The sequence below is a fragment of the Klebsiella sp. GW_Kp182 genome (genome assembly GCF_040062275.1).
Lineage (GTDB): Bacteria > Pseudomonadota > Gammaproteobacteria > Enterobacterales > Enterobacteriaceae > Klebsiella > Klebsiella michiganensis.
Map to the genome: position 1 here is coordinate 1 of NZ_JBEAFQ010000078.1, position 48,296 is coordinate 48,296.

Genomic DNA, 48,296 nt, shown 5'->3' on the forward strand with positions numbered 1-48,296 from the left:
CCCGGGGGCGGCGCAAAGCGCCTGCCCGGGCTACGGGACCGCAGACCGCCGGGGATGCGTAGCCCGGACAGATGCGCAGCATCACCTCCGGGAAAGTTCTGCAACATTCTGCACGCTTCCCCCCGGGGGCGGCGCAAAGCGCCTGCCCGGGCTACGGGACTGCAGACCGCCGGGGACGCGTAGCCCGGACAGATGCGCAGCATCGCCTCCGGGAAAATTCTGCAACATCCTGCACGCTTCCCCCGGGGGCGGCGCAAAGCGCCTGCCCGGGCTACGGGACCGCAGACCGCCGGGGACGCGTAGCCCGGATAAGGCGTTAGCCGCCATCCGGGAGTCCCGCGGTGTTAGTTTTGCCCGTAATAGGCATTCGCGCCGTGTTTACGCAGGTAGTGTTTATCGAGCAGTTCAGACTGCATATCCGGCAGCTGTGGCGCCAGCTGGCGCGAGAACAGGCCCATATAGGCGCACTCTTCAAGTACCACGGCGTTATGTACGGCGTCGGCCGCATCTTTACCCCAGGCAAACGGGCCGTGCGAATGGACTAATACCGCCGGGATTTGCGCCGGATCCAGCCCGCGCTGTTCAAAGGTTTTGATAATCACTTCGCCGGTCTGATACTCATACTCCCCGTTAATCTCCTCAACGGTCATCGGCCGGGTGCAGGGGATGGCGCCATAAAAATAGTCGGCGTGGGTGGTGCCCCAGGCGGGGAGATCGAGACCGGCCTGCGACCAGATCGTCGCATGGCGGGAGTGGGTATGCACGATCCCGCCGATCTGCGGATAGCGACGATAAAGGGCCAGATGCGTTGGCGTATCCGAAGAGGGTTTTTTAGCGCCTTCAACGATCTTACCGCTGGCGATCTCTACGACCACCATATCGTCGGCGGTCATCACCTCATATTCGACGCCGGAGGGCTTAATGACCATCAGACGGCGCGTTTCATCCACCGCGCTGACGTTGCCCCAGGTAAAGGTGACCAGCCGGTGCGCCGGGAGCGCCAGGTTTGCCGCCAGCACCTCGGCTTTCAGTTGCTCTAACATGTGAAACCTCCTTCCTGCATCCGTGATTCAATCCAGCGCCGGGCCTGGATAATCTCCAGCACCGGTTCGCTGGCCTTCTCCGTCCACATCTCAATCAGAAACGAACCGCGGTAGTTCAGCTCATGCAGCGTCTTAAAGATGCCGACAAAATCAACGCATCCTTCACCGAACGGCACGTCGCGGAACTGGCCCGGGCTATCGTCGGTCACGGGCAGCGTGTCCTTCAGGTGGATGGCGGCGATACGATCGATACCCAGTTTCAGCTCGGCGGTGACGTCGTTCCCCCAGGCGCTGAGGTTGCCGACGTCCGGATAGACGGTAAACCACGGTGACGAAAGCCTCTCGTCCCACTTTTTCCATTTGCTGATGGAGTTCATAAAGGCGGTGTCCATGATCTCCACCGCCAGCATCACCTGCGCGGCGGCGGCCTGTTCTACCGCCCAGGCCAGCCCTTCGGCAAAACGCTGCCGGGTGCCTTCATCGTGCTCTTCGTAATAGACGTCGTAACCCGCCAGCTGAATAGTACGAATCCCCAGATCGCGCGCCAGGCGGATGGCTTTGGTCATAATCTCCCGCGCCCGCTCGCGTACCGCCTCGTCGCGGCTGCCAAAGGGGAAACGGCGATGGGCGGACAGGCACATTGAGGGAATAGCGACGCCGGTTTCCAGCATCGCGCTCACCAGCGATGCCCGCTGGGCCGATGTCCACTCCAGGCGCGAAAGGCGTTCGTCGGTCTCGTCCACCGACATTTCGACAAAATCAAAACCGCAGCTTTTGGCCAGCACCAGCCGTTCAGGCCAGCTGAGATCCTTCGCCAGCGCTTTTTCATAAATACCTAACGGGTGGTTACGCATGCTGTTCTCCCCAGATAGCGTCGATTTGCGCGTGGAATTCGGCGGCAACCCGTGCCGGATGGGCAGCGCCTGCCAGCGCGCGCCCGGCAATAAACGCTTTGACGTTGATATCCTTGAACAGCGGCAGATCGGCCGGAGTAATCCCGCCGGTGATCGATAGCTCAAGGCCAATGTCGGAGAGCGCTTTCATGCGCGCCAGATCCGCGTCCCCCCACTGCTGCCCGCTGGCTTGGGCATCGCGCCCGCGATGGTAAATCGCCTGATGGACGCCGGTACGGTACCAGGCGCGGGCGTCATCCAGCGTCCAGTTGCCGAACAGCTCCATCTGAATTTCACCGCCGCAGGCCTGGGCCACGGCGTGGCCTTTCTCGACCGTAGCGAGCGGCGCGGCGCAGATGATGGTCATCCAGTTGGCGCCAGCGCCAAAGGCCTGCTGCGCCAGGGTTTCACCGGCGTCGGCGACTTTCCAGTCGGCGACGATGATCTTCTGCGGACACTGGGCGCGCAGGGCTGTAACTGCGTTAAGCCCCTCGGTCAAACAGAGGATGGTCCCCGCCTCCACGATATCAACGTGATCCTGTAGCAGGGCGACATCGCGCTGCGCAGCCTGAAGGCTGGTATGGTCCAGCGCCAGCTGCAGTAATGGTCGGCTCATAATACGTGCTCCTTAATGCGGGCGTGATAGCCCTGTAGTGCCTCAATCAAATCCTGGTAGTGGCGGTATTTGCGCTGATAGCGCGCGTGGGCGGTCATATCGGGCAGCAGCGTGCGTACCGGGTGCTGCCGGGCGCGCCGGGCTTCGCTAAAGCTGCGGTATACGCCAGTGCCGACGCGCGCCGCGAGGGCAGCGCCAAAGCAGCCGGTCTCTTCCACCTGCGGCAGTTCAACGCGTAAGCCGCTGACGTCCGCCAGCATTTGCATCCAGACGTCGGAGTGCGCCGGGCCGCCGGTGACGCGCAGGGCCTGAACGCTTGTAAAGCGTTCGCGCATACGGTTGAGATGGGTCATATGGCTGAATACCACGCCTTCATAAACCGCCTGCAGCAGGTGCGCGCGGGTATGCAGCGCCTGCATGCCGTAAAAGCCGCAGGTCATCTCCAGCCCGGCGTTGCTGCCGTAGAGAAACGGCAGAAAAAACAGCTCGCTCCCGGCTTTCGGCAAACTGGCTACGGCCTGATTGATCTCATCAAACGAGAGATCGCCCCACTGAGCGGTAAACCACTCGAGGTTGCCGGATGAGGTCGGGCTGGCTTCGTGAACGATATACTGGCCGTCATTGACGTAGCGGCCATAGACGTAAGGGTGAGCCTCATGTTCGCGCAGACCGTGAGCGATACCGCTGGTGACGGCCCAGGTCCCCATCACCGCATTGAGGGTCGACTCATCCTCAATCCCGGCGCAAAGGGCGGTGGAGACCACGTCAAACAGGCCGCCAACGACGGGAGTACCCGCCGCCAGACCGGTTAAAGCGGCTGCCTGAGCGGTGATCTCCCCGCATATTTCGGCTGACCCTATAACGGGGGGCAGCGCGCTATCCACTTCGCCGATCCCCAGCCATTGGGTCAGACACGGGTCGTACTGGCCCGTGGACATGTTGTAGAGGTTGGACTCGGAGATGTTGCTCTCCTCGCAGCCTTTCACGCCGGTTAAGCACCAGCGCAGATAGTCATGCCCCATCATCACGCAGCCAATTTGCGCGTAGCGCTGGGGGTCATTCTCTTTGACCCAGCGCAGCAGAGAAGCCGGATGCCCGGTCCATAGCGTCTGGCGGGTAACGGGATAGAGCCGTTCGGGAATTCGGTCTCGCTGCCAGCGCTGAACGATATTCAGCGCCCGACGATCGGAGGAGAGGATGGCGTTACCCAGCGGCCGATCCTGCTTATCGAGGAGAAAGAGACCCTTACCCTGAGCGGAGATGCCCACGCCTTTAATCTGTTCACCGGATACCCCTGCCCGTTGTAATAGTCCGGCAATGGTTGCCGCGCAGTGTTGCCAGAGTTGATGCATGTCGCGTTCGGCGTAACCCGGCAGGGGCGACATCGTCTGTAGCGCTTGCCGCACAATGCCATGTTCATGACCTTCGGCATCATATAAACCGGCTTTCAGATACGTGCCGCCACAATCAATACCCAGCCAGAAGGCCTGTTTCTTGCTCATCTTTCGCATCTCATTCTTGCCGGGAGGACCCGGCATATTTCGCAGGCCCGGCAGGCGCAGCGCCGCCGGGCTCGATTTTACGCAGTGCGTTTATGTGGGTTTATCGTCTTTACCGGCGCAGCACCGGCATCGCATTTCGCCGGCAGCAGCAGCGCCATCAGCGCGGCCAGCGCCAGGGAGATCGCCAGGCAATAAACGCCGGCGTCTTTGCTGTATAGCGTGATCAGAACCCCGACCGCATAAGGGCCACAAAATCCGCCGAGGTTGCCAAGCGCGTTGATAACCCCGCGCGCGCCGCCCGCCATTTCAGCGCTGAACAGACGTGCCGGGATGGTCCAGAACACGCCAGCCGCCGATTGCAGGAAGAATCCGCAGCCGACCAGCGCGGCATAGGAGAGCCATATTTGATTTTTCAGCGCCACCGACAGGAACATGCACAGAGCGAAGCCAATCAGCGGCAGGCAGACGAACAGCTTGCGTTTACCGGTTCGATCTGAAAGAGAAGAGAACAGGAACATCCCGGCAATGGCGCCGACGTACGGCAGAATGGCGAGCATCCCGACCTGCCCCATGCTGCTGTGGGTTAATTCTTTCAGAATGGTGGGCAGCCACAGGGTGTAGCCGTAAATGCCGGTCTGGTAGAAGAAGTTCAGGGCGATAAGCTGCCACATGGTTTTGTCGGAGAGAACGGCGCTCAGAGAGGCGTTTTTCACCTCGGTGCCGGCAATGGCCCGTTGCTCTGCGGCCAGCGTCTCGACCAGATAGTTCTGCTCTGCTTTAGAGATCCAGCGCGCTTCCTGCGGACGGTCATAGATGGTGTAGGCCCACAGAACCAAAACAACCAGCGAGAGCAAACCTTCGATAATAAACAGCCAGCGCCAGTCGAGAACCGTGATAATCCAGCCTGAGAGCGGGGCGGTGATAATCCCGGCAATCGGCACGAACATAATGACAATCGCGTTGGCGCGACCGCGTTCCGCATCAGGGAACCAGTTACTGATCATGGTGAGAACGACCGGCAGCATGCCGCCTTCCGCCACGCCTAGTAAGAAGCGCAGGGCCAGCAGCTGGTACTGATTGGTAATTAACCCCGTCAGCACGGAGATAACCGCCCAGGCGACCAGCGACCAGCCGATAAATTTCTTACCGCTGCCGTGAACGGCAATTTTCCCGCCGGGAACCTGTAAAAATAGATAACCGATAAAGAAAATACCGCCCGCCAGCCCCGCCATGGTGGCGGAAATACCTAAGTCGGCGTCCATGCCGCCGGGCATGGCAAAGGCAATATTGACCCGGTCCATATAAGAAATAATACAGGTGATCAGTATTGGGGGAATAATTCTTAACCAGCGCTGGCGCGGTATATCTTTGGGTGTAGAGTTAGAGGTTATATTCATCTTTATAGTCTCGTAATATTAAAAAATATTCTGGCGATGAAGGTGGTTATTATTATTGTGCTTGTTTTAGCGCTGAGATGCCGTCGCGTAATATCGCGATGCGATGGTCAATGTTTGCGCTGGCAGTGATTTCCAGTAATTTGATACCAGAGAATTGCAGGGGATCGGCTCCTGCGCAGGCAAATAATTCACGAGCGTGGTCGGTGGTCATCAGGCTCTGCGGGCAGAAAGGCGCGAACGGCGCGTGTAAATCCTGCCATTCGCCGTACTCGCCGGTTTGCGTCGTGCCGGAAAACATCAGCGCGCCGAGCTTCCCTGCCCGTTTTGCCTGCTGCGTATGGGTGAGCGGTAGAACGGTATTCCGCCCTTCAATGGCAGAGCGCGCCCAGTTGATACAGATGCTGATGTCGTAGTCGGCAATGGCTTCCAGCACGTTTTCTAACGGCAAAAATCCTTTGCGCGGCGCGGTGCCGGTCATCGCGTCGCAGTGCTCCAGCACCAGCTCGCAGGACCAGTCCCAGCGGGTAATCTCTTTTAATGAACGGGCAAAGGCGTCGGTCGCCTGAGCCACGTTGGCATTGCCCGCCAGCGGGGCGGCGTGAAGCTCAAGGGCAATGACCTTTCCGGCGGTCTTACCATTGATTTTAGCGATCTTCTGCTGCAGGTGACGATAGTACTCCACGCAGGCTTTGCGCTGCTCTTCGTCGCTGGATGCCAGCCCAAAGCCGCCGTTTTCACCGCGGCGGCGCATGGTTTCCATGATGGCGGTAACGACAATCTGCCAGTGTCCCGGGGTATGGCGCAATAACCATTCGTCGCCGAGCGGATGAAGATGTTCAAGGCAGGGTTGCTCCAGCCCGCGAATATCCGGGGTGTCGGAGAGCTGCCGCCAGAATTCCGTCTCTTCCTCTTCACTCTTTTGGTGAAATGAGGGTGCACAGGGGTACGCACCGATAATGTAACCGGTATTATTCGAATTCATTTTGTGCTCCTTATTATAAAACTGAGATAGCGACCTTAACGACTATTTTGCGGATCGGGGTGGCTACAGTTTTATTACATCCAGGACGATGTACATCTTGCGGGAAAAATATCGCATAGTTGCCTGGCGTCATTTCAAAGAACGATTCATGTTGGCTGTCGTGATAGAAAATAATATCGCGCTGTTCTAACAACGATTCGCTGATTTGATTATTGCCGGTATCAATGGCGATACCGATTTTTTCTTCACCCCACGCCAGAAACTGGATATCCAGATAGCGACGGTGAACCTCCGGACGATTGTCAGCGGCATCGCGGGTGGTTAAGTCAATAACCTGCGCGAAGATGTTCTTGCCGTCGATTTCCACGACGCCGGGTTCCAGCGCGTGAAAATCCGTCGTGCGCAGGAAATCAAGCGCCTGTTCAATGGCCGCGGGCAGACGACACGGATTCGGTTGAGCAATATGGCCAAAAATCATGGGTGAGCTCCTTACAGCGCCTGAATTTTGGCCCATACGCTGTCATCGACGGTAATACCGTTGCGGCGGTTTTCATCCAGCAGTCGGGTAAATTCATGGCCGGGCAGGCGGACCGCCACATTTTCATCGGCGCGTTCGGCGGTGGTGATGAAATCCATAATTCGCTGCAGTTTGGCGTCGCGGGTTGCGCCATCGATCAGCTTATCCACTTCTATGGCGATGAAGATCTGCGAAACGCCATATTCATCGCTGTTTTCCTGAGTCACTTCGGCAACGGAAGAGCCGTTGGAAAGCAGGGTGGCAATCATATCCAGCACGATCGACAGGCCGGAACCTTTCCAGTAGCCCATCGGCAAAATACGGCGGTTTTTCTCGATAACCCCCGGTTCTTTGGTCAAATGACCTTCATCGTCGAATCCGCCGTCCACGGGCAGCTCGCGGCCGGCAAGGCGGTTAACTTCCAGCATGCCGTAGGAGAACATCGACATCGACATATCCACCATGGTGATCGGCGTCGACGGAATGGCGACGATCAGCGGATTGGTGCCGATACGGCACTCCTTAGCGCCCCACGGCGGCATAACGGCGATAGAGTTGGTCCAGCAGATGCCGATGTAGCCTTTTTCCGCCGCCTGCCAGCCATAGCTGCCGCCGCGCATCCAGTGGTTGGCGTTACGTAACGCCACCAGGCCGATACCGTGATCGGAAGCCAGTTCGATGGCCCGGTCCATCATCTTTTTCGCCGTCAGGTTGCCGATGGAGCGCTGGGCATCCCACTGCTCGATGGCGCCGAGGCTGGTCACCCGCTGCGGTTTAGCCTCGGGGATGATGTCGCCGTTGTCCAGCTGCTGGATGAAGCGAGGAAAGCGGTTCACGCCGTGAGAATAGACGCCGGATTCGGTGGTGCGGGCAAACATTTCTGCGCAGGCATCGGCGGTTTCTGCGGCGATACCCCGCGCCAGCAGTACTCGATTGAATGCCTCTTTTAACTGCTCAAACGTTACTTTCATTCCTGTTTCCCTGGTCAGAGTTGATCGCTTTTTTATCTCTAAATTTCACTATGCGAAATCTGATTTCAAATATAGCGATCAATTTTTATCAGATCAACGGGCAGCGTTATTTTTAAAAATCATAAAAATCATAAAGTTGTGTTTTTTTGGTTCAGATCGTGAACTGAAACACACTTTGCGCTACCATCTGAACGCGACAAAAACGGGGAGCGGAAACGATGGGCACAAAAGAGAGCGATGTAACGCAAGACAAAGAGAGGCCTGCCGGAAGCCAGAGCCTTTTTCGTGGGTTGATGCTGATTGAGATCCTGAGTAATTACCCAAACGGATGCCCGCTGGCGCATCTGTCGGAACTGGCGGGCCTGAACAAAAGCACCGTTCATCGCTTATTGCAGGGGCTGCAATCCTGCGGCTACGTGACGCCAGCCCCGGCGGCGGGGAGCTATCGTCTGACGACAAAGTTTATCGCCGTTGGCCAAAAGGCTTTGTCGTCGCTCAATATCATCCACGTCGCGGCGCCGCATCTTGAGGCGCTCAACCTGGCCACCGGCGAGACGGTGAACTTCTCCAGCCGTGAAGATGACCACGCTATCCTGATTTATAAGCTGGAGCCGACCACCGGCATGCTGCGTACGCGCGCCTATATTGGCCAGCATATGCCGCTGTACTGCTCGGCAATGGGCAAGATTTATATGGCGTTTGGCCATCCTGACTACGTTGAGAGCTACTGGAATTCACACCAGGATATTATTCAGCCGCTGACCCGGAATACCATTACCGGCTTACCTGCGATGCATGATGAGCTAGCGCAGATCCGCGAGCGTAATATGGCGATGGACAGGGAAGAGAACGAGTTGGGCGTGTCCTGCCTGGCGGTCCCGGTTTTCGATATTCATGGACGCGTGCCTTATGCCATTTCTATCTCCTTATCAACATCGCGCCTCAAGCAGGTAGGGGAGAAGAATTTACTCAAGCCGCTGCGCGATACGGCAGAGGCGATTTCCCGCGAACTGGGCTTTTCCGTGCGGGAAGGGTAAGGCAGATGACCAAATTGTCCCGGGCATCTGAGAGAAAACGCCGCTGACTCCATTCAGGATCAAGGCGCGGAAGCGGTTTTTTCTGGCACTCTGCGTTTTTATCCCCAGTGGAGCAAGGATGAACCGGTTTATTATCGCGGATGCGCAAAAGTGCATCGGCTGCCGTACCTGTGAAGTCGCCTGCGTGGTATCCCATCAGCGGGACCAGGACTGTTCTGGCGTTTCCGCCATGCGCTTTGCGCCGCGGATCCGCGTGGTGAAAAATGGCGAACTCTCGACGGCGACGCTTTGCCGCCAGTGTGAAGATGCGCCCTGCGCCAACGTCTGCCCCGAGGGCGCTATCCGCCGGGAAAATTCGGTCTGGCGCGTTGATCAGCGCCGCTGCATCGGCTGCAAAAGCTGCATGTTGGCGTGCCCCTATGGCGCGATGACGGTGATGCGGGTGGAGGAGGGCGTACAGGCGCTGAAGTGCGATTTGTGCAGCCATCGTGAAGAAGGCCCGGCCTGCGTGGCGGCATGCCCGACGCAGGCGCTGCGCTGCATGGAACCGATGGAGCTGGAGAGAATAGCCGCTGAACGTCGCCAGCGGATGGCGCTGGCGATGTAGCGATGATGCCTTCTTACGGCGTGTTCCCGGAGGCGGCGCTGCCTGTCCGCAGAACGCTGGAAGCCTGTAGCCCGGCTGAGCGCAGCGCGAGCCGGGAATATATCTGGATTATTCAGGATTCTGGCGCTCGTTTACGCGCCCTGTTCACCCCATGCGCGTTCAACTTCTTCGGCGAGAATCTTCACGCCTGCTTCAATCTTCTCCGGGTCCGGTACATAGTTCATGCGCATGCACTGATGCGTGTGCGGCCACGGCTTATCCAGGCCAGGGAAGAAATAGTCGCCCGGCACCATCAGGACGCCGCGCTTTTTCAGGCGCTGGTACAGCAGCTCGGTAGAAATCGGCAGATCCTTAAACCATAGCCAGAGAAAAATCGCGCCTTCCGGTTTATGTATCAGGCAGCGATCTTCCGGCAAATAGCGGCGAATAATGGCGATAGTCTCCTGAACGCGCTGGTAGTAGAACGGCTTAATCACCGTTTCCGACAGGCGCAGAAGATCGTTGCGTTTAATCATCTCGCACATCATGGCCGGCCCCATTCCGCCGGGGGCGAGGCTGATAATGCCGTTCATATTACTGATGGCGGTGATGATTTTTTCGTTAGCGATGATAATCCCGCAGCGGCTACCCGGCAGGCCCAGCTTGGAGAGGCTCATGCACAGCACGATATTCGGATTCCACAGCGGCCTGGCGTCGCTGAAAATAATCCCCGGGAACGGAACGCCGTAGGCGTTATCAATCACCAACGGGATGCCGTGCTGGTTGGCCAGCGCATCCAGCTTGATCAGCTCATCGTCGGTGATCACGTTGCCCGTTGGGTTGGTGGGGCGGGAAACGCAGATCATTCCCGTCTCGTCCGTGACCTGCAAATGTTCGAAATCCACGTGGTATTTAAACTGGCCTTCCGGCAGTAGTTCAATGTTCGGGCGGGTGGCGACAAACAGATCTTCTTCGAGGCCGGCATCGGCGTAGCCGATGTACTCGGGCGTCAACGGAAACAGCACTTTACGGGTGGTTCCATCCGCGCGACGGCCTGCGAAGAGGTTAAACAAGTAGAAAAACGCGCTCTGACTGCCGTTTGTCAGTGCAATATTCTGTGGTTCGATCTCCCAACCCAGTTCATCACGCAGCATCTGCGCCAGCAGGGCCAGCAGCTCGCTTTTACCCTGCGGACCGTCATAATTACAAAGCGCATCAAGGGCTTTGCCGCTGTTCAGCATGTCGGCCAGCAGGCTATGGAAGTAATCATTCATTTCCGGAATCTGCGCGGGATTGCCGCCGCCCAGCATGATGGCGCCCGGGGTACGCAGGCCGTCATTGAGGTCTTCCATCAAGCGGGTGATGCCCGAATGACGGGTAAATTTGTCGCCAAAAAGTGAAAATGTCATCGCGATTAGTCTGTCGGTATTCCAGGAAAGTGGGTAACCATAACGCCAGCGCAGACAGGGTGCAAATCGAGGTATCAGTGAGATATTTTGTTTTTATGCTGCTAAAGTAAGATATTTTGGATTTTTGTTCTGAAGCAGCTCCCCCGAGTGTCAGGGGAGCCTTGGGTCAGAAGGCTACTGCTGACCTGCCCATACCACCATCACTTTGTCATCGCCGGTCTCGCGAATAAAGCCGTAGCCTTTCGCCATCGATAGGGTGGTTTGTTTACCCATGCCAATCGCCGGATGACGGGCGCGGAACTGGCCCAGTTTCTCCCAGTGGGTCACGCTGCGCGCGGCTTTGCCGCTGACGTCCTGCCAGTTCATATCTGAACGCGTCCCCTGAAGCGGATCGGAGCCGGTCGGACCGAACGGTCGTGAGGATTCATCGCCGTAGAAGATCTGCACTGCGCCAGGCGCGAGCAGCAGCAGTTCCGCCGCCGTGCTGCCGCCTTCGCGGAACAGGCTGGTATCGTGCGAGGAGAGATAGCTTAACACATTGAAATCATGAAGCTTCTCTGCCATATGTTGCCAGGTCAGGTCGATATTCGCCAGGCAGCTTGTCGCTTTCGCCGCCTGATCCTGATAATCAAAATTCAGCATTGCGTCAAAACCGTGGCGATAGTAGTCGCTCTGCATCACGCCGTGGCCCCAGGCCTCGCCGGTCATCCAGAACGGCGCGTTATCCAGCGCTTTATCCGGATTGGCTTTTTTCCATTCCGCCAGCGCTTCACTGGCCTGGGTTTTTAACTGTAGCCAGGCGGCCTGCTCGACGTGCTTGGCGGTATCGACGCGGAAGCCGTCGATGCCGTAGTCGCGCACCCATTGGCTCAGCCAGTGGGTCAGATAATCGCGCGGCGTATAGCCGGGGATCGCTTTGGCCGCGGTATCCGGCTTATGGCGATAGAAGTTTGGCAGGCCGGATGGCGCCGTGGATTCGGTTTTCAGATCCGGCAGGAAGGCCAGCGACATCGTCAGGTCATCAAATCCGGGGTTGTCGTAATCGCCAATATCGGTGCGGATCCACTTTTTACCCCACCATTTTTCCCAACCGGCTTTGTCGCTGAAGTTAATGTAGTCGTTAAAACTGTGCCAGCTTTGTCCCGCGCGGGGCTTCCAGTCGGTCCAGCGTTCTCCGAGGGTCTTTTTCAGCTCATCGCCCTGGATGTACAGCGAGCCAAACTGAAACTCCTGCATATCGGCCAGGGTCGCGTAGCCGGTATGGTTCATCACCACGTCGAACAGAATGCGGATCCCGCGCTTGTGGGCCTCATCGACGAGGCGGCGCAGATCGTCTTCCGTTCCCATATTGGCATCCAGCTTCGTCCAGTCCTGGGTGTAATAGCCGTGATAGGCGTAGTGCGGGAAATCGCCTTTCGTACCGCCGCCGACCCAGCCGTGGATTTGTTCCAGCGGCGAACTGATCCAGAGCGCGTTAACCCCGAGCTGCTGGATGTAATCCAGTTTGCTGGTCAGGCCCTGCAGGTCGCCGCCGTGGAAGGTGCCAATTTCCTGCATGCCGTCTTTGTGGCGGCCATAGCTATTGTCGTTGCCCGGGTTGCCGTTGACAAAGCGATCGGTCAGCACGAAATAGACGGTGGCGTTATGCCAGTTGAACGGCGCGGCGGCTTCCGTTTCCGCGCGTTCAAGCAGCAGCAGACCATTGCTGTTAAACGCCGGCTGGAGGGTAACTTTACCGCCGCTGACGGTCGCGATATTACCGCTGTAGAAATCGCGAACTTTACTGCCTTCGGCGAAGGACTTGCTGACGTCAATGGTGAGCGGCTTGCCATCCCATTTCGGACACTGCTTCATCTGCGGCGCGGCGGCGGCGGTCTGTTTCTCCTCCAGAGAGACCATCATGGTTGGCGTACCTGAACGGGTATCGACTTCCAGGGTATAGCGGCCATCGCGGAATACGCGCCACTGCGGCGCCGGATCGCGGCAAGGCTCCATAGACAGCATCTGGTTGAGCTTGATCGCGCCGGCAGGCTGCCAGCACTGTTGGTCAAAATTAATCCGCAGAGGGCGCGTACCCTTTGCTACCTCGTTTTGACTGATAAATCTGCCGGTGCCTTCTTCGGTAAAGGCGGGGAAATCTGCGGTAGTCCAGGCGGCGAAGGCCATCCCAGGCAACAGCAGCGACGCAAGCGCAGCGAGTTTCATTCCGGAGTCCTGTGTGCGGTTTTTTGTTCAGTTTGCGCGTCTGGCTGTCTAATGAACTCATCCCACCGGCGCTTTTCCAGGGAGGATGAAAAAGGGTGAGTGATCGCGTTCAAAAAACAAGCAAAAAATGCGAGGGTTGTCGCATTTTTGTACTGTTGTCATGGGGCGGAAACCGATTTCAGATGACAGCTTTTCGGAATTGGACTATTTCTGTGGGTGCGTCATCTGGGTATTTTTGATACTATTCGCGATTCAACTATCGATTTTTTGTGAAAAACAAGGCGTTGGAATGATTGCATCCGACCAGGAGACCTAATGATATCGACTCCCATTCGACGATATGGGGCCGCGATACTCATGTTACTTACCTGCATATTTTCAGGTAGTGTGCTGGCAACAACACACACAGCAACAACGAGTCATAAAGCCCCAATAGTTAAGAAGAAAAGCACCGTTAAAGTAAGCAAGGTAAGCAGTAAACAAGAGTATTCTCGCAATAGTGTAAAGAGCAGTTCACTTCCTGATTTGCGAAAATACCCTTCCGGGACACCAAGGAAAAAAGCGTTTCTCCGGACGGTAATGCCTTACATTACGAAACAGAATCAGGTGATTACCGCCGATCGTAACTGGCTTGTTTCCAAGCAGTACGATGCGCGCTGGTCGCCGAGCGAGCGTACGCGGCTGAAAGAGATCGCCTCTCGCTATAAAGTGAAGTGGTCCGGCAATACTCGCCATATTCCATGGAACTCGCTGCTTGAGCGCGTCGACATTATCCCGAATAGCATGGTCGCTACCATGGCAGCGGCGGAAAGCGGCTGGGGAACGTCAAAGCTGGCGCGGGTGAACAACAATTTATTTGGTATGAAGTGTGGCGGTGGAAACTGCCGCGGTGCGGTGAAGGGCTACTCCCAGTTTGATTCGGTGGAAGAGTCCGTTCAGGCCTATGTCCGAAATCTGAATACGCATCCGGCCTACTCGTCGTTCCGTAAATCGCGTGCGCAGCTGCGTAAAGCCGATCAGGAAGTGACCGCCAGCACGATGATTCATAAGCTGAAGGGCTATTCGACCAAAGGGTCGAGCTATAACAACTATCTCTTCGCGATGTATCAGGATAACCAGCGGTTGATAGCCGCGCACATGTAATTGCTCTTACATGTCATCATTGATGCCCGGTGCGTAAGCCCGGGCATTTTTCTTTGCGCGCTACATCATGACTTCGCTGTGCCGGTCGCGGTACTCCTTCGGCGTCACGTCGTACTCTTTCTTAAACACCGAATAGAAATACTGCAGCGATGGATAGCCGCACATCTGGGAGATTTCGTTAATCGATAGGGTGGTTGATACCAGCAGACTGCGCGCTTTTTCCAGCTTCTCGCTGTGGATCACCGTATGAATGGTTTCGCCGACTTCCTCTTTGAAGCGCTTTTCCAGATTCGAGCGGGAAATCCCCACGGCGTCCAGCACCTGCTCAACTTTAATCCCTTTACAGGCGTGGTTACGGATATAGTGCATCGCCTGAATGACCGAAGGATCAGTGAGCGAACGGTAGTCGGTGGAGCGGCGTTCTACCACGCGCATCGGCGGGATAAGCTGACGCTGAAGCGGCAGCTCTTCATTCTCCAGCAGGCGATGCAGCAGCTTTGCCGCCTGGTAGCCCATCTGACGGGTGCCCTGCGCAACGGAGGAGAGCGCCACGCGCGACAGGTAGCGGGTAAGCTCTTCGTTATCTATGCCGATAACGCACAGCTTTTCCGGGACGGGGATATGCAGCCGCTCGCAGGCCTGTAATACGTGGCGCGCGCGGGCGTCGGTAACGGCGATGATGCCGGTTTGCGGCGGTAGGGTTTGCAGCCAGTCGGCGAGGCGGTTTTGCGCATGCTGCCAGTTTTCCGGCGCCGTCTCGAGCCCCTGATAGACCACGCCGCGATATTTCTCTCTGGCGACCAGCTGGCAAAACGCGTGCTCGCGCTCGGCGGCCCAGCCTTTACAGCTGGATGTGGGCAGGCCGTAAAAGGCAAAGCGGTTAATGCCCTTTTCCTTCAGATGCAGGAAGGCGCTCTCGACCAGCGCGGCGTTGTCGGTGGCGATATAGTGAACCGGCGGATAGCACTCCGGGCGGTGGAAGGAGCCGCCGACGCCGACAATCGGAACATTCACGTCGCTCAGCAGGTTTTCAATTTCCGGGTCGTCGTAATCGGCAATAACGCCGTCGCCTAACCACTCTTTGATGTTTTCAATTCGTGCCCGAAAATCTTCCTCAATGAAGATATCCCATTCCAGTTGCGATGCTTGTAAATATTCGCCGACGCCCTCAACGACCTGGCGATCGTAGGCTTTGTTGGCATTGAATAACAGCGTAATACGGTGACGCTTTTCAAACATAGTGTTGTTCCTGGTCTCTCTTGCAGGCCATACAATACCGGCCAATGCCCGGATTTTTTCAAGCTACTTGTGCCTAAGTTTGGCGGTAGCGCAAATAATTCGGGCATTTTTTTTCACAGCCCTCAGCTTCGGCGTTTCGTGGCGGAATCCATCCATACCGCGAGCAATAAAATGACCCCTTTAACGATGTACTGCCAGAAGGTGGCGACGTCCATCATGCTCATGCCGTTGTCCAGCGCGGACATGATAAAAGCGCCCATGACCGCGCCCGCGACGCTGCCGACGCCGCCGGCGAGGCTGGTACCGCCGATCACGCAGGCGGCGATGGCGTCCAGTTCGGCGATGTTGCCGGCGGAAGGGGAACCGGCGCCAAGACGCGAGCTGAGAATCAACCCGGCAATCGCCACCATCAGGCCATTAATGGCGAACACCGCCAGCTTGGTGCGTTCCACGCTGATGCCGGATAGACGCGCGGCCTCCAGGTTGCCGCCGATGGCGTAGATGCGGCGCCCAAACGCGGTACGGGTGGCCATAAACATGCCCGCCAGCAGCAGCGCGGCGAGAATCAGTACCGGCGTCGGGACGCCGCGATAGTCGTTTAACAGCCAGATGGCGCCCAGTACAATAACGGCGGTAATCGTCTGGCGGCCAACGGCTGAAGCGGAGGCGGGCGTGGAGAGGCCGAGAGCCTGACGTCGCATACGGCCGCGCCACTGCCAGATGATAAAGGCCGCCATGCCCGCCACGCCGATACCAAAGCCAACGCCATCAGGCAGATAGCTCTGGCCGATTTGCGACATTGCCGGGCTGGTGGGAGAGACGGTGGTCCCGTTGGTAATGCCTATCAAAATACCGCGAAATGCCAGCATGCCGGCGAGCGTCACGATAAACGAGGGGACTTTACGATAGGCAACCCACCAACCGTTCCAGGCCCCCAGCAGCAGGCCAAGCGCCAGGGTGACCACAATGGTCAGCGGTAGCGGCCAGCCCAGCCAGACGTCAAATATTGCCGCTGCGCCGCCGAGCAGCCCCATCATTGAGCCGACGGAGAGATCGATCTCGGCGGAAATAATCACAAACACCATGCCGACCGCGAGAATGCCGGTAATGGCGGTCTGGCGCAGCAGGTTGGAGATATTACGCGCGCTCAGATAAGCGCCTTCGGTGGTCCAGGTGAAAAACAACATAATGGCCACGATAGCGGCGATCATCACGAATACCTGGAGGTTCATCCCCTTCAGCCCCGATAGCGCGCCAGCGGCAGGTGGGGTGAGTTTCATTTCAGACGATGTGTTCTTCGACATGGCGTTCGCTCCTCAGTGCGGCTTCCATCACCTGTTCCTGGGTCAGACCCCGGTTGATCAGATTAGCCTTCAATTTACCTTCATGCATCACCAGCACCCGGTCGCTTAGCCCCAGCACTTCGGGTAGTTCGGATGAAATGACAATGACGGCGATCCCCTGCTGCACCAGCTGATTAATCAGCTTGTAGATTTCGTACTTGGCGCCGATGTCGATGCCGCGGGTGGGCTCATCGAGTATCAGAATGCGCGGGTTCAGCAGCAGGCAGCGGGCGAGGATCGCCTTTTGCTGATTGCCGCCGCTCAGGCGACCGATCGCCAGCTCCGGCGATGAGGTTTTGATCTTCAAACGCTGGATGGATTGCTGAATACAGTGCTGCTCTCCGGCATCGTCAAGGCTGCTCAGCGGACCGGTAAACTGGTTTAACGCGGCGAGGGTGATGTTTTTACCCACCGCCATGACCGGCACAATACCGTCTTTCTTTCTGTCTTCCGGTACCATGGCGATGCCCTGCGCAATAGCCTGCTGGCAGCTGTGAATCGTCACCTGCTGGCCATCAATAAAGATTTTTCCCTGCCAGCGGCCCGGCCAGACGCCGAACAGGCACTGGACCGCTTCGGTACGGCCCGCGCCGACCAGCCCGGCGATCCCTAGTATTTCACCGCGCCGCAGCGAAAAGGAGACGTCATTGACCCGCTTAATATGGCGATTCACCGGGTGCCAGGCCGTCAGGTTTTCCACCCGCAGGATTTCCTCGCCGCAGCTGTGGGCTTCGCTCGGATAGAGGGCGGTAAGCTCGCGGCCGACCATCATGGTGATAATGTCATCTTCGTTCATGCCGTCAGCGTTACGGGTACCGATATGCTGCCCATCGCGGATCACGCAGATGGTGTCGGAGATGGCTTTGACTTCATTGAGCTTGTGGGAAATGTAAATACAGGCAATACCGTGATTTTGCAGATCGCGAATAATATTCAGCAGAATTGCCGTCTCCTGCTCCGTTAACGAGGCGGTGGGTTCGTCGAGAATTAACAACCGTACCTGTTTATTCAGCGCTTTTGCTATTTCGACCAGCTGCTGCTGGCCAAGGCCCAAATCGCCGACGCGGGTATCGGGTGATATGGCTAAATTGACCTGGGCCAGCAGCTTTTCGCAGCGTAAGGTCATGGTTTCGTAATCCAGCAGACCGTGGCGGGAGATCTCCGCGCCGAGAAAAATATTCTCCAGAACGGTCAGATGTTTTACCAGCGCCAGCTCCTGATGAATGATGGCAATCCCTTTGCGCTCGGTATCGCGTATATGGCCCGGCCGCAACGTTTCCCCGGAAAAAATAATCTCTCCCTCATAGCTACCGTGCGGATATATTCCGCAAAGGACCTTCATGAGCGTGGATTTACCGGAGCCGTTTTCGCCGCACAGCGAGACCACTTCTCCGGCGTTAAGCCGCAGACTGACATTATCAATCGCCTTCACCGTACCGAAGGTTTTAGTAATGTTTTTCATTTCGAGTAACCAGGACATAGAGACTCCACATAAGCGATATCCGGCTGGATGGGGCAACGCCCCCGGGAGAGGGCGTCAGAGATTACAGCTCGCTTTTTTTGTGGAAACCGTCTTTGATTACCGTCTGGTCAATGTTGTCTTTATTGACCTCAATGGGCGTCAGCAGCCGGGAAGGCACATCTTTGAGGCCGTTGTTGAGCGTGGCGTCGGCCTTCGGCTGCTTATCGTTGCCCAGTTCGACGGCGATCTCTGCTGCGGTGGTGGCAAGGTCAGCGATCGGTTTGTAAACGGTCATCGTCTGAGTGCCAGCGATAATGCGCTTCACGCCGGCGAGGTCGGCATCCTGCCCGGAAATCGCCACTTTGCCTGCGAGCCCCTGGGCGCTTAACGCCTGAATGGCGCCGCCGGCGGTGGCATCGTTAGAGGCGACGACCGCATCAATTTTGTTATTGTTGGCGGTCAGGGCGTTTTCCATAATCTTCAACGCATTTTCTGGTAGCCATCCGTCGACCCACTGATCGCCGACGACTTTAATTTTTCCTTCATCAATATAGGGCTTAAGAACTTTCATTTGGCCGGCGCGGAAAAGCTTGGCGTTATTGTCTACCGGCGAGCCGCCCATTAAGAAATAGTTGCCCTGAGGCACTTTATTGACCAGGCTTTGCGCCTGCATTTCGCCAACTTTCTCATTATTAAAAGAAATATAGAAATCAATATCGGCGTTATTGATGAGACGATCGTAGGCGAGAACTTTAATTCCCTCCTGTTTAGCCTCTTTTATCACATTACTCAGCACCTGACCGTTATAGGGAATAATAACCAGAACGTCGACGCCGCGATTAATCATATTTTCGATTTGCGACATTTGCGTTTCTTCGTTGCCATTGGCTGACTGGACGAATACTTTTGCACCTAATGATTCAGCTTTATTGACAAAAATATCGCGATCTTTTTGCCAGCGCTCAAGGCGCAGGTCGTCAATCGCCATGCCAATTTTGACTTCTTTCGCAATGCCCGACAGGCTGGTGAGGAGGAGTGAAGCACAGAGCGTTAGGCAAAGGTTCTTTATCTTCATAATAATAACACCTTTTTTGTAAAGTGCAGGATAAGACGAACGATAAAAATAAATGGCCTGATACGTAGCAGATTTTTAACGCGGAAAGGAGCGCTGGCAATTATCTATGCTTATTTTGCCGTTATGAAATTTTGTTTATTTGTTAATTTATGACCGCGATCGTACTTTAATAATTAGTTCTCATCGTATTTCATTGATCTCTCGTGGCGTAAGCAGCGAAGTGAGGGCGTTGTTCTATTGTTTTTGCGACCTGGCGCACGTTTGTGGATTCTCTCAATCACAGTGTGAAATAACGTAATTGAGGAAACTAAAAAGAGAATTCTATATTGGCTTATGACTTATTACTCGCCGCATCCCTGAATATGGAGTTCATTATGCAGACCTATTTTGATCAGCTCGATCGCGTTCGTTATGAAGGCCCGAAATCCGCTAACCCACTGGCTTTCCGTCATTACAATCCGGATGAGCTGGTCCTGGGCAAACGGATGGAAGAGCACCTGCGCTTTGCGGCCTGCTACTGGCACACCTTCTGCTGGAACGGCGCTGATATGTTCGGCGTGGGCTCCTTTAACCGCCCGTGGCAGCAGCCGGGCGAAGCGCTGGAAATGGCGAAACGCAAAGCCGATGTCGCGTTTGAGTTTTTCCAAAAACTAAACGTACCGTATTACTGCTTCCACGACGTTGACGTTTCTCCGGAAGGGGCGTCGTTGAAAGAGTATGCCAACAACTTCGCGCAGATGGTGGATGTGCTGGCGGAAAAACAGCAGCAGAGCGGCGTCAAGCTGCTGTGGGGTACGGCAAACTGCTTTACGAACCCGCGTTACGGTGCCGGTGCGGCAACCAACCCGGATCCGGAAGTGTTCAGCTGGGCGGCCACTCAGGTGGTGACCGCGATGGATGCGACCCACAAACTGGGCGGGGAAAACTACGTCCTGTGGGGCGGCCGCGAAGGCTATGAAACTCTGCTCAATACCGACCTGCGCCAGGAGCGCGAGCAGATTGGCCGCTTTATGCAGCTGGTCGTGGAGCATAAACATAAAATCGGTTTCCAGGGCACGCTGCTGATTGAACCTAAACCGCAGGAGCCAACCAAGCATCAGTACGATTACGACGCGTCTACCGTCTATGGCTTCCTGAAACAGTTCGGCCTGGAAAAAGAGATCAAACTGAACATCGAAGCGAACCACGCGACGCTGGCCGGCCACACTTTCCACCACGAAATTGCGACCGCCATTGCTCTGGGTCTGTTTGGTTCCGTTGATGCTAACCGCGGCGACCCGCAGCTGGGCTGGGATACCGACCAGTTCCCGAACAGCGTTGAAGAGAATGCGCTGGTGATGTACGAAATCCTGAAAGCGGGCGGCTTCACCACCGGCGGCCTGAACTTTGATGCTAAAGTGCGTCGTCAGAGCACCGACAAATACGACCTGTTCTACGGCCACATTGGCGCGATGGACACCATGGCGCTGGCGTTAAAAGTCGCTGCTCGTATGATTGAAGACGGCGAGCTGGATAAACGCGTCGCCAGGCGCTATGCCGGCTGGAACGGCGAGCTGGGTCAGCAGATCCTGAAAGGCCAGATGAACCTGGCGGACATTGCCCAGTATGCCACTCAGCATAACCTGGCGCCGGAGCACCAGAGCGGCCATCAGGAACTGCTGGAAAACGTGGTTAACCGTTACCTCTTTGATCGCTAATGAGGGCGATGATGCCCGGCGAGCCCGGGCATTGGCGATAACCGATGCTTTATTCGCGCCACGCTTAGCCGTGGCGCGTCAGTAAGGAGAGGCTGTATGTATATCGGGATTGATCTGGGCACCTCGGGCGTCAAGGCTATTCTGCTCAACGAGCAAGGCGAGGTCGTGGCTTCGCATACCGAAAAGCTCAACGTGTCGCGTCCGCACCCTTTATGGTCTGAACAAGATCCTGAGCACTGGTGGCTGGCGACGGACCGCGCGATGAAAGCGCTGGGCGCGCAGCACTCGCTGCGCGAAGTCAAAGCGTTAGGTATTGCGGGCCAGATGCACGGCGCGACGCTGCTGGATAAGCAACAGCGCGTCCTGCGCCCGGCAATTTTATGGAATGATGGCCGCTGCGGTGAAGAGTGCGCGCTGCTGGAAGAGAACGTCAGCCGTTCGCGGCAGATAACCGGCAACCTGATGATGCCGGGATTTACCGCGCCGAAGCTGCTGTGGGTACAACGTCACGAGCCTGAGATCTTCAAACAGGTCGATAAAGTCCTGCTGCCAAAAGATTATTTACGTTTGCGCATGACCGGTGAGTTTGCCAGCGATATGTCCGATGCCGCCGGAACGATGTGGATGGACGTGGCGCGCCGCGACTGGAGCGATGAGATGCTCGCCGCCTGCGGTCTGAGCCGCGATAACATGCCGGCGCTGTTCGAAGGATGTGAAGTGACGGGTTCGCTGCGCCCGGCCGTCGCGCAGTCGTGGAATATGCCGGAAGCGCTGGTGGTAGCCGGCGGCGGCGACAACGCGGCGGGGGCAGTGGGTGTTGGCATGGCGGATGCGGGCCAGGCGATGCTGTCGCTGGGGACCTCCGGCGTCTACTTTGCCGTCAGCGACGGCTTTCTTAGCAAGCCGGAAAGCGCCGTACACAGTTTCTGCCACGCGCTGCCCGGGCGCTGGCATCTGATGTCGGTCATGCTGAGCGCAGCTTCCTGCCTCGATTGGGCGGCGACATTAACCGGCCTCGGCACGGTTCCGGCGCTGATTGCGGCGGCGGAAGCGGCGAACGACGATGCCGATCCGGTCTGGTTCCTGCCCTACCTCTCCGGTGAACGTACGCCGCACAATAATCCGCAGGCCAAAGGCGTCTTTTTCGGCCTGACTCATCAACATGGTCCGGCGGAACTGGCGCGGGCGGTGCTGGAGGGCGTCGGTTATGCGCTGGCGGACGGTATGGATGTGGTTCACGCCTGCGGCGTGAAGCCCGAGAGCGTCACGCTTATCGGCGGCGGCGCGCGCAGCGCCTACTGGCGGCAAATGCTGGCGGATATTAGCGGCCAGCAGCTGGATTTCCGCACCGGCGGTGACGTCGGCCCGGCGCTTGGCGCGGCGCGGCTGGCCCAGCTGGCGTTGCATCAAAATATCGCGTTTTCCGATCTACTTCCTCAGCTCCCGCTGGAACAGGCTCATCGTCCTGATGCCGAACGCTTTGCTCGTTACGCCCCTCGCCGGGAAACCTTCCGCCAGATTTATCAGCAGCTTTTACCGCTGATGTCCTGATTCTTTCGCCCCTGTCGATGGGGCGAATTCATCTCTTGAATGTTTTTAAATTCATGTAGTTATCGAGTGTATTTATATATTCCGAATTTGTCGTTTCAGGGACGAAAAGTACGGATAAACGCATCCTGCCAGTCCACAATGGGGCCTGTCTTATGCCAGGGAGGCACCATGAAAAACAATCTTATTGCAAGGCTGTTGATGTCTGTTGGCGCACTGGTTTATCTGGTGGGAATCTGGCGAACCTGCCCATTATTTAGCGGTAAAGGCTATTTTCTGGGCGTTCTGGTCATGGGGATGTTTGCTGTGCTCACGCATCAGCGAACGGCGCAGGAAGCACAGCGAGACGGCGATTTTATCTCGCTGTGCCGGCTGGTGCTGCTGCTGTCGGCGGGATTGCTGCTGGTCGGCGCCTGGTTTGTCCCGGCTCCGTGGCGTGAAAAAAGTATTTACGTGATGGCGTGGTTTGTCTGTATGTACGGTGCGTCGGCAACGCCTTATCCCGCTAAAGTCACGGATAAAGCTCGCAATAACTCAGTGGAATAAGCTGTCAGCGGACAGCGAAGAGAGGTAGTTACAAATGGAAACGAAAGCGACGACATATTCACCCGCGTTTCATCTGATCTCATGGATTGCGCTGGTTGGCGGCATCCTGACGTATCTGATTGGCCTGTGGAACGCGCAGATGGAGCTCAATGAAAAGGGCTACTATTTTGCCGTACTGGTTCTGGGGCTTTTTTCCGCCGCCTCTTATCAAAAGACGGTGCGTGATAAATACGAAAAGATCCCAACCACTACGATGTATTACTTGTCCTGCCTGATCGCCTTTGCGATTGCTGTGGGTCTGCTGGCGGTGGGATTGTGGAACGCAACGCTGATGCTCAGTGAGAAAGGCTTTTATGGCCTGGCGTTCTTTTTAAGCCTTTTCGGCGCCGTGGCGGTGCAGAAGAATATACGTGATGTCTGGGATCGTTCTTCTCTAAGCGAGGTCGGCGCAGTCACGGAAGAGCCCGCTGAGTAAACGACGGCGCCGGCGTTGAACCGCAGGCGCCGTTTTTCAGCTCACCAGCCGGCGGCTGTCAATGCGCTGTACCAACATTGATAGCGCCAGGCTGCCCAGCAGCGCAGCGCTGAATATCCAGGCAATATCCAACATTGGCCAGCGGGTCAGCTCAAGTCCGCTGGCGCGCAGCGCGTGAATAATCAGCGCATGAAACCCGTAAATGCCTAACGAATGGCGCGCAATAAGCGCAATAAACGGCAGCTGACGCGTATTGAGCGTATTTTTTACCAGCGTCAGCAGGGCGAGCGCGCAGACAAAAACCGCAGGGCCGCAGTATAAATACCAGGTATCACCAAAATCGCCGCGCCAGCGCAGTTCGTGCAGCGTGCCGCGTGATATTACCCATACTCCCGTGATGAATAGCCCAGCGCAGAGCGCAGTCAGCCATTTTTTATCGGTATCCAGCGTGCCGATTGCCCGCCCTAATACGCCGTACATCACGTAGTAGAACGTATCGCCGTTGATATAGAGATTGAGCGGCAGCCATTCAACGCCTGCGGCTTTCACCGGGACCATATTGGGGTTTGCCAGAATACCCAGCACCAGCATCAGCGCCAGCAGCATCCTGCCGCTCACCTGCTTAACCTGCACCAGCGGAGAAAGCAGGTAAATGACCACGATAGCGAAGAAGAACCACAGATGGTAGAACACCGGTTTCTGCAGCAAATTTCTCAGCGACAGTTCAACGTTGATGTGGGTAAACAAGGTGATATAGAGCAGCGACAGCGCGCTATAAAAGAGAATGCACAGCGCGATACGCAGAAAATGGCGGGGCTGGGCGCTGCGCTCGCCGAAAAACAGATAGCCTGAAATCATGAAAAACAGGGGGACGCTGACGCGAGATGCCGAGTTGAGGATATTGGCGAGATCCCACTCCAGCAGGCTGATGGTGTGCGGATGCGTGATATACCAGGTGGTACTATGAATCATGACCACCATCATGCAGGCAATGCCGCGCAAATGAGTAATCCAGTGAATTTTTTCCTGCATCAGTGCCTCTGTTTCTCCTTCTCAGAAAGGGTCTGACCGCCCTTATACGCTGGTATCGCAGTGGAATAATCCGAGTTTTTCGGCATAGACTTGTCGAGGTGTGGCCCAATTCGCACAATGTGCCGATTATTTAACGTAACCTGCACGATAACAATTTACTAACAAGGCGGTCGAGAAAAAATGGTGATGAAATATGTGTTTTCTGGACTACTGCTGTGCCTGCTGGCGGGCTGTAGCGCGACGCCGTCTCCGCCAGTGCAGAAGGCGCAGAAAGCACGGATAACGCCGCAGGCTACCCTCAATATGGCGCAGCTTTGCAAGGATAATGCCGCCGTTCGTTATAGTACAGGCGTGCGCCAGGTTGACATCAGCCATTTCGAGCAGTTTCAGGGGAGCTACGAGCTTTCGGGCAAGACTGCGCGGAATGAACGTTTTATCTGTTCTTTTGACCCGGACGGACAGTTTTTGCATCTTTCCATGCGCTAAACGCGCCCACGGTGGCGCTTATTTCCGCAATTTTCCCTAAACAATCCCGTTTCATACTGTATATCTCGCAGCCAGCGGGTATACTGGCTCCTTCCTTTAAATCCACACGTATCCAGCACGAAATCATATGCAAAAGTTTGATACCAGGACCTTCCAGGGCCTGATCCTGACCTTACAGGATTACTGGGCTCGCCAGGGCTGCACCATTGTTCAACCACTGGACATGGAAGTCGGCGCAGGCACCTCTCACCCGATGACCTGCTTACGCGCATTGGGTCCCGAGCCGATGGCGACCGCCTACGTGCAGCCTTCCCGCCGTCCGACCGATGGTCGCTACGGTGAAAACCCGAACCGTTTACAGCACTACTATCAGTTCCAGGTGGTGATAAAACCCTCTCCGGATAATATCCAGGAGCTGTACCTTGGGTCTCTGAAAGAGCTGGGTATGGATCCGACCATCCACGACATTCGCTTCGTCGAAGACAACTGGGAAAACCCGACGCTGGGCGCCTGGGGTCTGGGTTGGGAAGTGTGGCTGAACGGTATGGAAGTCACGCAGTTCACCTACTTCCAGCAGGTTGGCGGTCTGGAGTGTAAGCCGGTCACCGGCGAGATCACCTACGGTCTGGAACGTCTGGCGATGTATATCCAGGGTGTCGACAGCGTTTACGATCTGGTCTGGAGCGATGGCCCGCTGGGTAAAACGACCTACGGCGACGTGTTCCATCAGAACGAAGTGGAGCAATCCACCTATAACTTCGAATATGCCGACGTGGACTTCCTGTTCTCCTGCTTCGAGCAGTATGAGAAAGAAGCCCAGCAGCTGCTGGCGCTGGAAAACCCGCTGCCGCTGCCTGCCTACGAGCGCATTCTGAAAGCCGCCCATAGCTTTAACCTGCTGGACGCGCGTAAAGCCATCTCCGTCACCGAGCGTCAGCGCTATATCCTGCGCATTCGCACCCTGACCAAAGCAGTGGCTGAAGCTTACTATGCTTCCCGTGAAGCCCTGGGCTTCCCGATGTGCAACAAGAATAAATAAGAGGCGGCCATGTCTGAGAAAACTTTCCTGGTGGAAATCGGCACTGAAGAGCTGCCACCAAAAGCACTGCGCAGCCTGGCTGAATCCTTTGCTGCGAACGTGACCGCAGAGCTGGATAACGCTGGCCTCGCGCACGGTAAAGTTGAATGGTTTGCCGCACCGCGCCGTCTGGCGCTGAAGGTGGCGAATCTGGCGGCTGCGCAGGCAGACCGTGAAGTTGAAAAACGCGGCCCGGCGATTGCCCAGGCGTTTGACGCCAGCGGCCACCCGAGCAAAGCGGCCGAAGGCTGGGCGCGCGGCTGCGGTATCACCGTCGATCAGGCTGAACGTCTGACGACCGATAAAGGCGAATGGCTGCTGTATCGTGCCCACGTGAAAGGCGAGAGCACCGAAGCGCTGCTGCCGAACATGATCGCGACCTCGCTGGCGAAGCTGCCGATCCCGAAACTGATGCGCTGGGGCGCGTCCGACGTCCACTTCGTGCGTCCGGTTCATACCGTGACCCTGCTGCTGGGCGACAAAGTGATCCCAGCCACCATTCTGGGCGTGCAGTCCGATCGCGTTATTCGCGGCCACCGCTTTATGGGTGAGGCGGAGTTCACTATCGACAATGCCGATCAGTATCCGCAGATCCTGCTGGAGCGCGGTAAAGTCATCGCCGATTACGAACAGCGTAAAGCCAAAATTAAAGCCGATGCGGAAGAAGCGGCGCGTAAAATTGGCGGCAACGCCGATCTGAGCGAAAGCCTGCTGGAAGAGGTGACTTCACTGGTGGAATGGCCGGTGGTCCTCACCGCGAAGTTCGAAGAAAAATTCCTTGCGGTGCCTGCCGAAGCGCTGGTTTACACCATGAAAGGGGACCAGAAGTACTTCCCGGTTTACGACAACGCGGGCAAGCTGCTGCCGAATTTTATCTTCGTCGCCAACATCGAATCGAAAGATCCGACCCAGATTATTTCCGGTAACGAAAAAGTGGTGCGTCCGCGTCTGGCGGACGCTGAGTTCTTCTTCAATACCGACCGTAAAAAACGTCTGGAAGATAACCTTCCTCGCCTGCAAACCGTGCTGTTCCAGCAGCAGCTGGGTACGCTGCGCGATAAGACCGATCGTATTCAGGCGCTGGCCGGCTGGATCGCTGAGCAGATTGGCGCGGACGTCAATCATGCTACCCGCGCGGGCCTGCTCTCCAAGTGCGATCTGATGACCAACATGGTCTTCGAGTTCACCGACACGCAGGGCGTGATGGGGATGCACTACGCGCGCCATGATGGCGAAGCGGAAGACGTTGCCGTTGCCCTGAACGAGCAGTATCAGCCGCGTTTTGCCGGCGATGACCTGCCGTCTAACCCGGTGGCCTGCGCCGTGGCGATTGCTGATAAGATGGACACCCTGGCGGGTATCTTCGGTATCGGTCAGCATCCGAAAGGCGATAAAGACCCGTTTGCGCTGCGTCGTGCCGCGCTGGGCGTGCTGCGTATCATCGTTGAGAAGAACCTGAATCTGGATCTGCAAACGCTGACTGAAGAAGCGGTGCGTCTGTACGGCGACAAGCTGACGAATGGCAACGTGGTCGACGATGTTATCGACTTCATGCTGGGACGCTTCCGCGCCTGGTATCAGGATGAAGGCTATACCGTCGACACGATTCAGGCGGTACTGGCGCGTCGTCCAACCCGTCCGGCAGACTTCGATGCGCGTATGAAGGCGGTTTCCCACTTCCGTACCCTCGAAGAGTCCTCCGCCCTGGCGGCGGCGAACAAGCGTGTATCCAACATTCTGGCGAAATCAGACGTGACGCTGAACGATATCGTTCACGCCTCCGTACTGAAAGAAGCGGCTGAAATCAAGCTGGCAGGCAATTTAGTCGTGCTGCGCGATAAGCTGCAGCCGTACTTCGCCGAAGGGCGTTACCAGGATGCGCTGATTGAGCTGGCGTCCCTGCGCGAGCCGGTGGATGAGTTCTTCGAGAACGTGATGGTGAACGCAGAAGACCAGGATGTGCGCGTAAACCGACTGACGCTGCTGTCCAAGCTGCGCGATCTGTTCCTGCAGGTAGCGGATATTTCCCTGCTGCAGTAAGTGAATGGGTAATAATAAAAAACCTGCCTGCGGGCAGGTTTTTTTATACTAAAAATATAAGTAAGTGAACCATTAATAATTCGCTGATTGATATTTTCGTTATTTTCATTGATTGCCGGGAATTATTTTAGGAATATGCCAACGTAGTCTGGTCAGATATTTACGGTAGAATGCTGACGGGTGCTTGAGACTGTTTGTCTCAGGCGTTCAGCGGGAGACAAACAGAGAAAAGCCCCACCTGATGATAAATCAAAGTGAGGCTCCCCTATGCATGAACACCATAAGAGTAGCCTCTTACCTGTTGAAAATCAACACGGGAGGCGAGGAATGCCGCAAAAGTATCTGTTGTTTAGCTTAATAGTGATTTGCTTCACTATTTTATTATTTACCTGGATGGTGCGTGATTCGCTGTGTGAATTACAGCTCAGGCAGGGGAATATTGAGCTGATGGCGTTCTTAGCCTGTGGGATTAAAACGTAAGAGACGGTGGCGGAGAGCGATCTCCGCCATTCTTACGGCGTTAAGCATTCTTATAGCACCCTGTTTTTTTCATGAAATCATTTATTTCGCCTCCTGAAACCAGGAGGCTTTTTTTCCGGATTCACGGCCTGTCGAAAAAACAGGCTTGAAATGTATACCGGGGTATGGCTATCCTATGGCCCGACGAATCCCTCGTCTCACCGGAGAGCACGCGCCAAATGAACAAACACGACTGATGAATTTCACGCCTTGCTTCGCGCTATTTGCGAGCAGGGGAGGTATTGATTTCATTCAGGAGTGCTTATGGCTCATTGTGCCCGGTCCCCCTCTTTTCTTTTGCATCAGGTCACCTGTCAGTTAGCGACGGGAGATACGCTTTTTGGTCCGCTGAATTTATCGCTGGAAGGCACCCTCTGCGGGCTTGTCGGGCGCAATGGCGTCGGTAAAACCCGATTATTGCGTTTGCTGGCGGGCCTGGACTCGCCGTCGAGCGGCCATATCGAACGTGTGGCTTCGGTGAGCTACGTTGCTCAGCAGCATGTCATGTTTCCTGATACGACGCTGGCGGAATGGCTTGGCGTCGAATTCGTTTTTTCTGCTCTGGCTCGTCTTGAACGGGGCGAAGGGCGAGCCGACGATCTTGAACGTCTTGATGGCTTTTGGGATCTCCCGGAGCGCCTGAATGCAGGATTCCAGGCCGCTGGCTTAGGAGAATTTTCCCCCGGACGGCTCGCCTCTTCGCTGAGCGGCGGGGAAAGAGTGAAGGCGCAGCTGTGCGGAGCGTTCCTGTCCGACGCGGATTTCCTCCTGCTTGACGAACCCACCAACCATCTCGACCGACAAGGCCGCGCGTGGCTATATCAGCAGCTTGAGCAATGGCGAGGAGGGGCGTTGATCGCCAGCCACGATCGGGAGCTACTGACCCAAATGCCGCGCATCCTCGAGCTGGCATCCGCGGCTTTGCGCAGCTACGGCGGCAATTATGTGGATTATCAGCAGCAGCGTGAGCTGGAGCAGCAGGCGGCTCGCGCCGCGCTGGAGCATGCGGTTACTGAAAGGCGACGAACCCGGGCGCGGATGCAAAAAGAGCACGATGCCTGCCGGCGCCGCTCGGCGCAGACGTTGCGCACTATCGACACGCTCAATATCGCTTCATTTGAGCGTGTTGCCTGGAAAGGGGCGGCAAAAGAGCGTCCCGGCACCCTTAAGCGCCAGCATCGTGAACAAAGCAGCATCCTCAACGATGCGATAGAGCAGGCGCGTGAGCGGGTAGAGGAAGACAACCCGGTGATGTTTACTCTGCCCGGTAGCCTAGTCGCTGCGGGAAAGCAGGTGCTGGAGCTGGACGCGTTGCGGCTGACCCATTCACCGATGGCAGCGCTGGACTGGCGTATAGATGGGCCGATGCGCGTGGCGCTGCGCGGCCCTAACGGCTGCGGTAAAACAACGTTGCTTAAAACGCTGCTGGGCCTGCAGCCGCCGCTCTCAGGAAGCTGCCGCTTATCGGTCAACGCGGCGTATCTGGATCAGCATCTGAGCCAGCTGGACCTGTCATTGTCCATCATGGCGCACCTGAATCTCGGTGATACGCCCTTAGAAGAAGGTGTGCTGCGCAGCCAGCTGGCGCAGCTACAGCTGGGGGCGGACAAAGTCCATCTACCGCTATCGGTTCTGAGCGGAGGCGAAAGATTAAAAGCGGCGCTGGCCTGCGTGCTCTGGCGACGGGAGGCTACGCAGCTGCTGCTGTTGGATGAGCCCACTAACCATCTGGACCTGGCGTCCACTCTGGCGATTGAAAAAGCGCTGGCACAGTTTCCCGGCGCGATGCTGGTGGTGTCGCATGATGAAGCTTTTTTACGGGCGCTGAAGCTGACCCATTGCCTGGCATGGCGGGAAGAGGGCTGGAGCGTTGAGAGGCTATAAATGCAAAAAACCGCCATCGATGGATGGCGGTGACTTAAGGCGCAAATAAAAAAATCCCCGCCGTTTGGCAGGGACTTAATAATTTTGAGCTTTTTAAGCTTACAGGCTGGTTACGTTGCCAGCTGCCGGGCCTTTAGCGCCGCTTTCGATGGTGAAGGAAACTTTCTGACCTTCGTCCAGAGATTTGTAGCCTTCGTTCTGGATAGCAGAGAAGTGTACGAACACGTCTTTAGAACCATCGTCAGGAGTGATGAAGCCAAAGCCTTTGTCAGCGTTGAACCATTTTACGATACCAGTCATTTTACCGGACATAGTGAATTACCTTTAAAAAAATAAATGAGCCTTGCGGCGTTACGGTCTGGACTACAGATTTAAAGCGATAAAGGGAAAGTTCACTACCGGGGTATCAACGGATAACCTTTGAAGGACTGCTCTATTCGAATGCTCTGTGGTCTTTACTTCAAACCTGCGAGCATTAACGCATGTTCACGTTGTGATAGCAAACTTTTTTTTCGTTGGCATGAAAACGGTCCTTTGGCAGGACCGCTAGCCGAAACCCATAAACGCTAAAATTATGAATCAATAAGCTGTCTTGAAAGCTGCGGATTCGCCTGGATCAGGCGCATCAGCTTAAGCTCTGTGGGAGAAGGCCTTACGCGTCTCGATTCCCACTCTTGTACCATTGCTACGCTGACGCCCATGGCGTTGGCAAAATCATCTATTTTCAGCCCGGTACCTTTGCGTAGCTGGTCAAATTCAATGCATGCGGCGGGCTTACGCGTCAGCGAGGCCGCCTGAGCCTGATCTTTAAAAATAATTTGTTCAAGGTTGCTCAGCAGTTCAAATGCAGGATCTTTATATTCCATTGAGAACTCCTCTCTTTCATACGGCGGAGGGTGAATTATGTAGAGCCTCTTAAGAATAGTCGGAAAAAAAGGCCAGGAATGCTTACCCTGGTAATTATTTATCACCCGAGGTTCTTTCGCGCCGCGTCGGACGATATAACATGCTGAAAAGTAATAGAGAGAGCCGATAAGCAAATTATTGTAAACAGATAAGAAGAAAAGCGGAAAAGGCCAGCGCGCGCCCGCTGGCCGGTGAGTTACGCCTTTTGGAGCTTCTCCACTTCACCCTGGGCCGCCGGAGGTTGCCGTTGGCCAAGCTTATATTTGACCAGCAGCGCGGTGGCCGACAGGAAGGCCGGGATTGCCAGCAAGGAGAAAATCGTTTCGAAAGAGAGCTGGGCCTGCATCAGGAACGCACCGCTAAAGGCGCCGAGAATGCCACCAAATCGACCAATCCCTAACATCCAGGCCACGCCGGTCGCGCGTCCCTGGGTGGGATAGAAACCGGCGGCCAGCGCAGGCATTGATGATTGCGCGCCGTTCATAATGCTGCCGGCGATAAATACCATTATCCCCATCAGCAGCAGGTTATGGGTCGAGAAACCAACCAGACAAACGAACACGCCGGTCAGCAGCCAGCCCACGGCCACCACTTTGTTTGGGTTGAGCTTATCCATCAGAGCGCCGAGGATAAGCACGCCAATCCCGCCACCCAGCGGGAACAGCGCGGTGATAATAGAGGCCTGGCTCATCGTCGCACCGGTTTCGCGGATGAGCAGCGGCAGCCAGCTGGTCAGCAAATAGAAGATCAGCAGGCCCATAAAGTAGGTCAGGCACAGCATGACGGTGCCGACGGCGTAGCGCGGTGAGAAAATCACGCCGATGGACGATTTCTCCTTTACCTGGCCCGCTTCGCGTAGTTCAAATTCCGCCTGCTCGGGAACAGGCGCGATGCGGCGCAGGATCGCGGCGATACGCTGGGCAGGCTGGCGTTTGACCACCATATAGCGCGCGGATTCCGGCAGAAGAAAGATCAGCACTACCGCCAGCAGCAGCGGCATCACGCCGCCAAGCACCAGCACGCTTTGCCAGCCGTAATGGGGGATCATCCAGGCGGAGAGGAAGCCGCCCAGCGAGGAGCCCATCGGAAAGCCGACGAACATCAGGTTAACCATCAGCGCCCTACGCCGCTCTGGGGCGTATTCGCTCATCAGCGTCGCGGCGTTCGGCATGGCGGCACCCAGCCCAAGGCCGGTAAGAAAACGCAGCAGCGTCAGCTGGTTAAGGCTGGTAGCAAAGGCGGTCAGCAGGCTGAAGCCACCGAAAACCACGATGGACATAATCAGAACTTTTTTCCGCCCAACGCGGTCGGCGAGCGGTCCGGCGGTCAGCGCACCGACCGCGAGCCCGACTAAGGCGGCGCTCATGACCGGGCCTAACGCCGATTTTTCGACGCCCCATTCCTGCACCAGGTCAGAGGCGATAAAGCCGATTATCGCGGTATCGAATCCGTCCATCGCGACGGTGATAAAACATAAGGCCAGAATCATCCACTGGTATTTCGTGAAGGGATGTTCATTGATAAAAGCCTGAATATCGATGGTTGTTTTCTTCATGCGGCATTCCTGGCAGGCAGAGCGGGGGACAGAGATAGATTATTGTTATCTCCCTCGCGGTCGTTGATGTTGTTTGTGCGATTATCGAACAAAAAGCCGTTAATCGCTCATTTAATAAAATCATCGAACGGCGGTTCAGGCAATGCAGGCGAAAAGGGAAGCGTGCGATTATCGTCCACTTTGCGACCCTTGCAGAAGAGAGAATAGATTAATAATAACAAAATCAATTTGTTAAGCGTTTCAGCCGAATGCCGGATGATAGCGGTAATTGTGATGAACTTAACAGCCGACGCGACTGGTCGCTAAAACGCTAAAAAACCGGCTTTCAGGGAGGAAGATTGTCAGGAAAAGGTATCCTGCAAGGCCGACCTGGACTATCCTTGTCAGCGTCTGGCACGTGTGTGTCTGTTTGCGCTTTTTTTGGCTGAAAGGAGTAAAAAAATGGCGACAGGAAAGTCCTGCTCTCGCTGGTTTGCGGCTATTGCGGCCCTGTTAATGGTGGTTAGCCTGAGTGGGTGTTTTGATAAAGAAGGCGATCAGCGCAAAGCGTTTATCGACTTCCTGCAAAATACGGCAATGCGTAGCGGCGAACGTCTGCCGACGCTGACCGCCGATCAGAAAAAACAGTTCGGGCCTTTCGTTTCCGATTACGCGGTGATTTACGGCTATTCACAGCAGGTAAGCCAGGCGATGGATGCGGGTTTGCGTCCGGTGGTTGATAGCGTGAACGCGATCCGCGTACCGCAGGATTATGTTACCCAGCGCGAACCGCTGCGTCAGGCAAACGGCGCTTTGGGCGTACTGAGCCAGCAGCTGGAGAACGCAAAAATACAGGCGGATGCCGCCCACGGCGCGCTGAAACAGGGCGACGATCTCAAGCCGGTCTTCGACCAGGTCTATAACAAAGTCGTGACGGCGCCGGCGAATGCGCTACAGCCGTTAATTCCGGCAGCGCAGGTATTTACCCAACAGCTGGTGCAGGTGGGTGATTTTATCGCTCAGCAAGAAACCCAGGTCAGCTTTGTGGCGAACGGTATTCAGTTCCCGACTTCGCAGCAGGCCAGTCAGTACAATACGCTGATTGGGCCGCTGGCCGCTCAGCACCAGGCCTTTAATCAGGCGTGGACCGCGGCAGTTAACGCGACGCGTTAACGGCTCTGACAGCCCGGGCAAGGCTTCACCTTAGCCCGGGTTTTCTTTTTTCACTTCTCACTTCACCTGTGGATTCACGCAGTTCTTCTCAACGTTGCCGTTCAGGGCATCAATCAGATTATCCACCGCGCAGGCCGCCATGTTATAGCGGGTTTCATGCGTGGCCGAGCCAATATGCGGCACGGCGACCACGTTTGGCATATTCAGCAGCGGGGAGTCTTTCGCCAGCGGCTCTTGTTCGAAAACGTCGAGGCCGGCGGCATGAATTTCACCTTCCTGCAGTGCGGCAATCAGCGCTTTCTCATCCACCACCGGGCCGCGCCCGGCGTTAATAAAGATGGCCGAGGGCTTCATTTTGGCAAACTGCGCTTTGCCGAACAGATGATGAGTCTCATCGGTCAGCGGCAGGATCAGACAGACAAAATCCGCTTCCTCCAGCAGGGTATCGAGATCGCAGTAGCGGGCGTTAAAGCGCTCCTCTGCCTGAGGGTGCTGGCGGCGGGCGTTGTAGAGGATCGGCATACCAAAGCCCGCGTGGGCGCGCTGGGCAAGCGCCATCCCGATACGCCCCATACCGACGATACCGAGGGTTTTATGGTGCACATCGTTGCCAAACCAGTCCGGACCGATGCTTTTGGTCCACTCGCCGGCCTTCACGCGGTTAGCCACCTCAACCACCCGACGCGCGGTGCTCAATACCAGCGCCATCACGGTATCGGCGACGGTCTCGGTCAGTACCGTCGGGGTGTGCATCAGCAGCACTTTACGCGCATTCAGCGCATCGACGTCGAAGTTGTCATAGCCGACGGAGATGGTCGAGGTCGCACGAAGCTTGGGCATTTTCTCCAGTAACGCGGTATCGACTTTTTCGCTGGAACCCAGCAGACCTACCGCTTCAGCGAACGCGTCGGCGTGCTGTGAAACGGTCTCCGGACGCAGGTTTTTCACCTGGGTGACGGTAAAGTGTTGTTCCAGACGCTGTTGCAGGTCGTCGGGAAGCGTTTTGTAGAGAATGACTGACGGCTTCATGCGGTTCTCCGTTGCGTTAAGGTTTCAGGCGTGACGTGCGCCGAGCGGAAGTTTTTGATTATTAGCAGGCTTAACAATCAAAGTAAGCCATACCGAGACGAAAAGCGCCACTCCCATGAAAATGTACGAGGCTGCGGGGCTGCCGGTGGTGCCGTTCAGGTAACCGACAAACCATGAGCCGAAGAACGAACCCAGCGCGCCCATGCTGTTAATCAGGGCCATGGCGCCTCCGGCGACGTTGCGCGGCAGCATCTCAGGAATGATGGCGAAGAACGGTCCGTAGGGGGCGTACATCGCCGCGCCGGCAATCACCAGCAGGGTATAAGAGACCCAGAAATGGTTGGCGCCAACGGCCCAGGAACCAATAAAGGCGAAGGCGGCAATCAGCAGCAGCGGCCAGACAAACAGCTTGCGGTTCTGCATTTTATCGGAGGCCCAGGAGACCACGATCATCGCGATGGTCGCCGCCAGATAGGGAACGGATGAGAGCCAGCCGACCTCGACCATGCCCATATTCTCGCCGCCGCTGCGGATAATTGACGGCAGCCACAGAACGAAACCGTAAACCCCGATGCTCCAGGCGAAATACTGCATGCACAGCAGGACAACGTTGCGCGAGCGGAAGGCTTCGCCGTAGTTGCGCACCGGTTTGATTCCCTGCTGTTCACGCTCCAGTTGCTCCTGCAACGCGGCTTTTTCGCTTTCCGCTAGCCAGTTGACCTGCGAAGGTTTGTCTTTTACCAGCACCCACCAGCAGAAGGCCCAAATCACCGCCGGAACGCCTTCGATAATAAACATTTCCCGCCAGCCGAAGGCCTGAATCAGGTAACCGGACACCACCGACATCCACAGCACCGTCACCGGGTTGCCGAGGATCAGGAAGGTATTGGCGCGAGAGCGTTCAGATTTAGTAAACCAGTTGCTGATGTAAATCAGCATCGCCGGCATGACCGCGGCCTCGACGACGCCGAGAATAAAGCGAATCGCCGCCAGCGCGGGAATATTGTGCACCATCCCGGTCAGCGAGGCGCAGGCGCCCCACAGGATCAGGCAGATAAAAATGAGTTTGCGTACGCTGCGGCGTTCGGCGTAAATCGCGCCGGGGATCTGAAAGAAGAAGTAGCCGAGGAAGAACAGCGCCCCCAGCAGGGAGGAGATACCTTTGGTGATCCCCAGATCTTCAGTAATACCGGCCGCCGAAGCGAAGCTGAAGTTAGCGCGGTCAAGATATGCCAGGCTATACGTGATAAACACGATAGGCATGATGTACCACCAGCGTTTTGTTGCATTCGTCGAACTATTCATAGGTTTGCCTCTGTGAGTGAGGTGACGCTCATCATAGAAAAGATCCGTTACGCCGCGCTGCATGTAGGGTACAGAACGGCCTGACGTTGTGCTGAATCTGCTTACTCGCCCAGCGCCTCACGCGTGGGTAAGCCTTCGCTATCGCCCTGGACCTGAATGGCCAGTGAGCCGATTTTGTTTCCGCGTTTCACCGCCTGCGGCAGCGGTTTTCCTTCCAGCAGGGCGCTAATCACCCCGACGGCAAAGCCATCGCCGGCGCCAACGGTATCGACGACGTTATCCACTTTTATCGCCGCAACGGCCCCCTGTTCGCCATCGGCGGTTTTATACCAGGCGCCGTCGGAGCCGGTTTTTATGATGACCGCGCGAACGCCGTGGCTGAGATAAAAGTCCGCAATGGCTTCCGGCGTTTGCTGGCCGGTCAGAATCATGCCTTCTTTCAACCCCGGCAGAACCCAGTCGGCCTGAAACGCAAGGCGGTTAAGCTTCTCGACCATCTCGGCTTCGCTTTTCCACAGCGTGGGCCGCAGGTTGGGGTCGAACGAAATCGTTTTTCCCTGCGCTTTCATGGTGCGCGCCGCGCGGTCCAGCAGGGCGTATGAGCTTTCCGACAGCGCGGCGGCCACGCCGCTTAAGTGCAGGTGACGGGCGCTGGCGAAGTATGATTCGTTAAAATCATCCGGCGACAGATGGCTGGCGGCAGAGCCTTTGCGAAAATATTCCACGATGGGATCGGTTCCATTTTCGACTTTAGATTTCAGCTGAAAGCCGGTAGCGTAGCGGCCATCGGTGCTCACGCCGCGGGCGTCGATCCCCTCTTTCGCCAGCGCCGTGAGGACGAAGCGGCCAAAGCTGTCCGCGCCGACGCGGCTTACCCAGCCGACGCTTAAGCCGAGGCGGGCCAGCCCGGTCGCGACGTTCAGTTCCGCGCCCGCCACGCGCTTCATAAAATGTTCTACTTCAGCCAGTTCGCCGGTTTCGGTGGCGACAAACATCGCCATGGCTTCGCCTATCGTGATGACATCTAACGCTTTTTGCATAACTTAATCCTCGCGTAACAGGTTGACGTAGCGGCGGGTCACGGCCGTCAGGTCATGGCCAGTCAGCGGAAATTCGATCCCGCGCGGGGCGTCTGCGGGCAGATTGTCGAGCAGCGCCAGCCAGCGCCCGGACGCTTCATCCGGCGGTACGGCGCGAAACTGCGAATGGTGCGGCTCAGCCGCCTTTACATGAATATAGCTGACGGCAGGCGCCAGGTGGCGCGCGGCCTCTTCCGGCGAGTCGCCAACCCATAGCCAGTTGCCCATATCAAAGGTGAGGGTGATCGGCAGCTGGTTAACCCGACAGGCGGCCTTGAAGCGCTGCATCGGCGCCAGCTGGCCGCAGTCGGTTTGATCGTTTTCCACCACCAGCGCCATGCCGCTCTCGCGCAGGATATCGCGCAGGGTGTCCAGATCGTTTTGGTGGGTAAAGCGGCCCAGTGAGAGCTTCAGCCACAGCGCGTTAAGGGTCTGCGCTTCCTGCAAAAAGTCGGCGAGGCGCGGGTTGAGCGAGCCGTCAGCGGTAAACAGGGCTTCCGGCGCGGAATAGCAAACCAGCAGGCCGCGGCGCTCAATATCGGCGGCCAGTTCCGGCAGGCGGTTCAGCTCATCCGCGCTGAACAGTTCCCGGCGGATCTCTACGCCGTCGGCGCCGGAGCCGGCGATAAACGGCAGGACGGCGGACTGCCCGCCCAGCGCTTTAACACGGTCATTCCCGTACGCGGCGGTAACGACAATAATCTTTCTGGCCATCCTAATACTCCCGACGATAATCTGATGCGTTGTTTATTACGCTAGATGGTATCGGTTCCAAAGCAAAGGCCAGGATGTCTAATTTATGATCGCCATCACGAAGGATCGTTAGCGGGAGGTGGAGCCTCTGACGATCAGCTCGCCGGAAAACACCCGTTCGCAGACCGGGTCGTTGCTGCCTTCAATCCGACGCACCACCTGCTCGACGGCGGCGAAGCCAATCTGCCAGGTCGGCTGTTTGAGCGTGGTGATCCCCACGCCAGCCAGCTCGGCCCACTCCAGTTCATCGAAGCCCAGCAGGCCGATATCGCTGCCCCAAATCAGGCCAACGCGTTTAAGGGAGCGTGCCACTTGCAGGGTCAGCGCGCCGTTGGCGGAAATCACCGCCTTGCGCATGCCGCGATGGTGGGAGTGGAAGTGACGCAGGACGTTATCCAGCATCGCGCCATCGTTCAACGGTACTTCGGCGTTTTCCGCGACAATACCGGTATGGCGCAGGAGGGTCTGGCGAAACGCGCTCAGGCGCTCGCGGCGGGTATTGACCGAGCCGAGGGGTTCGCTAAGGAACAGCAGGGCTTCGAAGCCCTTTTCCACCAGGTGTTCGGTGGCGGTGGTGGCGGCCTGGGTATTATCGAGGCCGACGACATCGCAGGCGAATTCCGGAATTTTGCGGTCGATAAGCACCATTGGCAGCGCCGACTGCTGCAGGCGGTTGAGGCCGTCCTCGCGCATCCCGACCGCGTTGACCACGATCCCCTCCACCTGATAGCTGCGCAGCAGGTCGAGATAGTGCAGCTCCTGGTCCAGCTCATTGTTGGTATTACATACCAGCAGGGTAAATCCTTTTTCGCGACAGGCGGCTTCAATGCCGCTGAGCACGTTGACGGAGTAGGGGTTGGTGATATCGGCGATGATCAGGCCGATCAGCCGGGTACGGCCATGCTTCAGGCCGCGGGCCATCAGGCTGGGACGATAGTCGAGCTCGGCAATGGCTTTTTCAATGCGCCCCAGCAGATCGTCGGAAAGCAGATGCTTCTCGCCGTTCAGATAGCGTGAAATGCTGGTTTTACCGGTCTTTGCGGCTTTCGCCACATCGCTAATGGTTGCTCGCGCCGCTTTCGCCATGGTGGCTTCCTTTGCTGAAATCTGCACACACCTTAGCGCGAAAATTCGCTATATCAAGCATTTTGCCCGGCGAGTCGCCGGGCAAAGAGGGCATTACTGCAGCGGACTGAGGGTAATTTCAACGCGGCGGTTCTGCGCTTTGCCTTCCGCCGTGCTGTTGCTGGCGATCGGGTTCGCCGGGCCCATACCGGTTGTGCGGATGCGATTAGCCGCCACGCCCTGGGTAATAAGCGCGCTGGCGACGCTCTCCGCGCGCTGCTGAGAGAGGCGCATGTTCAGATCCTGGCTGCCGGTGCTGTCGGTATAACCCACTACGTTAACGGCGGTTTTGTCATACTCTTTCAGCACCATCGCCACGCCGGTGAGGGTATTGGCGCCCGCGGGTTTCAGGTTGGCGCTGCTGCTGTCGAAAGTCACATTGTTCGGCATGTTCAGCACGATATTGTCGCCGTTTCGCGTCACGCTTACGCCGGTTCCCTGCATTTTCTCGCGCAGCTTCGCTTCCTGCACGTCCATATAGTAACCGATGCCGCCGCCCAGCGCCGCGCCGGCCGCTGCGCCGATCAGCGCGCCTTTGCCGCGGTCATGTTTGGAAGAGGAGAGCGCCCCAACGCCTGCGCCGACTAACGAACCAATGCCCGCGCCGATCCCGGATTTACCCGCTTCGCGCTCCCCGGTATAGGGATTGGTGGTACAGCCAGAAATGGCCAGTGCGCCGCTAACGACAGCCGCAATCATGAGTACGCGTTTTTTCATCTTATTTCCTTAATCCTTTTTATTCTTTGCCACAGCGACCGTGACGGTTGATTATGACGCCCGAAACCGGAGAAAATTCCGCAGAGAGCATCTCAATTTGTAAATAACATTGAACGGCTGAATAACGTGCCGTCACCACACCTGCTATCGCTGACCAGGAGCCCGCATTGCCAACCTCATCTGCTACCAAAACTATCCTGACCGCAGCCCATTGGGGGCCAATGCTGGTCGAAACCGATGGCGAGAACGTCATCTCTTCGCGCGGGGCGCTTGATACCCCTTTCCCCAACTCGCTGCAAACCGCAGTGCGCGATCAGGTGCATAGCAAAACCCGCGTACGTTATCCGATGGTGCGTAAGGGATTTCTCGCCTCGCCAGAAAGCCCACAAGGCGTGCGCGGGCAGGATGAGTTTGTGCGGGTGAGCTGGGAGCAGGCGCTGGATCTGATTCACGCCCAGCACCGGCGCATTCGCGAAAGCTACGGCCCGGCGTCGATTTTTGCGGGCTCCTACGGCTGGCGCTCAAATGGCGTACTGCACAAAGCGGCGACGCTGCTTCAGCGCTATATGAGCCTGGCGGGTGGCTATACCGGGCATCTGGGCGATTATTCCACCGGCGCGGCCCAGGCGATCATGCCGTACGTGGTTGGCGGTAATGAGGTTTATCAGCAGCAGACCAGCTGGCCAATGGTGTTGGAACATAGCGATGTCGTGGTGCTGTGGAGCGCTAACCCATTAAATACGCTAAAAATTGCCTGGAACGCTTCCGATGAGCAGGGCATCCCGTGGTTCGATCGTCTGCGTCAGAGTGGGAAGCGGGTGATCTGCATCGATCCAATGCGATCGGAAACGGCGGAATTCTTTGGCGACGCGGCGGAGTGGATCGCCCCGCATATGGGCACCGACGTGGCGCTGATGCTCGGTATCGCCCATACGCTGGTGGAAAACGGCTGGCAGGATGACGCGTTTTTGGCCCGCTGCACCAGCGGCTATGACGTTTTCGCCCGCTATCTGACCGGGGAGAGCGACGGAACGGCAAAAACGGCGGAATGGGCGGCGGCGATCTGCGGCATTAGCGCGGAGAAAATTCGCGAACTGGCACAACTTTTCCACGAAAACACCACCATGTTGATGTCCGGCTGGGGAATGCAGCGCCAGCAGTTTGGCGAACAAAAACACTGGATGCTGGTGACCCTTGCCGCCATGCTCGGCCAGATAGGCACCCGGGGCGGGGGCTTTGGCCTTTCCTATCACTTTGCCAACGGCGGCAACCCTACGCGCCGCGCGGCGGTGCTGGCCTCAATGCAGGGCAGCGTGGCGGGCGGGACCGATGGAGTGGAAAAAATCCCGGTCGCGCGTATCGTTGAAGCGCTGGAAAACCCCGGAGCGTCTTATCAACATAACGGTATGGAACGCCGCTTCCCGGATATCCGCTTTATCTGGTGGGCGGGCGGCGCCAACTTTACCCACCATCAGGATACCAACCGGCTGATCCGCGCCTGGCAAAAACCGGAGCTTATCGTCATTTCCGAATGCTTCTGGACCGCCGCGGCGCGCCATGCCGATATCGTGCTGCCCGCGACGACCTCATTTGAACGCAACGATATGACCATGACCGGCGACTACAGCAACCAGCATCTGGTGCCGATGAAGCGGGTGGTCGCGCCGCGCGATGAAGCGCGCGATGATTTCGAGGTCTTCGCCGACCTCAGCGAGCGCTGGGAAGCGGGCGGTCGGGAGCGCTTCACCGAGGGTAAAAACGATCTGCAGTGGCTGGAGACGTTTTACCAGATTGCCGCCCAGCGCGGGGCGGCGCAGCAGGTTACGCTGCCGCCGTTCGCCCAGTTCTGGCAGGATAATCAGCTGATTGAAATGCCGGAGAACCCCGAAAACGCGCGCTTCGCCCGCTTTGCCGCCTTCAAGGCCGATCCGCAGGCGAATCCGCTGAAAACCGCCAGCGGTAAAATTGAGATACACTCGCCGACCATCGCCGGGTTTGCTTATCCGGATTGCCCGCCGCACCCGATGTGGCTGGAGCCGGACGAATGGCACGGCAATGCGCAGAAAGGCCAGCTCCAGGTGCTGTCAGCGCATCCGGCGCACCGCCTCCACAGCCAGCTCAACCATACGTCGCTGCGCGAACAGTACGCGGTGGCGGGTCGTGAACCGTTAACCCTTCATCCGCGCGATGCGCAGGCGCGCAATATCGCCGATGGCGATCTGGTGCGGGTATGGAATTCACGCGGCCAGGTGCTGGCCGGCGCGGTAGTGACCGACGGCATTCGTCCCGGGGTTATCTGCTTGCACGAAGGAGCATGGCCCGATCTCGACCCTCAGGCGGGAATTTGCAAAAACGGTGCGGTGAACGTGCTGACCAAAGATATTCCGACATCGCGGCTGGGTAACGGCTGCGCCGGAAATACGGCGCTGGCCTGGCTGGAAAAGTATACCGGGCCCGAGCTTACGCTGACGGCATTTGATCCGCCGACCAATGCATAATCCAGGTCGGATGCTGGGTTTCATCCTGCCATGCGCAGTCTTCAATGCGGAAGCCCTGCGCATGGTAGAAATTCACCGCCTGAACGTTTTTCTGGTATACCTCAAGGGTTAGCCAACCGTAGTGTTTTTTGACTTCGCCGATCAGCGCGCTACCGATGCCCTGCCTGGCGGCATCCGGCGCGACGAACAGCGCGCCGATGAAGCGTGACTCCATCACGCTGATAAAACCCTTCAGCACGCCGTCCTGCTCCCATACCCAGGTTTGCGCGGAGGGCAGGTAAACGTCGCGCACTATCGCCAGGCTGTCATGCCAGTAGCTTTCGGCGATAAACGGATGCGCGTGGATCGTACTCTCAAGCCACAGCTCGAGCAGCGGGCCGGTTTCGTTAGCGTCCCAGTTACGAATCATCCTGGCCTCCTGAGCGACAGAAACAGTCGATGACGTGGTCGTTGACCAGACCGCAGGCCTGCATAAAGGAGTAGCAGATAGTGGAGCCGACAAACTTAAAGCCCCGTTTTTTCAGCGCTTTCGACAATGCGTCAGAAGCCGGGGTGGTTGTCGGGATCTCCGCCAGCGTGGCGGCGGCCGTCACCTGGGGGTGATTATCGACGAATGACCAGACGAAATCTGCGAAAGGTTCGCCATTTTTTTCCATCGCCAGGAAGGCGCGGGCGTTGCCGATGATGGCCTGAATTTTACCGCGATGGCGAATAATACCGGCGTCGAGAACCAGACGTTCAATGTCTTCTTCGTCCATTGCCGCGACGCGAACCGGATCAAACTGGTGAAAAGCGCGGCGGTAGTTTTCACGCTTTTTCAGCACGGTGATCCACGACAGTCCGGCCTGCTGGCCTTCGAGACAAATCATCTCAAACAGCTTGCGGGGATTCTTTTCAGCAACGCCCCACTCCTTGTCGTGGTACTCAATGTATAAAGGATCCTGACTGACCCATCCGCAACGTTGCATCTGTCTCTCCCTTTTGTGATAAAAACTCAGTCGTTCAACTTGACGGCTGAAAGATAAAGATAATAGTTAATACAGGGTTATTATTCCCCAAGCAGGGATAGGACACCCATAAAAAAAACACAGCAACCTTGCCGTTTCGGCTCTTTTTGGAGTCGCATTAATGATAATAAAGAAATGCAATGGCCTCCGGGTATTCCTGGTCCCGGCGTGCGTATCCGTCTGGGCGTCGTGTGTTGCCGGGGCGAATGCCTGGCAACAGGAATATATCGCTATCGATACAAAAAGTAATACTGCGGAACGCTATACATGGGACAGCGATCACCAACCGCGCTATGAAGATATTCTCGCGGAGCGGATAAATGCGTCCGACGATCCTTCCGGACTGGCGTTTAATCAGGCGGTCTCTCCGGTGGATAGCGCACGCGGTATGAGCGTTGGCTGGAATTTCTCTCTGACCGAGGGGATGACGTCCGGCCCGGTCGCCAGTTTACATTCCGATCTGACGTCGCCGCCGCTTACCCGCAATGCGGCCGGAACCGGCTATGTGAATACGCTGGGCTGGCGGGTTGATTATCAGAAGCTATGGGGCGTACATCCGTGGGCTCAGGTGAGCTATAACCAGGAGTTGACGACGGATTTCGGCGGGGCGAACCGCGCTCAGGACGGAGCCTGGCGGGACGTGACGCTGGGCGCAGATATGTCGCTCAACTCTCATCTTGCCGCCTGGGCGGCGCTGTCCCAGGCGGACAATTTACCCACCGGGGCAAACTATCTCTATTTAATGGGCGTGAGCGCCAATTTTTAATTTATTGTGGATACGCTGGCGGCGCTTGTGATTCGGCTCATCCCTGAGCCTCACCCGGATGGGGCTGCGGCATGCCGCCATTCTGCCACTCGAGTTATTCAGGCTAAATATGTAGCATAGTTGATACGTTTAATTTACTTTATCATTACAGCAATGACGCATCTTACAGCGGTAGCGGGCACTAACTTTTCGATAAATCGTTAAGGCGTGAATGTTTTGCAATGTCATTCATTCCGCCTTTAATGCATTTCATTCCGCGGTAGCGGCAGCTCATGCCTTTTTTCCCCAGACTTACAGGGGACTTCGTTATGGTGGCGGCAGTTAATTATTCAGGACAACTGCTATGAACGCTGCAAACCGTCAATACACCCGCTGGCTTACGCTGCTCGGCACTATCATTACGCAATTTGCGCTGGGATCGGTTTATACATGGAGTTTGTTCAATAGTTCGCTTTCCGCCAAGCTGGACGAACCGGTAAGCCAGGTGGCGTTTTCATTCGGCCTGTTAAGCCTCGGCCTGGCGCTCTCTTCATCCGTGGCCGGTAAATTACAGGAACGTTTCGGCGTTAAACGCGTCACCATGGCTTCCGGCGTCCTGCTGGGCCTCGGATTCTTCCTTACCGCGCATTCAAACAGCCTGATGATGCTGTGGCTGAGCGCGGGTCTGCTGGTTGGGCTGGCCGACGGTGCCGGCTATTTGCTGACGCTGTCGAACTGCGTTAAATGGTTCCCGGAACGTAAGGGACTGATTTCGGCTTTTTCCATCGGTGCTTACGGGCTTGGCAGCCTGGGTTTTAAATTTATTGATTCCCATCTGCTGGCGACGGTCGGCCTGGAAAAAACCTTTATTATCTGGGGCGCTATCGTGCTGGTGATGATCGTTTTTGGCGCGACGCTGATGACAGACGCGCCGAACCACACCGCTACCGCCAACAACGGCGTCGTCGAAAATGACTTCACCCTCGCCGAATCGATGCGTAAACCTCAGTACTGGATGCTGGCGGTGATGTTCCTGACCGCCTGCATGAGCGGCCTGTACGTGATTGGCGTGGCGAAAGATATCGCCCAGGGGATGGTGCACCTCGATGTTGCGACGGCTGCCAACGCGGTGACGGTGATCTCTATCGCTAACCTGAGCGGGCGCCTGGTTCTGGGCATTCTGTCCGATAAAATGTCCCGCATCCGGGTGATTACCATCGGACAGGTTGTCTCGCTTATCGGTATGGCGGCGCTGCTGTTCGCTCCGCTGAACGCCATGACGTTCTTCGCCGCTATCGCCTGCGTGGCCTTTAACTTCGGCGGTACGATTACCGTCTTCCCGTCGCTGGTCAGCGAGTTCTTTGGCCTCAATAACCTGGCGAAAAACTACGGCGTGATTTATCTCGGCTTTGGTATCGGCAGCATCTGCGGTTCGCTGATTGCTTCCCTGTTCGGCGGTTTCTACGTGACCTTCTGCGTCATCTTTGCGCTGCTGATTCTCTCTCTGGCGCTTTCGACAACGATTCGCCAGCCGAAAAGTGAAATTTACCACCAGGCTCACGCCTGAAACCGGGTGTTATCCCGGCCCCGATGATTAATTCCCTAAGCTAATAGTGCCAATCCAACCAAATGTTTTGTAAATGTTTGGTTGGATCACATTCCCTCCTGATACTTTTTCCTTCCGCTGTGGTCTACTTATCGCGCTTTGTAGAGGTTTCTTATAACCAAGCTAAACGCACTTTATTAACCTGCTTACTTATATCGCTTAAGTCGGGCGGTTTTATCTCTTCGTTTTCCAGGTTTTTTGCATGAAATACATTAAAACGATGACGCAGCTGAAGCTCAGTATCTGGCTGGCGCTGTACATCGGCTGGTTTATGAACGCTGCCGTATTCTTCCGCCGCTTCGAGGGGTACGCTCAGGAGTTTACCATCTGGAAAGGACTCTCAGGTGCAGTTGAGCTGATAGGGACCTTTCTGGTCACCTTCTTTCTGCTGCGTGTTTTGTCGCTGTTTGGCCGCCGGGTCTGGCGTATTCTCGCGACCATCGTCGTACTCTTCTCCGCCGCCGCCAGCTATTACATGACCTTCCTGAACGTGGTGATCGGCTACGGGATTATTGCCTCGGTGATGACCACTGACATCGACTTGTCCAGAGAGGTTATCGGCTGGCACCTGATTCTCTGGCTGGTGCTGATGAGCGCGCTGCCGCTGGTGCTTATCTGGAGCAACCGCTGTCGCTTCACCCTGCTGCGTCAAATTCGTACGCCCGGCCAGCGGATGAAGAATATTACTATCGTGCTGCTGGCTGGCCTGATGGTCTGGGGCCCTATTCGCTTGCTGGAGGTTCGTCAGAAGAACTTTGAGCGCAGTTCCGAAGTCGATCTGCCAAGCTATGGCGGGGTGGTGGCTAACTCCTATCTGCCGTCTAACTGGCTATCAGCGCTGGGGCTTTACGCGTGGGCGCAGGTGGACGAGTCTTCCGATAATAAATCCCTGATCAATCCGGCGAAAAAATTCACCTACGTTGAGCCGCAAGGGCTGGATGATACTTACGTGGTGTTTATCATCGGCGAAACCACCCGCTGGGACCATATGGGCATCCTGGGCTATAGCCGCAATACCACGCCTAAGCTGGCGCAGGAGAAAAACCTGGTCGCTTTCCGCGGATACTCCTGCGATACCGCTACTAAGCTGTCGCTGCGCTGTATGTTCGTTCGTCAGGGCGGAGCGGATGATAACCCGCAGCGGACGCTGAAAGAACAGAACGTCTTTGCCGTCCTGCACCAGCTCGGCTTTACCGGCAACCTGTACGCCATGCAGAGCGAGATGTGGTTCTACAGCAACACGATGGCGAACAATATCGCCTATCGCGAGCAGATTGGCGCTGAGCCGAGTAACCGCGGCAAGAGCGTTGACGATATGCTGCTGGTGGATGAGATGAAGCGCGGTCTGGCGAAGAATCCCAATGGTAAGCACCTGATTATTCTGCATACCAAAGGATCGCACTTTAACTATACCCAGCGCTATCCGCGCAGCTTTGCGCAGTGGAAGCCGGAGTGCGTCGGCGTCGATAATAAATGCTCGAAGGCTGAGCTGATTAACTCGTACGATAACAGCGTGACCTACGTCGATCACTTTATCGTCAGCGTGCTGGATCAGCTGCGGGACAAGAAGGCGATTGTTTTCTATGCGGCCGACCACGGCGAGTCCATCAACGAGCGCGAACACCTGCACGGTACGCCGCGCAAGATGGCGCCGCCGGAGCAGTTCCGCGTGCCGATGCTGGTGTGGATGTCGGATAAGTATCTGGCGTCGCCCGACCACGCAGCTTCTTTTGCGCGCCTGAAGCAGCAGGCGGCCATGAAGGTGCCGCGTCGTCACGTAGAGCTGTATGACACCATTATGGGCTGTCTTGGCTATACTTCGCCGGACGGCGGGATTAACCAATATAACAACTGGTGCCACGTTCCTGACGCTGCGGCGAAGAAGGAATAGCAGAGTGGCGAGTTTCTCGCCGCTTGAGCGACTTTTTCATAATAAGGCATTGACGGGTGTGTATCGCAGCAGTAAGATGCGCCCGCATTCGGTGATTGGCGCAGCCTGGTAGCGCACTTCGTTCGGGACGAAGGGGTCGGAGGTTCGAATCCTCTATCACCGACCAAATTCGAAAAGCCTGCTCAACGAGCAGGCTTTTTTGC

The 48,296-nt window shown here is 56.5% G+C and carries 43 protein-coding genes and 1 tRNA gene; 18 read left to right on the forward strand and 26 right to left on the reverse strand.

Annotated elements, in window-relative coordinates; translation table 11 throughout:
• Window positions 1-344: 344 nt before the first annotated feature.
• From araD to yiaK, 8 genes are all read right to left on the reverse strand, one after another.
• A complete protein-coding gene (gene araD / locus ABLU88_RS28170) occupies window positions 345-1,043 on the reverse strand; it encodes an L-ribulose-5-phosphate 4-epimerase (RefSeq protein ID WP_014839773.1) in 699 nt (232 codons plus the stop codon).
• Window positions 1,037-1,897 (reverse strand): L-ribulose-5-phosphate 3-epimerase, encoded by an 861-nt coding sequence (locus ABLU88_RS28175; RefSeq protein ID WP_009653713.1) that lies wholly within the window; start codon window positions 1,895-1,897, stop codon window positions 1,037-1,039. Before ABLU88_RS28175 ends, araD begins: the two co-directional genes overlap by 7 nt.
• Window positions 1,890-2,552, reverse strand: coding sequence for a 3-keto-L-gulonate-6-phosphate decarboxylase UlaD (ulaD, locus tag ABLU88_RS28180; RefSeq protein ID WP_032751678.1), 663 nt, complete (start codon window positions 2,550-2,552; stop codon window positions 1,890-1,892). Before ulaD ends, ABLU88_RS28175 begins: the two co-directional genes overlap by 8 nt.
• On the reverse strand, window positions 2,549-4,054 hold the full coding sequence (locus tag ABLU88_RS28185) for an FGGY-family carbohydrate kinase (RefSeq protein WP_049102992.1): 1,506 nt from the start codon (window positions 4,052-4,054) through the stop codon (window positions 2,549-2,551). The genes ulaD and ABLU88_RS28185 overlap by 4 nt, the downstream gene beginning before the upstream one ends.
• A 77-nt stretch (window positions 4,055-4,131) precedes the next feature.
• Window positions 4,132-5,451 carry an MFS transporter gene (locus ABLU88_RS28190; protein ID WP_032692963.1) on the reverse strand — a complete coding sequence of 440 codons (1,320 nt, stop codon included), beginning with the start codon at window positions 5,449-5,451 and terminating at the stop codon, window positions 4,132-4,134.
• Between the two features lie 52 nt (window positions 5,452-5,503).
• Window positions 5,504-6,433 carry a DUF4862 family protein gene (locus tag ABLU88_RS28195; protein WP_348838820.1) on the reverse strand — a complete coding sequence of 310 codons (930 nt, stop codon included), beginning with the start codon at window positions 6,431-6,433 and terminating at the stop codon, window positions 5,504-5,506.
• 13 nt (window positions 6,434-6,446) lie between these two features.
• The gene (locus ABLU88_RS28200; RefSeq protein ID WP_049069631.1) at window positions 6,447-6,911 is read right to left on the reverse strand and encodes a YhcH/YjgK/YiaL family protein; all 465 of its coding nucleotides are present in this window, start codon (window positions 6,909-6,911) and stop codon (window positions 6,447-6,449) included.
• Window positions 6,912-6,922: 11 nt separating this feature from the next.
• Complete coding sequence (gene yiaK, locus ABLU88_RS28205) at window positions 6,923-7,921, reverse strand: 3-dehydro-L-gulonate 2-dehydrogenase (protein ID WP_014839766.1); 999 nt, start codon at window positions 7,919-7,921, stop codon at window positions 6,923-6,925.
• A 218-nt stretch (window positions 7,922-8,139) separates the two neighbouring features.
• On the opposite strand from yiaK, the gene yiaJ reads away from it, so the two are divergent.
• Both yiaJ and ABLU88_RS28215 read left to right on the forward strand, forming a co-directional pair.
• On the forward strand, window positions 8,140-8,958 hold the full coding sequence (gene yiaJ / locus ABLU88_RS28210) for an IclR family transcriptional regulator YiaJ (RefSeq protein WP_014839765.1): 819 nt from the start codon (window positions 8,140-8,142) through the stop codon (window positions 8,956-8,958).
• 118 nt (window positions 8,959-9,076) lie between these two features.
• A complete protein-coding gene (locus ABLU88_RS28215; protein ID WP_348838823.1) occupies window positions 9,077-9,565 on the forward strand; it encodes a 4Fe-4S binding protein in 489 nt (162 codons plus the stop codon).
• A gap of 131 nt (window positions 9,566-9,696) precedes the next feature.
• Here the strand turns inward: ABLU88_RS28215 and avtA are convergent, their stop codons facing one another.
• Together avtA and ABLU88_RS28225 are read right to left on the reverse strand one after the other, a co-directional pair.
• Window positions 9,697-10,953, reverse strand: coding sequence for a valine--pyruvate transaminase (gene avtA / locus ABLU88_RS28220; RefSeq protein ID WP_025106780.1), 1,257 nt, complete (start codon window positions 10,951-10,953; stop codon window positions 9,697-9,699).
• A 174-nt stretch (window positions 10,954-11,127) separates the two neighbouring features.
• Window positions 11,128-13,158: an alpha-amylase gene (locus tag ABLU88_RS28225; RefSeq protein WP_348838827.1), complete on the reverse strand. Its 2,031-nt coding sequence runs from the start codon at window positions 13,156-13,158 to the stop codon at window positions 11,128-11,130.
• 315 nt (window positions 13,159-13,473) lie between these two features.
• Here ABLU88_RS28225 and ABLU88_RS28230 point away from each other — a divergent pair, with 315 nt between their 5' ends.
• On the forward strand, window positions 13,474-14,301 hold the full coding sequence (locus tag ABLU88_RS28230) for a protein bax (RefSeq protein ID WP_071530269.1): 828 nt from the start codon (window positions 13,474-13,476) through the stop codon (window positions 14,299-14,301).
• Window positions 14,302-14,361: 60 nt separating this feature from the next.
• On the opposite strand, the gene xylR is transcribed toward ABLU88_RS28230, so the two are convergent.
• The 4 genes from xylR to xylF all read right to left on the reverse strand — a co-directional run bounded on the left by xylR (window position 14,362) and on the right by xylF (window position 19,420).
• Window positions 14,362-15,540, reverse strand: a complete 1,179-nt coding sequence (gene xylR / locus ABLU88_RS28235) for a D-xylose utilization transcriptional activator XylR (RefSeq protein WP_348838830.1) — start codon at window positions 15,538-15,540, stop codon at window positions 14,362-14,364.
• A 122-nt stretch (window positions 15,541-15,662) separates the two neighbouring features.
• Window positions 15,663-16,844: a xylose ABC transporter permease XylH gene (gene xylH / locus ABLU88_RS28240; protein WP_014227207.1), complete on the reverse strand. Its 1,182-nt coding sequence runs from the start codon at window positions 16,842-16,844 to the stop codon at window positions 15,663-15,665.
• The gene (locus ABLU88_RS28245; RefSeq protein ID WP_014227206.1) at window positions 16,822-18,363 is read right to left on the reverse strand and encodes a xylose ABC transporter ATP-binding protein; all 1,542 of its coding nucleotides are present in this window, start codon (window positions 18,361-18,363) and stop codon (window positions 16,822-16,824) included. The genes xylH and ABLU88_RS28245 overlap by 23 nt, the downstream gene beginning before the upstream one ends.
• Before the next feature lie 64 nt (window positions 18,364-18,427).
• Window positions 18,428-19,420, reverse strand: coding sequence for a D-xylose ABC transporter substrate-binding protein (gene xylF / locus ABLU88_RS28250; RefSeq protein WP_014227205.1), 993 nt, complete (start codon window positions 19,418-19,420; stop codon window positions 18,428-18,430).
• Between the two features lie 374 nt (window positions 19,421-19,794).
• Here xylF and xylA point away from each other — a divergent pair, with 374 nt between their 5' ends.
• From xylA to yiaA, 4 genes are all read left to right on the forward strand, one after another.
• Window positions 19,795-21,117 carry a xylose isomerase gene (gene xylA, locus ABLU88_RS28255; RefSeq protein ID WP_014227204.1) on the forward strand — a complete coding sequence of 441 codons (1,323 nt, stop codon included), beginning with the start codon at window positions 19,795-19,797 and terminating at the stop codon, window positions 21,115-21,117.
• A 96-nt stretch (window positions 21,118-21,213) separates the two neighbouring features.
• Window positions 21,214-22,668: a xylulokinase gene (xylB, locus tag ABLU88_RS28260; protein ID WP_014227203.1), complete on the forward strand. Its 1,455-nt coding sequence runs from the start codon at window positions 21,214-21,216 to the stop codon at window positions 22,666-22,668.
• Window positions 22,669-22,836: 168 nt separating this feature from the next.
• Complete coding sequence (yiaB, locus tag ABLU88_RS28265; RefSeq protein WP_049082784.1) at window positions 22,837-23,211, forward strand: inner membrane protein YiaB; 375 nt, start codon at window positions 22,837-22,839, stop codon at window positions 23,209-23,211.
• A gap of 34 nt (window positions 23,212-23,245) precedes the next feature.
• Window positions 23,246-23,686 carry an inner membrane protein YiaA gene (yiaA, locus tag ABLU88_RS28270; RefSeq protein ID WP_032751661.1) on the forward strand — a complete coding sequence of 147 codons (441 nt, stop codon included), beginning with the start codon at window positions 23,246-23,248 and terminating at the stop codon, window positions 23,684-23,686.
• A gap of 36 nt (window positions 23,687-23,722) precedes the next feature.
• Here the strand turns inward: yiaA and ABLU88_RS28275 are convergent, their stop codons facing one another.
• The gene (locus ABLU88_RS28275; RefSeq protein ID WP_038423835.1) at window positions 23,723-24,718 is read right to left on the reverse strand and encodes an acyltransferase; all 996 of its coding nucleotides are present in this window, start codon (window positions 24,716-24,718) and stop codon (window positions 23,723-23,725) included.
• A gap of 180 nt (window positions 24,719-24,898) precedes the next feature.
• Here ABLU88_RS28275 and ABLU88_RS28280 point away from each other — a divergent pair, with 180 nt between their 5' ends.
• The 5 genes from ABLU88_RS28280 (at window position 24,899) to ABLU88_RS28300 (ending at window position 30,725) form a co-directional block, all read left to right on the forward strand.
• Window positions 24,899-25,204 (forward strand): YsaB family lipoprotein, encoded by a 306-nt coding sequence (locus ABLU88_RS28280; protein WP_014227200.1) that lies wholly within the window; start codon window positions 24,899-24,901, stop codon window positions 25,202-25,204.
• Between the two features lie 127 nt (window positions 25,205-25,331).
• Window positions 25,332-26,243, forward strand: coding sequence for a glycine--tRNA ligase subunit alpha (glyQ, locus tag ABLU88_RS28285; protein WP_004126458.1), 912 nt, complete (start codon window positions 25,332-25,334; stop codon window positions 26,241-26,243).
• A 9-nt stretch (window positions 26,244-26,252) separates the two neighbouring features.
• Window positions 26,253-28,322 carry a glycine--tRNA ligase subunit beta gene (gene glyS / locus ABLU88_RS28290; RefSeq protein ID WP_025106788.1) on the forward strand — a complete coding sequence of 690 codons (2,070 nt, stop codon included), beginning with the start codon at window positions 26,253-26,255 and terminating at the stop codon, window positions 28,320-28,322.
• A 327-nt stretch (window positions 28,323-28,649) separates the two neighbouring features.
• A complete protein-coding gene (gene hokA, locus ABLU88_RS28295) occupies window positions 28,650-28,802 on the forward strand; it encodes a type I toxin-antitoxin system toxin HokA (protein ID WP_348838836.1) in 153 nt (50 codons plus the stop codon).
• A 303-nt stretch (window positions 28,803-29,105) separates the two neighbouring features.
• Complete coding sequence (locus ABLU88_RS28300; protein ID WP_348838838.1) at window positions 29,106-30,725, forward strand: ATP-binding cassette domain-containing protein; 1,620 nt, start codon at window positions 29,106-29,108, stop codon at window positions 30,723-30,725.
• A 99-nt stretch (window positions 30,726-30,824) separates the two neighbouring features.
• Here ABLU88_RS28300 and cspA read toward each other — a convergent pair whose 3' ends face one another.
• From cspA to ABLU88_RS28315, 3 genes are all read right to left on the reverse strand, one after another.
• Window positions 30,825-31,037 carry an RNA chaperone/antiterminator CspA gene (cspA, locus tag ABLU88_RS28305; RefSeq protein ID WP_004126446.1) on the reverse strand — a complete coding sequence of 71 codons (213 nt, stop codon included), beginning with the start codon at window positions 31,035-31,037 and terminating at the stop codon, window positions 30,825-30,827.
• A gap of 260 nt (window positions 31,038-31,297) precedes the next feature.
• Window positions 31,298-31,591 (reverse strand): HTH-type transcriptional regulator, encoded by a 294-nt coding sequence (locus tag ABLU88_RS28310; protein ID WP_004106774.1) that lies wholly within the window; start codon window positions 31,589-31,591, stop codon window positions 31,298-31,300.
• Window positions 31,592-31,827: 236 nt separating this feature from the next.
• Window positions 31,828-33,186 (reverse strand): MFS transporter, encoded by a 1,359-nt coding sequence (locus ABLU88_RS28315; RefSeq protein ID WP_004855352.1) that lies wholly within the window; start codon window positions 33,184-33,186, stop codon window positions 31,828-31,830.
• 441 nt (window positions 33,187-33,627) lie between these two features.
• On the opposite strand from ABLU88_RS28315, the gene ABLU88_RS28320 reads away from it, so the two are divergent.
• Window positions 33,628-34,338, forward strand: coding sequence for a DUF3053 domain-containing protein (locus tag ABLU88_RS28320; protein ID WP_004126443.1), 711 nt, complete (start codon window positions 33,628-33,630; stop codon window positions 34,336-34,338).
• 57 nt (window positions 34,339-34,395) lie between these two features.
• Here the strand turns inward: ABLU88_RS28320 and ghrB are convergent, their stop codons facing one another.
• The 6 genes from ghrB to ABLU88_RS28350 form a co-directional block, all read right to left on the reverse strand.
• Window positions 34,396-35,367: a glyoxylate/hydroxypyruvate reductase GhrB gene (gene ghrB / locus ABLU88_RS28325; RefSeq protein WP_009652700.1), complete on the reverse strand. Its 972-nt coding sequence runs from the start codon at window positions 35,365-35,367 to the stop codon at window positions 34,396-34,398.
• A 24-nt stretch (window positions 35,368-35,391) separates the two neighbouring features.
• Window positions 35,392-36,672, reverse strand: a complete 1,281-nt coding sequence (locus ABLU88_RS28330) for an MFS transporter (RefSeq protein WP_004855346.1) — start codon at window positions 36,670-36,672, stop codon at window positions 35,392-35,394.
• A gap of 101 nt (window positions 36,673-36,773) precedes the next feature.
• Window positions 36,774-37,712: a sugar kinase gene (locus ABLU88_RS28335; RefSeq protein ID WP_004855344.1), complete on the reverse strand. Its 939-nt coding sequence runs from the start codon at window positions 37,710-37,712 to the stop codon at window positions 36,774-36,776.
• Window positions 37,713-37,715: 3 nt separating this feature from the next.
• Window positions 37,716-38,465, reverse strand: coding sequence for a sugar phosphate isomerase/epimerase (locus tag ABLU88_RS28340; protein WP_064377564.1), 750 nt, complete (start codon window positions 38,463-38,465; stop codon window positions 37,716-37,718).
• 108 nt (window positions 38,466-38,573) lie between these two features.
• Entirely contained in the window at window positions 38,574-39,590 is a 1,017-nt protein-coding gene (locus ABLU88_RS28345; RefSeq protein WP_004855337.1) for a LacI family DNA-binding transcriptional regulator, read from the reverse strand.
• 93 nt (window positions 39,591-39,683) lie between these two features.
• A complete protein-coding gene (locus tag ABLU88_RS28350; protein WP_049082779.1) occupies window positions 39,684-40,346 on the reverse strand; it encodes an OmpA family lipoprotein in 663 nt (220 codons plus the stop codon).
• 167 nt (window positions 40,347-40,513) lie between these two features.
• Here ABLU88_RS28350 and ABLU88_RS28355 point away from each other — a divergent pair, with 167 nt between their 5' ends.
• The gene (locus ABLU88_RS28355) at window positions 40,514-42,844 is read left to right on the forward strand and encodes a molybdopterin guanine dinucleotide-containing S/N-oxide reductase (RefSeq protein WP_348838845.1); all 2,331 of its coding nucleotides are present in this window, start codon (window positions 40,514-40,516) and stop codon (window positions 42,842-42,844) included.
• On the opposite strand, the gene ABLU88_RS28360 is transcribed toward ABLU88_RS28355, so the two are convergent.
• Both ABLU88_RS28360 and tag read right to left on the reverse strand, forming a co-directional pair.
• Window positions 42,807-43,253, reverse strand: coding sequence for an N-acetyltransferase (locus tag ABLU88_RS28360; protein WP_004137819.1), 447 nt, complete (start codon window positions 43,251-43,253; stop codon window positions 42,807-42,809). The genes ABLU88_RS28355 and ABLU88_RS28360 overlap by 38 nt on opposite strands.
• Complete coding sequence (gene tag, locus ABLU88_RS28365) at window positions 43,243-43,812, reverse strand: DNA-3-methyladenine glycosylase I (protein ID WP_025106795.1); 570 nt, start codon at window positions 43,810-43,812, stop codon at window positions 43,243-43,245. Before tag ends, ABLU88_RS28360 begins: the two co-directional genes overlap by 11 nt.
• A 160-nt stretch (window positions 43,813-43,972) precedes the next feature.
• Here tag and ABLU88_RS28370 point away from each other — a divergent pair, with 160 nt between their 5' ends.
• From ABLU88_RS28370 to ABLU88_RS28385, 4 genes are all read left to right on the forward strand, one after another.
• On the forward strand, window positions 43,973-44,617 hold the full coding sequence (locus ABLU88_RS28370; protein WP_014227192.1) for a lipase: 645 nt from the start codon (window positions 43,973-43,975) through the stop codon (window positions 44,615-44,617).
• A 343-nt stretch (window positions 44,618-44,960) separates the two neighbouring features.
• Window positions 44,961-46,163, forward strand: a complete 1,203-nt coding sequence (locus ABLU88_RS28375; protein WP_014227191.1) for an MFS transporter — start codon at window positions 44,961-44,963, stop codon at window positions 46,161-46,163.
• A 241-nt stretch (window positions 46,164-46,404) separates the two neighbouring features.
• Window positions 46,405-48,093, forward strand: coding sequence for a kdo(2)-lipid A phosphoethanolamine 7''-transferase (gene eptB / locus ABLU88_RS28380; RefSeq protein WP_348838851.1), 1,689 nt, complete (start codon window positions 46,405-46,407; stop codon window positions 48,091-48,093).
• Window positions 48,094-48,182: 89 nt separating this feature from the next.
• A tRNA-Pro gene (locus tag ABLU88_RS28385) sits at window positions 48,183-48,259 on the forward strand.
• The last annotated feature ends 37 nt before the right edge of the window (window positions 48,260-48,296 follow it).

What these genes read in the sequence shown, in the direction of transcription:
- araD (WP_014839773.1), bottom strand. Translation starts at nt 1,043, where the DNA reads ATGTTAGAGCAACTGAAAGCCGAGGTGCTGGCGGCAAACCTGGCGCTC.
- ABLU88_RS28175 (WP_009653713.1), bottom strand. Translation starts at nt 1,897, where the DNA reads ATGCGTAACCACCCGTTAGGTATTTATGAAAAAGCGCTGGCGAAGGAT.
- ulaD (WP_032751678.1), bottom strand. Translation starts at nt 2,552, where the DNA reads ATGAGCCGACCATTACTGCAGCTGGCGCTGGACCATACCAGCCTTCAG.
- ABLU88_RS28185 (WP_049102992.1), bottom strand. Translation starts at nt 4,054, where the DNA reads ATGAGCAAGAAACAGGCCTTCTGGCTGGGTATTGATTGTGGCGGCACG.
- ABLU88_RS28190 (WP_032692963.1), bottom strand. Translation starts at nt 5,451, where the DNA reads ATGAATATAACCTCTAACTCTACACCCAAAGATATACCGCGCCAGCGC.
- ABLU88_RS28195 (WP_348838820.1), bottom strand. Translation starts at nt 6,433, where the DNA reads ATGAATTCGAATAATACCGGTTACATTATCGGTGCGTACCCCTGTGCA.
- ABLU88_RS28200 (WP_049069631.1), bottom strand. Translation starts at nt 6,911, where the DNA reads ATGATTTTTGGCCATATTGCTCAACCGAATCCGTGTCGTCTGCCCGCG.
- yiaK (WP_014839766.1), bottom strand. Translation starts at nt 7,921, where the DNA reads ATGAAAGTAACGTTTGAGCAGTTAAAAGAGGCATTCAATCGAGTACTG.
- yiaJ (WP_014839765.1), top strand. Translation starts at nt 8,140, where the DNA reads ATGGGCACAAAAGAGAGCGATGTAACGCAAGACAAAGAGAGGCCTGCC.
- ABLU88_RS28215 (WP_348838823.1), top strand. Translation starts at nt 9,077, where the DNA reads ATGAACCGGTTTATTATCGCGGATGCGCAAAAGTGCATCGGCTGCCGT.
- avtA (WP_025106780.1), bottom strand. Translation starts at nt 10,953, where the DNA reads ATGACATTTTCACTTTTTGGCGACAAATTTACCCGTCATTCGGGCATC.
- ABLU88_RS28225 (WP_348838827.1), bottom strand. Translation starts at nt 13,158, where the DNA reads ATGAAACTCGCTGCGCTTGCGTCGCTGCTGTTGCCTGGGATGGCCTTC.
- ABLU88_RS28230 (WP_071530269.1), top strand. Translation starts at nt 13,474, where the DNA reads ATGATATCGACTCCCATTCGACGATATGGGGCCGCGATACTCATGTTA.
- xylR (WP_348838830.1), bottom strand. Translation starts at nt 15,540, where the DNA reads ATGTTTGAAAAGCGTCACCGTATTACGCTGTTATTCAATGCCAACAAA.
- xylH (WP_014227207.1), bottom strand. Translation starts at nt 16,844, where the DNA reads ATGTCGAAGAACACATCGTCTGAAATGAAACTCACCCCACCTGCCGCT.
- ABLU88_RS28245 (WP_014227206.1), bottom strand. Translation starts at nt 18,363, where the DNA reads ATGTCCTGGTTACTCGAAATGAAAAACATTACTAAAACCTTCGGTACG.
- xylF (WP_014227205.1), bottom strand. Translation starts at nt 19,420, where the DNA reads ATGAAGATAAAGAACCTTTGCCTAACGCTCTGTGCTTCACTCCTCCTC.
- xylA (WP_014227204.1), top strand. Translation starts at nt 19,795, where the DNA reads ATGCAGACCTATTTTGATCAGCTCGATCGCGTTCGTTATGAAGGCCCG.
- xylB (WP_014227203.1), top strand. Translation starts at nt 21,214, where the DNA reads ATGTATATCGGGATTGATCTGGGCACCTCGGGCGTCAAGGCTATTCTG.
- yiaB (WP_049082784.1), top strand. Translation starts at nt 22,837, where the DNA reads ATGAAAAACAATCTTATTGCAAGGCTGTTGATGTCTGTTGGCGCACTG.
- yiaA (WP_032751661.1), top strand. Translation starts at nt 23,246, where the DNA reads ATGGAAACGAAAGCGACGACATATTCACCCGCGTTTCATCTGATCTCA.
- ABLU88_RS28275 (WP_038423835.1), bottom strand. Translation starts at nt 24,718, where the DNA reads ATGCAGGAAAAAATTCACTGGATTACTCATTTGCGCGGCATTGCCTGC.
- ABLU88_RS28280 (WP_014227200.1), top strand. Translation starts at nt 24,899, where the DNA reads ATGGTGATGAAATATGTGTTTTCTGGACTACTGCTGTGCCTGCTGGCG.
- glyQ (WP_004126458.1), top strand. Translation starts at nt 25,332, where the DNA reads ATGCAAAAGTTTGATACCAGGACCTTCCAGGGCCTGATCCTGACCTTA.
- glyS (WP_025106788.1), top strand. Translation starts at nt 26,253, where the DNA reads ATGTCTGAGAAAACTTTCCTGGTGGAAATCGGCACTGAAGAGCTGCCA.
- hokA (WP_348838836.1), top strand. Translation starts at nt 28,650, where the DNA reads ATGCCGCAAAAGTATCTGTTGTTTAGCTTAATAGTGATTTGCTTCACT.
- ABLU88_RS28300 (WP_348838838.1), top strand. Translation starts at nt 29,106, where the DNA reads ATGGCTCATTGTGCCCGGTCCCCCTCTTTTCTTTTGCATCAGGTCACC.
- cspA (WP_004126446.1), bottom strand. Translation starts at nt 31,037, where the DNA reads ATGTCCGGTAAAATGACTGGTATCGTAAAATGGTTCAACGCTGACAAA.
- ABLU88_RS28310 (WP_004106774.1), bottom strand. Translation starts at nt 31,591, where the DNA reads ATGGAATATAAAGATCCTGCATTTGAACTGCTGAGCAACCTTGAACAA.
- ABLU88_RS28315 (WP_004855352.1), bottom strand. Translation starts at nt 33,186, where the DNA reads ATGAAGAAAACAACCATCGATATTCAGGCTTTTATCAATGAACATCCC.
- ABLU88_RS28320 (WP_004126443.1), top strand. Translation starts at nt 33,628, where the DNA reads ATGGCGACAGGAAAGTCCTGCTCTCGCTGGTTTGCGGCTATTGCGGCC.
- ghrB (WP_009652700.1), bottom strand. Translation starts at nt 35,367, where the DNA reads ATGAAGCCGTCAGTCATTCTCTACAAAACGCTTCCCGACGACCTGCAA.
- ABLU88_RS28330 (WP_004855346.1), bottom strand. Translation starts at nt 36,672, where the DNA reads ATGAATAGTTCGACGAATGCAACAAAACGCTGGTGGTACATCATGCCT.
- ABLU88_RS28335 (WP_004855344.1), bottom strand. Translation starts at nt 37,712, where the DNA reads ATGCAAAAAGCGTTAGATGTCATCACGATAGGCGAAGCCATGGCGATG.
- ABLU88_RS28340 (WP_064377564.1), bottom strand. Translation starts at nt 38,465, where the DNA reads ATGGCCAGAAAGATTATTGTCGTTACCGCCGCGTACGGGAATGACCGT.
- ABLU88_RS28345 (WP_004855337.1), bottom strand. Translation starts at nt 39,590, where the DNA reads ATGGCGAAAGCGGCGCGAGCAACCATTAGCGATGTGGCGAAAGCCGCA.
- ABLU88_RS28350 (WP_049082779.1), bottom strand. Translation starts at nt 40,346, where the DNA reads ATGAAAAAACGCGTACTCATGATTGCGGCTGTCGTTAGCGGCGCACTG.
- ABLU88_RS28360 (WP_004137819.1), bottom strand. Translation starts at nt 43,253, where the DNA reads ATGATTCGTAACTGGGACGCTAACGAAACCGGCCCGCTGCTCGAGCTG.
- tag (WP_025106795.1), bottom strand. Translation starts at nt 43,812, where the DNA reads ATGCAACGTTGCGGATGGGTCAGTCAGGATCCTTTATACATTGAGTAC.
- ABLU88_RS28370 (WP_014227192.1), top strand. Translation starts at nt 43,973, where the DNA reads ATGATAATAAAGAAATGCAATGGCCTCCGGGTATTCCTGGTCCCGGCG.
- ABLU88_RS28375 (WP_014227191.1), top strand. Translation starts at nt 44,961, where the DNA reads ATGAACGCTGCAAACCGTCAATACACCCGCTGGCTTACGCTGCTCGGC.
- eptB (WP_348838851.1), top strand. Translation starts at nt 46,405, where the DNA reads ATGAAATACATTAAAACGATGACGCAGCTGAAGCTCAGTATCTGGCTG.